The sequence below is a fragment of the Pannonibacter sp. XCT-53 genome (assembly GCF_009915765.1).
In the GTDB taxonomy this organism is placed as follows: domain Bacteria; phylum Pseudomonadota; class Alphaproteobacteria; order Rhizobiales; family Stappiaceae; genus Pannonibacter; species Pannonibacter tanglangensis.
The window spans coordinates 730,867-786,831 of the sequence record NZ_JAABLQ010000001.1 but is presented as its reverse complement, the minus strand read 5'-3'; the positions used below and the strand labels follow the sequence as shown (position 1 = coordinate 786,831).

Here is a 55,965-nt window from a genome sequence, read left to right as displayed (position 1 = left end):
GCGTCATTGCCCCAGCGGCGCAGCTGGTTGACGCAAAGGTTGGAATGGGCGCCGTAGGACAGGCCGATGGAGCCCGAAGCACGGCTCACTTCTTCCATCGCGATGCAGTGCTCGAGATAGCCGAGCCCGGCGCCGCCCCACTCCTCCTCGACGGTGATGCCATGCAGGCCGAGGGCCCCCATCTCCGGCCACAGCTCGCGCGGGAACCAGTCCTCGCGGTCGATGCGATCGGCCAGCGGCGCGATGCGGTCCTGGGAAAAGCCGCGAACGGTGTCGCGCAGCATGTCGGCGGTCTCGCCGAGATTGAAGTTGAAACCTGGAATGTCATTGCGGATCATGGCGTTCCTCCAGTTTGTTGCAGCTCGCCCGGTCGGTGGGCGCGCCTGCGCGTCAATCGGTGATGCCGGCGAGGCAGATCAGCGAGACCAGGCCGGTCGCCACATGGACCTCGCCCGCCTCGTCGAGCCCGAACACGTCGGCCCGGCAGACCGTCAGCGTCCGGCCGGGCTTGATCACCCGGCCCCGCGCGACAAGCGCGCGGCCCCGGCCGGGGTTGAGAAGATTGAACTTGAACTCCGTCGACAGGACGCCGGTCCCGGCCGGAAACAGGGACAGCGCCGCATAGCCGGCCGCGCTGTCGGCAAGGGATGTGGTCGCACCGGCGTGGAAGAAGCCGTGCTGCTGCGTCAGATGCGCCGCGAAGGGCATGGTCAGATCCACCTCGCCCGGCGCCAGATGGCTGATCGTGGCCCCCAGATGCGCCATGAAGGGCTGACGGGCGAAGCTGGCGCGGACGCGCGTTTCCCAGGCCGCATCGCGCGGCTGGAAGACGGCAACGGATGCAGCCCCGCTCACGCGGCGCCCTCCCCCGGAGTGGCCGGAGCGGCGGCACCGGCGGACGCGTCGGGCGCATCGCCGGCGTCTGTGGGCCCATCCGCCGCAACGCCCAGCGCCGCCATGCGCGCGCGGCAGCCGGCCTCGACCTCGTCGAGGTCGGCAAGCGACAGCTCGATGTCGCGCAGCTTCTCCAGAAGCTCGGCCCGGCGGGCAGCGATGCGCGACATCAGCAGCCGGAGCTGGCCCGCCTCGCCGGGGGCCTTGCCATACATGTCGATGATCTCGCGGATCTCGGAGAGGGCAAAGCCAAGCCGCTTGCCGCGCAGGATGAGCTTGAGCCGGGTCCGGTCGGCCGGCCGGTAGAGGCGCTGCCGCCCGCGTCGCTGCGGCGTGATCAGCCCCTGCGCCTCATAGAAGCGCAGGGTCCGGGTGGTGATCCCGAACTCCTGGGTGAGCTGTGTGATGGTGTAGAGCCGCTGCTGCATCATCCCCTCCGCAGCGGCAGGATTTCCTGACTTTTACGTCAAAGTCAATGACTTCTGTTTATCGACGTTATTTCAATGTTTTGGATGGATCGGAACAAGGCTGCCCCGGCCGGGACCGGCAGAAAGGACGCATGGCGGCACAGCCGCGCGCAGAGGCTGTCCGAGGCAGTCAGAGGCACTCACGGGCAGGCAGAGACAGGAAGGGGCGGCAGAGGGTGGCAGACCGGGAGGGCGTGCAGGAGGAAGGCAGCACGGCAGACGCAAAGTGTTACCGCCGGATACCCCCGGAGCGCCGGCAGGAGAGACGGGCAACGTCTCGGCAGGACGCCCCAGCATGGCCCGTCCGTCAGGACAGCGCGTCGGATCCAGGCGCGCCAGACCGGGGCGCATCAGATCGGGGCGCATCAGGTCGGGGCGCAGCGCAGGGACGGTCCGGACGGGCGACCCGTCCGGCCGTCAGAGCGGCAGGCGGAACCAGAGCGCGGCGATGCCGAGGAAGGCAAAGAAGCCGATGACGTCGGTGACCATGGTCACGAAGACACTGGAGGCAATGGCCGGATCCACCTTGAAGCGGTGCAGCGTCATCGGGATCATCAGGCCGGCCAGGCCGGCACAGAACATGTTGATGATGATGGCCGAGGCAATGACGATGCCGAGCCCGTGGTTCTGGAACCATAACCCGGCCGTGGCCCCGATGAGGCAGGCCAGAAGCGAGCCGTTGAGGAAGCTCACCATCACCTCGCGGCGCAGCACGCGCCAGATGTTGCGGGTGTCCAGCTCCTCGGTGGCGATGGCGCGCACGGCCACGGTCATGGTCTGGGTGCCGGCATTGCCGCCGAGCGAGGCGACGATGGGCATCAGCACGGCCAGCGCGACCATCGCCTCGATGGTGCCCTCGAACTGGGAGATGACGGTGGCCGACAGCAGGCCCGTGCCGAGGTTGAACAGCAGCCAGACAATGCGCGAGCGCGCGATGGTCAGGACGCTGTCGGAGATCTCCTCGTCACCGACACCGGCCAGCGCCTTCATGTCCTCGGCCGCCTCCTCCTGGATCACGTCGACGATGTCGTCGATGGTCAGGACGCCGACAAGGCGGTTGCTGTCGTCCACCACGGCGGTGGAGACGAGGTTGTAGCGCTCGAACAGCCGGGCGACCTCTTCCTGGTCGGCCTTCACCGCCACGGAATGGGGATCTTCCTCCATGATGGTCGAGATCTTGGCCGCACGCTGGGTGCGCAGGATCCGGTCGAGCGCCAGCGAGCCGACCAGACGGAAGCCCGGATCGACCACATAGACCTCGTAAAAGGTGTCCGGAAGATCCTTGTCCTCCCGCAGGTAGTCGATGGTCTGGCCCACGGTCCAGAACGGCGGCACCGCGATGAAGTCGGTCTGCATCCGCCGGCCGGCGGATTCTTCCGGATAGTCGAGGGCCCGCTCGAGCTGGACGCGTTCGGACAACGGCAGCTCGTCGAGAATCGCCGCCTGGTCCTCCTCGTCGAGGTCCTCCAGAATGTAGACCGCGTCGTCGGAATCGAGTTCGCCAAGACCCTCGGCGATGTCGGCAGCCGGCAGGTCCTCCAGCAGCTTGACGCGGACGGCCTCGTCCATCTCGGTCAGCGCGGTGTAGTCGAACTTGTCGCCCATGAGCTGGACGAAAACCGGACGGTCGGCCTCGGGCAGCGCGTCAACGAGGTCGGCCATGTCGGCCTCGTGCAGGTCACCGGCCAGCCGCCGGGCCTCCGCGCTGTCACCGGCCTCCACGGCTGCGTGGACGGCAGCGATGAAGGCATCGGTCAGCCAGCCGGCATCGTCATGCACGGGGATCTCGGCCACCATCTCCGGGCTCTCGTCGCGATGTTCTGGTTCGGTCATGAGCCCCTCCTGACGTCGGCTGCCACGCGCCGCGCGCCCTCACGCGACCGCCTCACAACTACCTGCCGTTCCGTCGTTTGGCTATTGAAATCAAGGCAACTTCCCCGGTCCGCCAACAGCCGGCGACGCCGGGCAGCGGTGCGCCCGCAAGGGACCGGCGATACGGTTCAGGGATGCGTTTCAGGGATGCGGATCAGGGACGCGGATCAGGGACGCGGTTCAGGGACGATCGGGGCACCCCTTGTCCGCCGCGATCCCGCGCAGCGCCGCGAGATAGGCACCGACCTCCTCGCCCAGCACCCGTTCGTCCTGCGAGACGCAGGTGCGGGTGCGGAAGAAGGCCTGGCGTGCCCGCTCGCTGCGCGGACACACGCCGCCATCGGCGCGGATCTTCTCGCCGAGATACCAGAGCTGGCTGCAGGTCATCTGCGACAGTTCCTGCGAGGAGCGGCTGATGTTGCGCTGCTGCTCCGGCGCGGTGAAGCCCGTGAGCGTGAGGACCGCGAGCACAAGGACACCCCGTTCAAGCATCAGCCCCTGCAGCATCAGCCCCTCCGTCGGCCGGCGGATCCCCCTGCCCGGCCCTTGCCCGTTACCTGTTGACCGTAGACCGTAGACCGTTTCCCGCTGACCGTGCCGGGCCGCGTGGCAGCGGCAGTGGCAGCCACCCGGTCGGCCGCCTGCGGGTGCCCGGGATCAGGACAAACAAAAAAGGCCCTTGCGGAGATCTCCTGAGGAGATTTCGGCAAGAGCCCTTCTGTCAGGAAATGGTGCGGTCGAGAAGACTCGAACTTCCACGGGTTGCCCCACAGCGACCTCAACGCTGCGCGTCTACCAATTCCGCCACGACCGCAATTTCCTGTCCCCGGCACCGCTCGGCGTCGAGGTGCCCCCATGTAGCAAATCGATTTTTGCCACGCAAGCGTCTTCTCGCCCTTTGCCGACAAATCGCTCACCGCCGCGCCAGCCTGTGGGTAACTTCATGCAGCACAACAAAAAACGGCCAAGGTCCCGGCGCAGAAAGGCGGCGCTCAGGGGTTCAGAGCGGCCCGTCGGTGCGCATCGGCCGGACTTCGGGCGCCCGCAGCAGCACTTCCGTGATCGAGATGCCGATCCGCTCGCCCAGCAGCACGACCTGCCCCTTGGCCACCAGCGTGTTGTTGGCGTAGATCTTGACGTCATCCTCCTCGGCGACGTCCAGATCGATCACCGCGCCACGGCCCATGCGCAGGAGCTGGTGCACCGGCATTGTCGTGGTGCCGAGCACGACCGATATATCGATACTGATCTCATCGAAGGTGGCCATTCCGCCAGTCCGCCTGTATGACACGTCGTCCGGTCGGCAGCGCGCCGCTGAGGCCCCTGCCGGTTGCCGCGGGGGTCCGGCTGCAGCCGACCATCGCGTTTACCCTATATGTGTACCGTCAAAGCCACGGTCAAAGCCATCGCAAAGCAGCCACAGCGCCATGCCGACAGCCAATCGTGAAGCGATCGTCCCCGATTTTCATCCCCTGCCCGGCTCGCCGCCCGTGGAGTGGATGATCTCCGACCGGCTCGTGCCCTACGAGGAGGCCATGGCCCTGATGGAAGCCCGCGTGACGGCCATCGCCGACGGGACCGCGCCCGAGCTGGTCTGGCTGCTGGAGCACCCCCCGCTCTACACCGCCGGCACCAGCGCGCGCCGGGAGGATCTTCTCACCCCGGACCGCTTCCCCGTGCATGATGCCGGGCGCGGCGGACAGTACACCTATCACGGCCCCGGCCAGCGCGTGGCCTATGTCATGCTCGACCTCAAGCGGCGGCGGCAGGACGTGCGCGCCTTCGTGGCCGCGCTGGAGGCCTGGGTGATCGGCACCCTGTGGCAGCACCATGTGCGCGGGGAGCGGCGCGAGGACCGGGTCGGCGTCTGGGTGCGCCGCCCGGAGAAGGGCGCGGACCGCGAGGACAAGATTGCGGCCATCGGCATCCGCGTGCGCAAGTGGGTGACCTTCCACGGCATCAGCCTCAACGTGGAGCCGGACCTGGAACATTTCTCCGGCATCGTGCCCTGCGGCGTGCAGCAGCACGGCGTCACCAGCCTGGTGGACCTGGGACTGCCGGTGACCCTGCCGGAGGTCGACAGCCTCCTGCGCCAGGAGTTCGAGATCATCTTCGGACCGACCGGCGACGCCCCGGAGCCAGCAGCCGCCTGAGCCCGCAGCCACCTGAGCCTGCAGCCGCCTGAGCCTTCAGCCGCCTGAGCCTTCAGCCGCCTGAGCCTGCAGCCGCCTGCGCCGGCACCGCCCTCCCCCAGCCTGGCTCAGCCGGCGACGCCCGTGGCCGTGCCGGCGGCCGGACTGCCGGCCCGCGCCCAGCGCCGGAGCCTTGCCGCATCCCGCGCAAGCCTGCCGCAAGCTTCCTCCGCATTAATGCGGGGAGAAGCCCCGAGGTGGCAGGAAGGCAAGCCGGCACAGCCGGGCGGTCAGGGATGGCAGGGCATGGATCTGGTCAGTCCGACGCCGAATCGCGTCGAGTACATTCACGACGACAAGGCACAGACGCGCGTCGCGATCTTCATCGTCGGCATCGGCGCCATCGCCTGCATCGTCGGCAGTCTGGTGGCCGACAGCGTCTGGCCGGCGGTCCTGGTCGGATTTGCCGCCTTCCTGGCCATCCTCCGCCTGCAGCGGCAATGCGCGCGCACCAAGGTGGTCTTCGACAAGGCCAATGACCGCCTTCTGCTGGAGCATCGCACGCCCGGTGGCCGGCTGATGGGCAGCGAACGGCTGCAGCTGTCGCACCTTGAAAATGTTGTGCTGGAACGCGCCGGGCTCCTGCACAATTTCATGTCGAAGAAGGTGTGGCAGCGCCCGGTGATGATCGTCGCCGGCCGCCGCGTGCCCTTGACCTTCGCCAGCTACGAGGCCGGCAGCCAGCCGGAGGAGATTGCCGCGCAGCTGCGCGAGAAGTTCGAGCTGCCGCGCTCCGCGCGCTTTGCCGGCACCAGCGACGAGACCGCCCCCTCCAGCCCGGGCAAGGCGAAGCGCCGCGCGCAGGAAGACCAGGACGAAGGCGGCATGGTTGCCCTCGCCCGCCGCGCCCGGGCGATCCGGCAGCGCAGTGCCGAGCATGATGCCTGAGGGGAAAGCCCGGCCGCGACGCAAGGCAATGGACAGCCCCGGCAGACCTTCCTGACCGCAGCCAGAAGGCGAACTTGCAAAACATACAAATTGAAGATGCGCTACCTACGTCAAATTGACAGGGTACACCTGAGGCAAGACCGGACCGACTTTCGGGAAACTCCGTAGTTTGACAGTCCTTCAGCCGGGTCAATACTTTAATTACAAATGCAGCCTAGGTTCAGGACAGAAGCTGCCGCCACGGCAGAAAATCTCCGGAGCCCTCAATGTCTGCATCCGCCACCACGCTGTCAGGCCGCAGCCTGATTACAAAGATCCTGGCCGCAGCCACGGCCGTCATTGTCCTCATCTTCGCGGGTTTCGCCCTCTACAATGACAGCGTCCAGCGCACTCAGGTCGAGGAGCGCGTCGAACAGAACCTTGGCCTGATCAGCAAGGCCATGTCGAGCAGCGTCTCCAACTGGCTGTCCGGCCGGCTGGCCCTGACCGAACTGACCGTTGAAACGCTGGGTGAGCGTCCGAATGGCGAGATCACCAACGAGGACTTCAACAAGCCGGCGCTGACGCAGAACTTCGCCATGACCTATTACGGCACGTCGGAAGGCACCTTCCTGATGTGGCCGATGGCTCCGATGCCGGCCGGCTATGATCCGCGCGTGCGCCCCTGGTACAAGGCGGCGGTGGCGCAGAACGGGCTGACCATCACCGAACCCTATCTTGACGCCTCTTCCGGCTCGCTGACCGTCACCGTGGCCGCTCCGCGCAAGATGGGCGGCCAGGTCGCCGGCGTCGTGGGCTCGGACTTCTCCATCGAGACGATCGAGACGATGCTGAAGGAATCCAATCTCGGCGCCCTCGGCTATCTCTTCATCACCAACAAGGACGGCAAGATCCTTGTCCATCCGCAGCGTGACTGGGTGGGCAAGGCCCTGTCCGAGCTGTACGCCGGCCAGCGCATCAGCCTGACCAACCAGCTGCAGACGGTCGACGGCACGGACGGCACCCGCATCCTGTCCTTCGTGCCGATCGCCGGCCTGCCGGACGTGGACTGGTACGTCGGCATGTCGATCGACGAGACGGTGGCCTATGCCGAAGTGGCCGAGTTCCGCCAGTCGGCCGTGGTGGCCGTGATCGCTGCCATCGCCATCATGATCGGCATCCTCGGCACCCTGTTCCAGAGCCTGCTGGCCCGTCCGCTGGCGTCCATCACCTCGGCCATGAGCCGCATCGCCAACGGTGACCTGGCGGCCAGCATCCCGGGCCTCGACCGCCGCGACGAGATCGGCGCCATCGCCAAGGCCGTGCAGGTGTTCAAGGACAATGCCATCGAGCGTGAACGGCTGCAGGAAGAGCAGCGCCACGAGGAAGCAGCCAAGCAGCGCCGCGCCGAGGCCGTCGACCGCCTGATCAACCACTTTGCCCAGGACGTCAGCGGCGCGCTGTCGACGGTGAGCGGGGCAACCCAGGACGTGGTCTCCACCGCCCGCCAGCTGAGCCAGACCTCGGTTGCCAGCTCGGAAGGGGCAAACCTCGCAGCCGCAGCCTCGGAAGAAGCCGCCGCCAACGTCCGCTCGGTCGCGGCCGCCTCGGAGGAACTGACGTCCTCCATCGCCGAGATCGCCCGCCGCGTGGCGCATTCCAACGAGATCGCCTCGAAGGCCTCCTCGGCCGCCAACCAGACCAACGCGACCGTGCAGAGCCTCGTGCAGACGACCGAGAAGATCAGCCAGATCGTCAAGCTCATCAATGACATCGCAGCCCAGACCAACCTGCTGGCGCTCAATGCCACCATCGAGGCGGCGCGCGCCGGCGATGCCGGCAAGGGCTTCGCGGTCGTGGCCTCGGAAGTGAAGTCGCTCGCCAACCAGACCGCCTCGGCCACGGAAGAGATCGCCACCCAGATCCAGGCGATGCAGGCCGTGTCCAACCAGGCCGCCGTGGCGATCCAGAGCATCGGCGAGGTCATCGGCCAGATGAACTACATCTCGACCGAAATCTCGGCCGCCGTGACCCAGCAGAGCGGTGCCACCACCGAGATCTCCCGCTCGGTCCACGAAGTGGCCACCGGCACGCAGAACGTGTCCGAGACGCTCACCAGCGTGTCGCGCGGGGCGAACGAGACCGGCGACAGCGCCCAGACGCTGCTCTCCGTCGCCACCCAGCTAACCCAGCAGACCGACCGCCTGCGCCAGCGCATCGACGCCTTCTTCGGCGAGATCCGCGCCGCCTGACCAGGAGACGCAGGCCCGAAAAGACAAAAGACCCGGTCATGGCCATGACCGGGTCTTCTCGTATCTGGAAGCTGCGCGGCTCAGAGCGGGATGTTGTCGTGCTTCTTGAGCGGCAGCGCGACCTTCTTGGCCCGGAGCAGCGCCAGCGCGCGCGACACGCGCTTGCGGGTCGAGTGCGGCATGATCACCTCGTCGATGTAGCCGCGCTCGGCTGCAACGAACGGGTTGGCGAAGCGGTCCTCGTAGTCCTTGGTGCGCTTGGCGATCTTGTCCTTGTCGCCCAGCTCCGAGCGGTAGAGGATCTCGACCGCCCCCTTGGCCCCCATCACGGCGATTTCGGCCGTCGGCCAGGCGTAGGTGATGTCGCCGCCGATGTGCTTGGAGCTCATCACGTCATAGGCACCGCCATAGGCCTTGCGGGTGATGACGGTGACTTTCGGGACCGTCGCCTGGGTAAAGGCGAACAGCAGCTTGGCGCCATGCTTGATCAGCCCGCCATATTCCTGCGCCGTGCCCGGCAGGAAGCCCGGGACGTCGACAAAGGTGACGATCGGGATGTTGAAACAGTCGCAGAAGCGCACGAACCGCGCGGCCTTGCGGCTCGCGTCGCTGTCGAGCACGCCGGCCAGCACCATCGGCTGGTTGGCGACGACGCCCACCGTGCGGCCCTCGATCCGGGCGAAGCCGGTGATGATGTTCTTGGCGAAACCCGGCTGGATCTCGAAGAAATCGCCCTCGTCGACCGTCTTGAGCACCAGCTCCTTCATGTCGTAGGGCTTGTTCGGATTGTCGGGGATGAGCGTGTCGAGGCTCATGTCCAGACGCGAGGGATCGTCGTGACAGTCGACCTCCGGCACGTCGGCGGTGTTGTTGGCCGGCAGGAAGTCGATCAGGCGGCGCATCTCCAGAAGCGCCTCCACGTCATTGTCGAAGGCCCCGTCGGCAATCGACGACTTGGTGGTGTGCACGCTCGCCCCGCCGAGTTCCTCGGCCGTGACCGTCTCGTTGGTCACGGTCTTCACCACGTCCGGACCGGTGACGAACATGTAGGACGTGTCGCGCACCATGAAAATGAAGTCGGTCATGGCGGGCGAATAGACGTCGCCACCGGCGCAGGGGCCCATGATCACGGAGATCTGCGGGATCACGCCCGAGGCGATGACATTGCGCTGGAACACCTCGCCGTAACCGGCCAGTGCGGCCACGCCTTCCTGGATGCGCGCGCCGCCGGCATCGAACAGCCCGATCACCGGGGCCCGATTCTGCAGCGCCATGTCCTGGATCTTGATCATTTTTTGGGCATGTGTCTCGGACAGCGACCCGCCGAAGACGGTGAAGTCCTTGGAGAACACGTAGACGACGCGGCCATTGACCGTGCCCCAGCCCGTCACGACACCGTCGCCCGGGATATGGCTCTCGTCCATCCCGAAGTCGGTGCAGCGGTGGCGCATGAACATGTCGAATTCCTCGAACGACCCTTCGTCGAGGAAAATGTCGATGCGCTCGCGGGCGGTGAGCTTGCCCCGCTTGTGCTGGGCCTCGATCCGCTTCAGTCCGCCGCCCAGCCGCGCCGTCTCCCGGCGGTGTTCCAGTTCGGCCAGGATTTCCTTCATGGTCAGCCCCTTTTGCATCACGTCCATTGCCATCGGTCTAGCATGCCGGTGCAAAACGCGGAAAGTCAGCACAAAGATGGACATGCCCGCGCCGGAACGGCCCGATCCGCTGCGGCAAGCCCGACGATGTGCCTAAAGGGAAGGCAGCCTCGCCGGAAGATTGCGCTTTTGCCGGCCGAAGTCATTTGCCATGCTTGCCTAAATGATCGGCAACCGACGACGGGGGAGAACATGGCCGCAGAGCGGGTGGTGTTCAACGAAATGCTGGGCACGGACGGCGCGGTCAGGCCCGCCTATGCCCGGCTCAACGAATGGCTCGAGCGCCAGCCGAAGGGCTTCCTGACGCGCAAGAACCGGGAGGCCGAGACGATCTTCCGCCGTCTGGGCATCACCTTCGCCGTCTATGGCGCGCAGGAAGCGACCGAGCGGCTCATCCCCTTCGACCCGATCCCGCGCATCCTGTCGGCCGGCGAGTGGCGCCGCCTGTCGGCAGGCATCGACCAGCGCGTGCGCGCGCTCAATGCCTTCCTGCATGACATCTATCACCGCCAGGAGATCATCCGCGCCGGCCGCATTCCGGCCGACCTGATCATGCAGAACGCAGCCTTCCTGCCGGAGATGGTGGGCTTCACCCCGGCCCGGCGCGTCTATTCCCACATCATCGGCACGGATCTGGTCCGTGTCGGCGAGAACGACTTCTACGTCCTTGAAGACAACACCCGCACCCCGTCCGGCGTCTCCTACATGCTGGAGAACCGCGAGACGATGATGCGGATGTTCCCGGACCTGTTCCAGATGCACCGGGTTGCGCCCATCGAGCACTATCCGGAGCTGCTGCGCCAGACGCTGGAGAGCGTGGCACCGGAGGGCGCAAAGTCCGACCCCACCATCTGCATCCTGACCCCGGGCATCTACAATTCCGCCTATTTCGAGCATGCCTTCCTCGCCGACCAGATGGGCGTCGAGCTGGTGGAGGGCCGCGATCTCTACGTCGACAACGGCAAGGTCTGGATGCGCACGACCCGCAAGCCGAAGCAGGTGGACGTGATCTACCGCCGCATCGACGATGCCTTCCTCGACCCCCTCACCTTCCGGCCGGAATCGATGCTGGGCGTGCCGGGCCTGTTCGATGCATACCGCGCCGGCACGGTGACGATCTGCAACGCACCGGGCACGGGCATTGCCGATGACAAGGCGATCTATGCCTATGTTCCGGACATCATCGAGTTCTACACCGGGCAGAAGCCGATCCTGAACAACGTGCCGACCTGGAACTGCTCGCGGCCGGACGACCTTGCCTATGTGCTCGACAACCTGGCCGACATCGTCGTGAAGGAGGTGCACGGCTCGGGCGGATACGGCATGCTGATCGGCCCGACGGCGTCCAAGCGCGAGATCGCCGCCTTCCGCGAGATCCTGATGTCGAACCCGACCAACTACATCGCCCAGCCGACGCTGGCCCTCTCCGCCTGTCCGACGCATGTGGCCTCAGGCGTGGCCCCGCGCCATGTCGACCTGCGCCCCTTCGTGCTGATCGGCGATCAGGTGCGCATCACGCCGGGCGGACTGACCCGCGTGGCGCTGAAGAAGGGCTCCCTGGTGGTCAATTCCAGCCAGGGTGGCGGCACGAAAGATACCTGGGTTCTGGAGGACTGATCGCATGCTTGGCCGTACTGCCTCCTCCCTCTTCTGGATGTCGCGCTATCAGGAGCGCGCCCACAACACCGCCCGCCTGCTCGATGCGGCCTGGCGCACGGCCATGCTGCCGGCGCTCGGCACCGATCCGGCCGGCGACTGGCGCTCCGTCCTCGCCGGGGCCGGCTGCGAGGCCGCCTACAAGGACAAGGTGGGCGAGATCAGCCAGCGCGGCGTCGTCCAGTTCATGCTGTTCGACAAGACCAACCCGTCCTCGATCCACTCCAGCCTGGAGACCGCCCGCAACAATGCCCGCTCGGTGCGCACCGGCATCACCTCCGACATGTGGGAGGCGATCAACACCACCTGGATCGAGTTCTCCGACGTGAAGCCGCAGACGCTGAGCCAGGACCGCATGCCGGAGTTCCTGGCCTGGATCGGCCAGCGCGCGCATCTGTTCCGCGGCGCCCTGCTCGGCACCATCCTGCGCGACGACGGCTATTCCTTCTCGCAGCTCGGGCATTTCGTCGAACGCGCCGACCACACCGCCCGGGTGCTCGACACGCGCTACTGGATCTTCCTGCCCGACACGGACGTGGGCGGCAACGCGCACCACCATCACTGGACCTCGATCCTGCGGGTCATGTCGGGCCTGCGCAGCTACCGCTTCGCCTTCCCCGATTCGCGCGTGAAGGGCGTCAATGTCGCCGAGTTCCTGATCCTGCGCCGCGAGATGCCCCGCTCGCTTGCCCATTGCTACGACTGGATCAACGGCACCATGGCGGACCTGACGGCGTTCTATGGCGACGAGCTGCCCAGCGCCGCGCAGGCGGCCGTCATCCATGAACAGCTGCGCACGGGCTCCATGCGCGACATCTTCGACAGCGGCCTGCACGAGTTCCTGACCGACTTTACCCTCCGCAACAACGCCTTCGCCGACCGTCTCGCGCGCGACTACAACTTCGCCTGAGACGGGCAGAGGAGACAGCCCATGCGCCTCAGCGTTCGTCACACCACCCGCTATCGCTACGACAGCCCGCTTGCCAATGCGATGCAGCAGCTGCGCCTGACGCCGCCGGTCGGGTCCGGCCAGCGGGTCCTGTCCTGGTCGATCTCCGCCCCGGGGATGGACCGGGCGACGACCTATCACGACGCCTTCGGCAACCTCGTCCACATGGTCTCGTCGAGCCTGCCGATCGAGGAGGTGGAGATCGTCGCCTCGGGCGAGATCGAGACCGCCGATCTCGCTGGCGTCGTCGGACAGGAAGCCGCCGAGGCGCCGGTGCGCATCTACACCCGCGTCACCCCGCTGACGGAGGCCAATGCCGCGATCCGCAAGCTGGGCGGCCTGATCAGCCCCGAGGACCAGATCTCCGGCTGCCATGCCCTGATGCAGGCGATCCGCGACAAGGTGGGCTACCGGATCGGCGTGACGGAGACCCATGCCTCGGCGCAAGATGCGCTGGCCGCCGGAGAAGGCGTGTGCCAGGACCACGCCCACATCTTCATCGCCGCCGCCCGCGCCAGCGGCCTGCCGGCCCGCTATGTCTCCGGCTACCTGCTCCTGGAGGCTGCACAGGAATCGGAGGCGCATCACGCCTGGGCCGAGGTCTGGCTGGACGGGCTCGGCTGGGTCGGCTTCGACGTCTCCAACGGCCTGTGCCCGACGGATCGCTATATCCGCTTGACGGTGGGGCTGGACTCACGTTCCGCTGCTCCGATCCGCGGCATCCGTTTCGGCGGCACCGAGGAAAACCTGCGTGTCGAGGTCGATGTCGCCCGCACGGAAGGCCAGCAACAGCAGCAGCAGTAGCCGCGCGAGCTCAGCGCGAGGCAAGAGGCAGACGACCCGTGACCTATTGCGTCGGATTGAAACTGGACCGGGGGCTGGTGTTTGCCGCCGACACCCGCACCAACGCGGGCGTGGACAACATCGCCTGCTTCAAGAAACTGCACACCTGGGAGCTGCCGGGCGAGCGCGTCTTCACGCTGATGACCGCCGGCAATCTGGCCGTCTCCCAGTCGGTGGTCTCGATCCTGTCCGAACAGATCGCCGCCCCGACGCAGAACCCGGTCAACCTGATGACCGTGGAGACCATGTTCCAGGCCGCGCGGCTGGTCGGCCAGTCGGTGCGCGACGTGCGCGCCCTCGACGGCGAGGCACTGGCCGCCAATGCGGAGAGCTTCTTCGTCACCATGATCTTCGGCGGCCAGATCAAGGGCGAGGAACCGCGCCTGTTCCAGATCTATTCGGCCGGGAACTTCATCGAGGCGACCAAGGACACGCCCTTCTTCCAGATCGGCGAGCACAAGTACGGCAAGCCGATCCTCGACCGTGTCACGCGCTCGGACATGCGGCTCGGCGAGGCCGCCAAGCTGGTGCTGCTGTCGTTTGATTCGACCCTGCGCTCCAACCTGTCGGTCGGCATGCCGATCGACCTGCTGCTCTACAACACCGACAGCTTCACGCTGAAGCGGCAGAAGCGCATCCACAAGGACGATCCGTATTTCCAGACGCTCTCGTCCGCCTGGTCCAATGCCCTGCGCAAGGCCTTCACGGAAATCGAGGAATTCGAGATCTGAACGGCGCCATCCGAGCCGTCTGGCCAGTTGTGTGGGGAGGCGGTGTCCGGCCGCCCCCGCAGGACCGGCCAGACTGTCAGACTGACCCTGACCGGCCCCCGGATTCGCCCCCAGACTGGCGCCCGGACACGCCCCCAGACCGGCCCCCTGGCCGGGATCAGCCGCGCAGGATCAGCGTTGCCGCGTCAAATTCCTGGCGCTTGTAGGCGCGGATGCGGCTTGCCTCGGCGTCCTCGCCCCACAGTTCCGCGTTCCAGTCCTCGTCCACATGGGCTGCCGCCCAGATCTGGTCCGGCGTCGAGACGCCACGGGCCAGCAGCAACGCCAGAACGGCAGAGCCGGTGATCGTCGTCACGGTGTGCAGGGCCGCCAGTTCGAGCGGGGAGACGGTGCCGACGAGGGCGCGGTAGGCGGCTGTCAGCGCCGGATCCTGCGCCACATGCAACACGCCGCCGGCGAGCCGGAAGCGGTGTCCGAGCAGGCCGGAGGCCGCCTCCAGCAGCGGATCCCAGGTCAGGCGCTGGCGTTCGGCCAGACGCTCGGGCTCCTCGGCGCGGTAGCACAGGGCGTCGTTGCCGGCATAGCGGGCGATCTCGTCGGCCACCTCGGCAAACCGCTGCGACACGGCGTCGATGGCCGCATTGGCGAGCCGCGTGAGCGGCATCAGGCCGGGGTTGATCACGCTCTCCTGCGCCGCCCACTCGGCAGCCGCAGCCTCCGCGAGCGGGCGCGAGGGCAGCAGGAAGGGCTTGCGCGCCGGCGTCTTGACCTGGCGGCCGTCCAGCGTCACCGCGAAGCCCCCGTCGGTCTCGGCGACGGCAACCTCGGTGTAAAAGCGCTTCGGAAGTTCCCGGCGCGAGAGTTCCTTGGCCCGCTCGACCGGATCATGCCTTGCCAGATCGGCGTGGATTTCCTCGAAGAGATCGCGCATCAGATGGTCTCCACACTCCAGCCCAGCTGCGCCGACAGCGCGCGGTCCAGCTCGTCAAACGTGTCGATAACGGCACCAGCTCCAGCGTCAAGGAGCGCGGTGCGGTCGTGATAGCCCCAGCTGACGCCAAGCGCCAGCGCCCCGGCAGCCCGGGCCATCTGCATGTCGAAGCTCGTGTCGCCGACCATCACGGTGCGCAGGTCCTCCGCGCCGGTTTCCGCCATGGCGCGCAGGACCATGTCGGGATGCGGCTTGGACGGGCTGGTGTCCGCCGTCTGGATGGTCACGAAGCGGCCCTCAAGCCCGTGCACCCGCAGCATGTGGTCGACACCCCGCCGCGCCTTGCCGGTGGCAAGGCCGAGCAGCACGTCGTCCCGCCGTGCCAGCCGGTCCACCGCCGCGCGCGCCCCCGGATAGAGCGGATCGAAATCGAGACCGGCCGCCCGGCGCTCCTGCTTGGCAGCACGATAGGCTGCCGCCATTCGCGCCACCTTGTCCTGGTGATCGGCGCCGGCGAGCTGGGCGAAGGCCCGCTCGAGCGACAGGCCGACAATGGAAAGTGCCTCGCGCCGCGACGGCATCGGCAGCCCAACCTCGGCAAATCCGACCTGGAGGCCGTGCAGGATGGTCTCCTGACTGTCCACCAGCGTGCCATCACAATCGAACAGGATGAGAAACATGCGTCCGTGGTCCATTCCGACGGCAGCCCCGCTGCCGTGCCGCGTGCGGTCCCTGTCCGCCGCCGGCGTCAGTCGATCTCGTCCTGCTCCTCGACATAATCGGCCACATCGAAGCCGAGCAGGTTCCAGGTCTGCTGCATGTGCGGCGGCAGCGGCGCGGAGACGTCGATCGTCCCGTGTCCCGAGGGATGGGGGATGATGATGCGGCGCGCCAGCAGATGCAGCCGGTTCTGGATGCCGCCGGGCAGCTCCCAGTTCTCGACGTTGAAATACTTGTCGTCACCGATGATCGGATGGTGGATGTGGGCGGCGTGGGCGCGCAGCTGGTGCGTGCGGCCGGTGACGGGCTTCATCGTCACCCAGCTGAGCTTCTGCGCCGACTGCTCGACCACGTTGTAGAGCGAGACGGCATGCTGCGCCTCGTCCTCGCCGTGGCGGGCGATGCGCATCCGCTCCTCGCTCTCGTCGCGGGCGAGGAAGGTGGAGATGCGGCCCTGCCGGGGCTTCGGCACGCCGGCGAGCATCGCCCAGTAGATCTTGCGGGTGTTGCGGTGGCGGAAGGCCTTGGTCAGCTCCTGCGCCGCCTGGCGGGTCTTGGCCACGAGGATGATGCCGGAGGTCTCGCGGTCGAGACGGTGGACCAGACGCGGCTTGTTGCCCTTGCTGTCGGTGAAGGCGTCGAGCATGCCGTCGAGATGCCGCTTGAGGCCCGAGCCCCCCTGCACGGCAAGGCCGGCCGGCTTGTTCAGCACAATGACCATGCTGTCCTCGAACAGCATCATGTCCTCGACGGCCTTGCGGTCATCGTTGGTGAGCTTGGTCGACTTCGGCCGGGCATTCATGCGGTCATCGGCCTTGAGCTCGATGCCCAGCGGCGGGATGCGCAGCACCTGGCCGGCCAGAAGCCGGGTCGAGCTGTCCGCACGCTTGCCGTCGACACGCACCTGGCCGGTGCGCAGCAGCTTCTGCAGATGCCCGAAGCCAAGGCCCGGAAAATGCACCTTGAACCAACGGTCGAGGCGCATGCCGGCCTCGTCGGAGGAGACGGTTTTCTGTTCGATGCCAGACATATGGATCTCATCATGACGTGGCCGGTGCGCCAGGCGCAGGCCGTCCGTCGGGATTGTGCCGAGTGTCGCAGCCGGACGCGGAAAAAGCGATCCCCGGCCGCAGACAGTCACAATCTTCTGTCGTTGCGCCCCTCATAAGCGCGCCGGGGCGAATTGGCAAAGGAAATCCGCGAAAACCCGGATCAGCCGGCCGCCCGCACGAGCGCAAGGCCGGCGGCCAGCGCCAGCACCGAGACCAGCACGGAGGCAAGCGCATACAGCAGCGCCAGCGCGGTGTCGCCCCGCTCCCACAGGAGCACCGTGTCGAGCGAGAAGGCGGAAAAGGTGGTGAAGCCGCCGAGGATGCCGGTTGCCAAGAACAGCCGCAGGCCGGCCCCCGCCCCGCCCGCCTGCCGCGCCAGCCAGCCGACGAACAGCCCCATGAGCAGCGAGCCGATCACGTTGACGGCCAGGGTCGCGAAGGGAAAGCCGCTGCCGAGCAGCCGCGGCAGGTGGACATTGGCCGCATGCCTGAGCCCGGCACCGATGCCCCCGCCAATCATCACGAGAAGATAGTCCATCACCCTGCCCTGCCCCTGAGGACCCGCGACGCGCCCGCCTGCGAGCTTTGCCACAGATTTCGCACCGGGCAAACCGGGCAGATCCCGCAAGACCTCACGCCGCCCCGGCCTCGCCCCCGAGACGGGCTTCGATCAGCGCCTCGACGGCCGGGATGAGCTGCGGATCCGCCGTCAGGAACGGCCGCTCCTCCTCGAGGATCGCAAGGAACAGGCGACGGCGCAGGCTGCGGATCTCCGCGTCCCCAAGGCGGCGCGCCTGGATGGACGAACGCACGATGGCCACCAGCCGGTCAGCCGCCGTCAGCCGGCCCCAGAGATAGTCATGCTCGCGCCAGCTGCGGTTGAAGAAGGCACCGAAGGTGTTGAGCGCGGAGCCCTTGAGCACGAACCCGTCTTCCAGCAGGGAACTGGCATCGCGCGGGCTGATGCGGTCGACCAGCGTCTCGTTGACCTCGGAAAAGTCGCTGCGCTGGAACACGGGCAGCGTGACAAGGTCGTAGAAGGCAAAGCCGACATAGGCCCGCGTCAGCTCCTGGCGCAGCGCCGGCACGAGATAGGTGTAGGTCATGACGGCGAAGACGTCGTCCTGCAGCCGGTCCTGCGCCAGAAGGCCCATGTGACGGGACACCTGGTCGAGGAGGCCGGCGAGCAGCTCGGCGTCGATGTGATCGCCGTGGACGGCGAGCCCTGCCGCCGCCTCGGCCACCGGGGCCGGATAGGTGTCCGCCGACCAGCAGCTCTGCAGCCGGTCGATCTGCTCGTACAGCTCCCGCTTCAGGGCGTCGAGATCATCGGGCTTCTGGATGGCGATCTCGTGGGTGCGCGACTGGTAGAAGCTGTTGAGCTTGCGCACGACGAACCGCAGGCGCCGGACGCGGTAATCGACATCCAGCTGCTTCAGGAAGGCGATGATGCGCTCCGGCCTCGGGCCGGCGCTGCCGCGCCCCTGCCCACCTGCCCCCGACGGGGTACCATCGGTGCGGGCAGCCTCGCGCAGGTGAAGGCGCAGGGCCTCCAGCACGTCATCCTCGCGCAGGAGCACGCCGCCCCGGGCCGCCAGCGCCACCAGGAGGCCGGCAATGCGCTCGGCCAGTGCCTGCAGCTTCAGGGTCTGGTAGCCCAGATAGGCATAGCCGGCCTGCCGGTGCGCCGCCTCGTTCGCCGCCGTGCGGCACTGGGTCAGCTCCTCGATGGTCAGCGGTGCATCGCGCCCGTCCGGCAGGATGCGCCCGACCTCGCGCTCCACCATCGGATCCGTGTCGGCGATGACCTCGGCCAGCCGCCGCGCCCGGCGGTTGCGCGCCTCGATGGAGCGCAGGTCGTCGCCGATCGGCTCGTTGCGGGGAATATGGGCCAGCGATGACAGGATGACGCGAAAGAACCCGGGCACACTGTCCCCGTCCGGCAGGCGGTTGCGGTCACCGCCATTGGGCACCGGGTCGACATAGACCAGCCGGCGCGCCACCTCGCGGGTGGCCGGGCGCTCGCCGATGGCCGTGATCACCGGCCCGAAGGGCTTGTTCATGACGACGCTGCCGTCCACGAAACTGCGGCGCAGCAGATCCTCCTCGGTGCCGCCGAGGATGCCGCCAAGGAAGGCCATGCGCGTGTCCCAGCCCTCGCCGCGCGCCGCCAGCACCCGGTCCATCTCGCCGATGGTGGCCGGCGGGAAGGCTCCGGGAAAGCTCGACGTTGCCCGTGCGGCAAAGACATTGCCCGGCGCGTGGGCCGGCGAAAGCTGGCTGTCGAGCACACCGGGCGTGCGGTGATGGCAGGCGAACTTCAGGATGCGGCGGTGCTCGCGTTCCTCGATATAGGCCGGCTCGTCGATGCGGATGCGCTGGCTGCGGCCGAAATAGTCGGTGAGCGTCACGAACAGCTCGAGCGTCTGGCCGTTGGGGACCAGCGTCGCGCCGGGGCGAAACTCCCGGTCCATCTCGCGGCAGGCATCCAGCATCCAGCCGATGTAGCGCTCGCCGGAGAACGGGGGCGTGAACCAGCGCGACTGGGTGAGCAGGCGCAGCTTCTCCCGCGTCTCGGGACTGTCGATCTGCGCCTTGAGGCCGGAGGTGATCATCCGGTCGAGCACGGGCGACATGCCGCTCTTCAGGATGCGGGTGAGCCCGTCCTGCGGCTGGGCCAGCCGGGTGACGTCGGCATTCTCCAGCCACAGGCCGCGGTGCGCATCAAGCGGCAGGTCATGCGCGATGGCGCGGGCCAGCATGACGCCGTTGACGCCGCCGGCCGAGGCCCCGGCGATGGCATCGACCACGACCCGCACGTTGATGTCCGGGTCATAGGCCTGGAGCAGGGCAATGTAGGCCCGGGTCGAGGGCGACAGCCGCGTGCCGGCCGCGTCGGTCTCCGCCGCCAGCGGATCGCGCAAGCCCCGGCAGCTCGATGCCTTGACGAGATTGAGGATTTCGCGGCTGACGCCGTGCATGTAGATCGCCAGCGACACGCCGCCGTAGAAGACCAGCGCCAGGCGGATCTCGATCTGCTTCATCCTGTCCCCCCGATCCCACGCAGGGTCGCCGTCAGGGTGGCGCCACACCGGCCTCCGCCCCGTCCGGTCTCCCGCGCCGCGCCGCCAGGGCAGCGCCCGCGCGAATGACCCTCCTCCTCCTCCATCATGGTTTCATGACGGCCCTTTCGGCTTTGCTAAGATGCCGGCTTGCCGGGACGGGGTCGACAGGTCGGGGCCGGGCCCCAGGCTGCGATCGGACCCGGGACGGGAGACGGGCCCGGGTGCGGGCCCGCCGGGCGCGTCAGGTGTGGCCGCGCTCGCGGCGCAGGCGCGCCCAGTAGTCCAGACGCTTGCGGATCTCCCGCTCGAAGCCGCGTTCCGGCGGATCGTAGAAGGTCTGCCGCCCCATGCTCTCGGGGAAGTAGTTCTGCCCCGAGAAGGCATCCGGGGCGTCGTGGTCGTAGGCATAGCCTTCGCCGTAGCCTTCGGTCTTCATGAGCTTGGTCGGCGCGTTGAGGATATGCTTGGGCGGCAGCAGCGAGCCATTGGCCTTGGCCGCGCGGACAGCCGCCTTATAGGCGACATAGACGCCGTTGGATTTCGGCGCGGTGGCGAGATAGACGACGCACTGGGCGAGCGCCAGCTCCCCCTCCGGCGAGCCCAGCATCTGGTAGGCATCGCGTGCGGCATTGGCCTGCACCAGCGCCTGGGGATCGGCCAGACCGATGTCCTCGACCGCCATGCGCACCAGCCGGCGGGCCAGGTAGAGCGGATCCTCGCCCCCGTCCAGCATTCGGCAGAACCAGTAGAGTGCGGCGTCGGGATCGGAGCCGCGCACCGACTTGTGCAGGGCGGAAATCAGGTTGTAATGGCCGTCCTGGCTCTTGTCGTAGATCGGCGCGCGCCGCTGGACGATGTCCTGCAGCCGGGCCGCATCGAAGACCTCGCCCGGTTCGGCCGCCCGCCAGACGTCTTCGGCCAGCGTCAGCGACGCCCGCCCGTCCCCGTCAGCCATGCGGACGAGCACGGCGCGCGCGTCCGCGTCGAGGGGCAAGGGGCGGCCCTCCTCCGCTTCCGCCCGCGCCAGCAGCCGGCCGATGGCCTCCGCATCAAGGGACCGGAAGGTCATGACATGCGAGCGCGACAGGAGCGCGGCATTCAGCTCGAAGGAGGGGTTTTCCGTCGTCGCCCCGACGAGCGTGATGGTGCCGTCCTCCATCACCGGCAGGAAGCTGTCCTGCTGGGCGCGGTTGAAGCGGTGGATCTCGTCGACGAAGAGCAGCGTGCCGCGCCCGCCCATGCGGCGGGCCCGCGCCGCCTCGAAGACCTTCTTGAGATCGGCAACGCCGGAGAAGATCGCCGAGATCTGCTCGAAGCCGAGATCGGTCGCATCGGCCAGCAGGCGCGCGATCGTGGTCTTGCCGGTGCCCGGCGGCCCCCAGAAGATCAGCGACCCGAGGGTCCGCGTCCGCAGCATGCGCGACAGCGTTCCGTCCGGCCCGAGCAGGTGATCCTGGCCGACCACATCCTCCAGCCGCCGGGGCCTCAGACGGTCCGCCAGCGGCCGCGGTCCGGCAGGCGGGGCAGCGGAGGCAAAGAGGTCGGTCATGGCTCAGCCGCGCAGCACGATGCGCGAGATCTCGCCGCCACGCTTGATCTCGAGCCGCCACAGCCGCGGCTGACGCCGCGCGGCGCGCTCGAGGCCCGCCGTGGTCTCGACGCGCTCCTCATTGACCGAGACGACGATGTCGCCGATCTGCAGCCCCACTTGGGCGGCCGGAGACCCTTCCGCCACCTCGGTGATGACGACGCCCTCCTCCAGCACCTCCAGACCGATCTCCTCGGCCACGGCCGGCGACAGGTTCATGACGGTCGCGCCCTCGAAGGGCGAATAGGTGCGGATGACACGGGCGTCGCGCGGCGTCGTCTCCGGCGCGGCCACGAGCGCCACATCGGCAGTGGTGTCCCGTCCCCCGCGCTGGAGCGTGAAGGTCGAGGTGCCGCCGAGCGTCTTGGTGGCGAAGCGATAGCCGAAGGAATCCGGGTCGAGCACCTCGGCGCCGTCAACGGCGGTGATCAGGTCACCGACCTTGAGACCGGCGCGCGCCGCCGGCGAGCCGGCAAAGACGCGGGTGACCAGCACGCCGCGCGGCCGGTCAAGTCCGAGGCTTTCGGCGATCTCGGCGGAGACGACCTGGACTGTGGCCCCGAGCCAGGGCCGCTGGATCTTGCCGGCCGTGATGGCGGAATTGGCCACGAAACGGACCATGTTCGCCGGAATGGCAAAACCGATGCCGTTGGACCCGCCGCCGCGCGAGAAGATGGCGGTGTTGATGCCGACGAGCCGGCCCTGCATGTCGACCAGCGCACCGCCCGAGTTGCCCGGGTTGATGGCCGCATCGGTCTGGATGAAGAACTGGTAGTCCGTGATGCCGACGCGCGTGCGCGCAAGGGCGGACACGATGCCCTGGGTCACCGTCTGGCCGACACCGAAGGGATTGCCAATGGCAAGCACGATGTCGCCGACCGCCAGCGAATCCGAATCGGCGAACTCCACATTCGGAAAGTCGCCATCGCCCTCGCGGATGCGCAGCACCGCGAGATCGGTCCGCTCATCCTTGAGGATGATGTCGGCATCGAACTCGCGCCGGTCGGACAGGGCCACCCGCACCTCGTCCGCATCCTTGATGACATGGTGGTTGGTGATGATGACACCATCGGCCGAGATGATCACGCCGGAGCCGAGGGAGGATTCCATGCGCTGGCGCGGCCGGTTCGCCCCCGGGATCTGGTCGCCGAAGAACCGGCGGAAGAACGGATCGTCGAAGAAGGGCGAGACCGGCTGCTGCACCATGCGGCTGGCATAGACGTTGACCACGGCCGGCGCCACGGTCTTGACGATCGGGGCGAAGGACAGGGTGATCTGAGCCTGGGTCGCCGGAACGACGCGTTCCTGGGTCAGGGCCTGGGCGAAAGCTGCCCCGTGGCCGGGGGGCTGCAGCGCGGCGGCAAGCGTCAGCACGGTCGCACCGGCAACAAGGCCGGCCGCACGGGCCAGACGGTTCAGACCGGTCGCAAGCGGTTCGGGCAGCCCCATGGCATTCCTCCATCCAGAACGACGAATCCGGCCGCGAGGGCCGGATCCGATACATGCCAGATAGGAAGCGGGCGGCGCAATGCCAAGCGCCGGCCGGGCCGATCAGGCGGAGCGCACCTGGGCGAGAAAGGCGCGAACCTCCTGGTCCAGATGGCTCGCCTGCTTCGACAAGTCCTCGGCCGAGGCCACGAAGCCCGTCGCCGCGCTGCCCGTGCGGTCGGTGACCTCGTTGACGCGCCGGATGTTGCTGGTGACTTCCGCCGTGCCGCGCGCGGCGCGCTGGGTGTTGTTGGCGATGCCCTGGGTCGCCGCACTCTGCTCCTCGACGGCGGAGGAGACCTCGGTCACCGACATGGTGATGTCGCGGATCGTCTCCTGGATCTCGCCGATGGCTGTCACCGCATCGTCGGTGGCGGCGCGGATGGCGTCGATCTGCTGCTGGATCTCGCCGGTGGCGCGACCCGTCTGGGAGGCAAGCTCCTTCACCTCGGAGGCCACGACCGCAAATCCGCGCCCCGCCTCCCCGGCCCGGGCTGCCTCGATGGTGGCATTCAGCGCCAGCAGGTTGGTCTGGTCGGCAATGTCGGAGATGAGCGTCACCACCTCGCCGATGCGGTTGGCGGCCTCCGCAAGCGACAGGACGGTCTGGTTGGTCGCCTGGGCCCGCACGGTGGCCGTCTGGGCCACGGAGGACGAGCGGTGGATCAGCTCGCTGATCTGACGGATAGAGCCGGAGAGCTGGTCGGATGCGGAGGCAATCGACTGCACCTCTTCCATGGCCTGGTTGGACATGTCGGCCGCGCGGGCGGCACTGTCGCCAGCGACGGCGGTGAGCTGCTGCACGTCGCGCGCCGCCCCCTGCAGCGACTGGGCCGAGTGGGACACGGCATCGACCACCTTGCCCACCGTCGCCTCGAACTCGCTGGCCAGATTGGCAAGCAGGGCCTTGCGCTGCTGACCGATGCTGCGACCACGGGCGGCCTCTTCCTGCGTGCGGCGCTCCTGCTCGGCAGCCGCATTCTCGCGGATCGCCACGACGGCACGGCCGATCTCCCCGATCTCGTCCCGCCGGCGCGCCGCGGAGATGTCGGCGTTGAGGTTTCCGGCAGCGATGGACTCCAGCGCCTTGACCAGCAGCGACAGCGGCCGGGTGATGCTCAGCGCAAAGACCAGCGCGATGACACCGGCCACGGCCAGGGTGATCAGCGTCCACATCATCATCCGGTCGCGCATCGCGGTCACGCCAGCCATCGCCTCGGCCTGCGACTTCTCGGCAACCACGGCAAAGGTCTTGCCCATGAAGGAGACCGGACGGGCCACGACGATCCGGGTGACGCCGTCATCGCCGGTCACCTCGCCGAAGCCGTCGCCCCCCGACAGCGCCGCCATCACCGGCGCCGAGCTGTTGCGGGCAACGAGGGCGGTCGGCTGGGCGGACAGCGGCATGTTCGACAGGACGACACCGCCCTCGCCGACCAGATAGCTCTGCCCGGTCTCGCCCATGCCCTCCCGGTCGGACAGGATGCGGTCAATCAGCTCGGTGCCGATGCGCATGGCCATGACACCCATGAACTTGCTCTCGCCGAAGGCCTCGACGAACACCGGCTCGGCGACGAAGAACGAGGGCGCATTGCCGGCCGCCGCATAGGGCGCGACCTCGGTCATCACCTGCCCGCCGGCCGACTGGGCCGCCGCCGCCGCAACCGCCTTGGCCAGACCCGACCCGGCCAGCGCCGGATCCTGCACGCTCACAAGGAAATCGCTGCCCTTGGTCACCGAATAGAGCACATAGCCATCCGGCAACACGCCGTAGATGTCGCCGTAGCCCCCGAGCTTCCAGGTGTTCATGAAGGCGGGATGCAGCTCGCTGTGCCGCCAGGAATACATGGTCTTGTTGTCGGAGCCGGTGCGGGACGCCCGGGTGGCAGCGTCCGCCCCCTGGGGCTGGTAATACTCGCGGATCGCCGGCAGGTCGGCCTCGATGTTGACCCGCGTCCCGGCGAGATCCTTCATCAGCAGCGCCGCACCGGCGCTGGTGGCCACGTTGGTCAGATCGGCCTCGACACCGGCAAACCGGGCATCCAGGAGGTCCTGCCGGGACTTGGCGATGAGCTCCAGCTCGGATTTCGCGGCCGCCTCGAGCCCGTCGCGGCCGGTGTGATAGCCGATCACGCCAACCGCCGTACAGGCAGCAAAGACCAACCCTAGCGTGAGACCGGGAATGATTACGGACAGTCGACGCAGACGGCTCGATCGCTGCGGCACATTGCTAGATGCAGACATGTAGTCCCAACCCCACTGACAAGAAGTGGGGCGAGAATGTGCCCTGCAACCTTAACAACGCGATAACGCGTTCCTCGTGCGGAAGTGCCAAAACATCTTCGCACAAGACTGGACGCGGAAAAGAAAAAGGCGGGCCGAAGCCCGCCTTTGACACTCACCGAAGCCGGTGAAACTTACGCAGCGTTCTCAGCAGCCTGCTCGGCAGCGACGCGGGCGCGGTCGGCGGCACCGCGGGCGCTCTGGTCGCGATCGACCAGCTCGATCACGGCCATCGGCGCGCTGTCGCCGTAGCGGAAGCCCGCCTTGACGACGCGGGTGTAGCCGCCGTTGCGCTCCTTGTAACGCGGAGCCAGCGTGTCGAACAGCTTGCGGACCATCTCGACGTCGCGGATCTGCGAGATCGCCTGACGGCGGGCATGCAGGTCGCCGCGCTTGCCGAGCGTGACCAGCTTGTCCATGATCGGCTTCATCTCCTTTGCCTTCGGCAGGGTGGTGATGATTGCCTCGTGTTCGATCAGCGACGCTGCCATGTTGGCGAACATCGCGTTGCGGTGGCTCGATGTGCGGCCGAGCTTGCGGCCGGATTTCCCGTGGCGCATGGCCCTCTCCTTTTGACTTTAGACTTCAGGCGGCGCGTGCGACGCGTCGCGCCTGGTTGAACCTTGACCGGGGCGCTTGCGCCCTCAGTACTGATGATCTTCGTAACGCTTGGCGAGATCCTCGATGTTCTCCGGCGGCCAGTTCGGCACGTCCATCCCCAGGTGGAGACCCATCTGGGCGAGAACTTCCTTGATCTCGTTGAGCGACTTGCGACCAAAGTTCGGAGTGCGCAGCATCTCTGCTTCGGTCTTCTGGATGAGGTCGCCGATGTAGACGATGTTGTCGTTCTTGAGGCAGTTTGCCGAACGAACGGACAGCTCGAGCTCGTCCACCTTCTTGAGCAGCGCCGGGTTGAACGCGAGTTCCGGGACGGTGTCCTCGGCCACTTCGCGCTTGGGCTCCTCGAAGTTGACGAAAATCGACAGCTGGTCCTGCAGGATGCGGGCGGCATAGGCCACGGCGTCATCCGGCTTCACCGATCCATCGGTTTCCACGGTCAGCGTGAGCTTGTCGTAGTCGAGAACCTGTCCTTCACGGGTGTTTTCCACCTTGTAGGACACCTTCTTGACCGGCGAGTACAGGCTGTCCACCGGGATCAGGCCGATCGGCGCATCTTCCGGACGGTTCCGGTCGGCCGGGACATAGCCCTTGCCCGTGTTGACCGTGAACTCCATGCGGATTTCAGCGCCCTCGTCCAGCGTGCAGAGCACGAGATCCGGGTTCAGCACCTCCACGTCGCCGACGGTCTGGATGTCGCCGGCAGTGACGACGCCCGGACCCGCCTTGCGCACGACCATGCGCTTCGGACCCTCGCCTTCCATGCGGATGGCGATTTCCTTGACGTTCAGGATGATGTCCGTCACGTCCTCGCGCACGCCCGGGATCGAGGAGAACTCATGCAGCACGCCGTCGATCTGCACCGCGGTGACGGCAGCGCCCTGCAGCGAGGACAGAAGGATCCGGCGCAGGGCGTTGCCCAGCGTCAGACCGTAGCCCCGCTCCAGCGGCTCGGCGATCACGGTGGCGACGAAACGCGGGTTCTCACCCGGCTTCACCTCCAGCTTGTTCGGCTTGATCAGCTCTTGCCAGTTCTTCTGAATGGTCACGTTCTTACCCCTTCGGCTGTCCCGCTGGACCTAGTGCCAGCCATTCTTCGCCATTGGAGGAAACCAATATCCAAGACGTGAGGTCTCAGACGCGACGACGCTTGCGCGGACGGCAGCCGTTGTGCGGGATCGGCGTGACGTCACGGATCGACGTGATCAGGAAGCCAGCGGCCTGAAGCGCACGCAGCGCGGACTCACGGCCCGAACCCGGACCACGGACCTCGACTTCCAGGGTGCGCATGCCATGCTCGGCCGCCTTGCGGGCGGCATCCTCGGCGGCAACCTGCGCGGCATACGGGGTCGACTTGCGCGAGCCCTTGAAGCCGAGCGCGCCGGCCGACGACCACGAGATCGCGTTGCCCTGGGCATCGGTGATGGTGATCATGGTGTTGTTGAACGTGGAGTTCACGTGAGCGACGCCAGAAGAGATGTTCTTGCGTTCGCGGCGACGCACGCGCGTCGTGTCCTTAGCCATAGTCTGTCCTTACTTTCGATATCTGCACCGCCGTAGTGCCGGCGGCTCCACCAGCTGATGCGCCGGATTACTTCTTCTTGCCGGCGATCGGCTTCGCAGGGCCCTTGCGGGTCCGGGCGTTCGTATGGGTGCGCTGACCGCGGACCGGCAGGCCACGGCGATGACGCAGGCCGCGGTAGCAGCCGAGGTCCATCAGGCGCTTGATGTTCATCGCGGTCTCGCGACGCAGGTCACCTTCCACGAGGTAGTCGCGGTCGATGGTCTCGCGGATGGCGAGGACTTCGGCGTCAGACAGCTGGTTGACGCGACGGTCCGCAGCGATGTTCACCTTCTCGATGATTTCCTGCGCGAACTTCGGGCCAATGCCGTGAATGTACTGAAGCGCGATGACCACGCGCTTGTTCGTCGGAATGTTGACGCCAGCAATACGTGCCACGATCGTCTCCATGTTTGGCAGCCACAAGGCTGCCCCGTTGCAATTCCCCGCGTCCGGTGGAGCCCGGCCCTTGCGGGAGTGAGGTGGCTGGTTGCTACCAGCACAGAATGTGCCGACCCCGATTCTGGCGGGACCGGCACATAATCTTTTGGATTAGAGCGCGTCGTTTAGCGGGTCTCAACGCTTTCGTCAAGCTTTGCGAGAACATCCGCAATGGCCGCGCTGACATCGTCGATCGGCATCATGCCGTCGATCACGGTGAGCAGGCCACTCTTCTCGTAGAAGGGAATGACCACCGCCGTGTCGCGGTTGTAGGCCTCGAGGCGCTGCTTGAACACCTCCGGGTCGTCATCCTTGCGCACCGGCTGACCGGCGGCCCGGGCCTCGTCGGCGCGGTTGATGATGCGCGACACCAGCTTGCTCTGGTCCACCCGCAGCTCGATCACCGCATCAAGACCGATGCCGTTCTCCGACAGCATGTCCCGAAGCGCCTCGGCCTGGGCAATCGTCCGCGGAAACCCGTCGAGGATGAACCCCTTGCGGGCATCCGCCTCGCCGATGCGGTCGCGGATGATCCCGACGACAATGTCGTCGGACACCAGACCACCGGCATCCATCACGGCCTTGGCCTTGAGCCCGACCGGCGTGCCGGCCGCAACTGCAGCGCGGAGCATGTCCCCGGTCGACAGCTGCGGAATGCCATGCTTTGCAACCAGACGGGTCGCCTGGGTCCCCTTCCCCGCGCCAGGTGGTCCGACCAGAATAAGCCTCATCTCCGCTTCCCCCTCAGCTTCGCCTTCTTCACAAGTCCTTCATACTGGTGCGCAAGCAGATGGCCCTGAATCTGGGAAACGGTATCCATCGTCACACTTACGACGATCAGCAGCGAAGTCCCTCCGAAATAGAACGGAACGCCGGTCGCGGAAATTAGGAATTCGGGTAAGAGACAGACGGCGGTGATGTAGATCGCACCGACGACGGTCACGCGGGTCAGGACGAAGTCGATATACTGCGCCGTCCGTTCGCCAGGGCGGATGCCCGGAATGAACCCGCCGTGCTTCTTCAGGTTGTCGGCCGTCTCGGTCGGATTGAACACGATGGCCGTGTAGAAGAAGCAGAAGAACACGATCATGACCGCATAAAGGATCATGTAGAGCGGCTGGCCGTGGCCAAGCAGCGCCGTGATCGTGGTCAGCCATTCGTTGCTCGACCCGCCGGCCGAGAAGCCGGAAATCGTGGCCGGCACGAGCAGCAGCGACGACGCGAAGATCGGCGGGATCACGCCGGCCGTGTTGAGCTTCAGCGGCAGGAACGAGGTGTTGCCCTCGAACATCTTGTTGCCGACCGTGCGCTTCGGATACTGGATCAGCAGCCGACGCTGGGCCCGCTCCATGAAGACGATCAGGGCGATCACGACGATGGCGAGCACGATCACCATCAGGATGATCCAGGTGGCCAGCGCGCCCTGGCGGCCGAGCTCCAGCGTGGAGACGATGGCCGTCGGCAGGCCCGCGACAATGCCGGCAAAGATGATCAGCGAGATGCCGTTGCCGATGCCGCGCGAGGTGATCTGCTCACCCAGCCACATCAGGAACATGGTGCCGCCGGTCAGGGTGATCACCGCGGAGATGCGGAAGAACATGCCCGGATCGGACACGACATTCGCAGCCCCTTCAAGGCCGACGGCAATGCCATAGGCCTGCACCACCGCCAGCAGCAGCGTGCCGTAGCGGGTGTACTGGTTGATGACCTTGCGGCCCTGCTCGCCTTCCTTCTTCAGCGCCTCGAGCGACGGAACAACCGTCGTCATCAGCTGCATGATGATGGAAGCCGAGATATACGGCATGATGCCGAGGGCAAAGATCGCCATGCGCTCGACGGCACCGCCGGCGAACATGTTGAACATGCCGATGATGCCGGACTGGGCCTGACTGAAGGCCTGGGCAAATGCGTCCGGGTTGATGCCTGGCAGCGGAATGTAAGTGCCAAGCCGATAAACCAAAAGCGCCCCCAGCGTGAACCAGATGCGCTTCTTGAGTTCTTCAGCCTTCGCGAAAGCCGAGAAATTTAAATTTGCCGCGAGTTGTTCGGCAGCCGATGCCATGCCCTGCTCCGGATTTAGCTGTCGGAATACGGGGGGAAGCCCAGGCCTATTCGGCCTGAGCTCCGAGAACGACAACCTTGCCGCCGGCCTTTTCGACCGCTTCGATCGCCGACTTGGACGCGCCAGCGATCTCGAAGGACACGGCAGCCTTCAGCTCGCCATCGGCCAGCAGACGGACGCCGTCGCGCAGGCGCTTCAGCACGCCGGCAGCCTTCAGCGCCTCGACGGTCACGACCGCCTTGGCATCCAGCTTGCCTTCGTCAATCGCCTGCTGGACACGGCCGAGCGAGACGATGTTGAAGTCCTTGGCGAAGATGTTGGTGAAGCCACGCTTCGGCAGGCGCCGATGCAGCGGCATCTGACCGCCTTCAAAGCCCTTGATCGCCACGCCGGAGCGGGACTTCTGGCCCTTGACGCCGCGGCCACCGGTCTTGCCCTTGCCGGAACCGATACCGCGACCGACGCGGGTGCGGTTCTTGGTGGCGCCGGGATTATCCCGAAGATCATTGAGGTTCATTGATCTGTCTCCTGCCCTATCACGCTTCGTCGACGACGCGGACCAGGTGCTGGACCTTGTGGATCATGCCGCGAACCGCTGGGGTGTCTTCCAGCGTCGAACGGCGGTGCATCTTGTTCAGGCCGAGACCGATCAGGGTTGCCCGCTGATCCGCCGGACGGCGGATCGGGCTGCCGATCTGTTCGACCGTAATGGTCTTTTTGGTGTTCGCCATGGAACTACCCCTCGTTCACTTGGTGAGCGGAGCGCCGAGGATCAAGCCTCGGCGCCGGCCGCCACCGTGTCATCGTTGTCACGGCGACGCGCCTGGATCACCGACACCTTCAGACCGCGACGGGCCGCGACGGAGCGCGGGCTGTCTTCGCGGGTCAGGGCGTCAAAGGTGGCACGCACCATGTTGTAGGGGTTGGAGGACCCCAGCGACTTCGCCACAACGTCCTGCACGCCGAGCGTCTCGAAGACGGCGCGCATCGGGCCACCGGCGATGATCCCGGTACCGGCCGGAGCCGCACGCAGGATCACCTTGCCGGCACCGTGACGGCCTTCGACGTCATGATGCAGGGTCCGGCCTTCGCGCAGCGGCACGCGCACCATGGCACGCTTGGCTGCCTCGGTTGCCTTGCGGATGGCTTCCGGCACTTCACGTGCCTTGCCATGACCGAAGCCAACGCGGCCCTTCTGGTCACCGACGACGACGAGCGCGGCAAAGCCGAACCGGCGGCCACCCTTGACCACCTTCGCGACGCGGTTGATGTGCACGAGCTTGTCGACGAATTCGCTGTCGCGCTCTTCGCGATCGCGCTCCCGCATGTCCTGTCTCGCCATTGTATTTGTCTTCCGTTCTTCAGAGCGCCAACGGGCGCTGGTCAGAATTCAAGTCCGCCCTCGCGGGCCGCATCAGCGAGCGCCTTGACGCGCCCGTGATACTGGTACCCGCCACGGTCGAACACGACCTGCTTGACGCCAGCGGCGAGTGCGCGCTCGGCGACAAGCTTGCCGACAGCAGCCGCAGCTGACACGTCGGCGCCCGTCTTCAGGCTGCTCCGCAGATCCTTTTCGATCGTAGAAGCCGAGGCAATGGTGTGCCCCTTCTGATCGTCGATGATCTGGGCATAGATCTGCTTCGACGACCGGAATACAGAGAGACGCGGACGACCGTTCGCGACCTTCTTGATCGAACGGCGCACACGATCGCGACGACGCTCGAAAGCAATTTTGCTGTTCGCCATGATCCGGTTCCGTTACTTCTTCTTGCCTTCTTTGCGAACGATGTACTCGCCCGCATAGCGGATACCCTTGCCCTTGTACGGCTCGGGACCACGATACTCACGGATATTCGCCGCGACCTGACCCACCACCTGCTTGTCGATGCCGGAGATGAGGATTTCCGTCGGCTTGGGGCACTTGATTTCAATGCCGGCCGGGATCTCGTAGACCACGTCATGCGAATAGCCGAGAGCCAGCTGAAGATTGCTGCCCTGGACCTGCGCACGATAACCCACACCGGTGATCTCGAGCTTGCGCTCGAAGCCCTGGCTCACACCGGTCACCAGGTTCTGGACCATGGTCCGCGACATGCCCCACATGGCACGCGCGGTCTGGGTCTTGCTCACGGGCTGCACGCTGATGCCGCCCTCATTCACTTCGGCCGTCACGTTGTCGTTGAGCACGAGGGACAGCTGTCCCTTCGGGCCCTTGACCTCGATCGTGCGGCCGTTGATCGTTGCCGTTACCCCGCTCGGCACGGGGACTGGCTTCTTGCCAATGCGAGACATCTGATCAACCTTGTCACAAACAATAGGATTACCCCGCCGCGTCAGAAGACGCGGCAGAGAACCTCGCCACCAACATTTTCTTCCCGCGCCTGATGGTCAGCCATGACACCGCGCGGAGTCGACAGGATCGACACGCCCAGGCCATTTGCCACGTGCGGGATGTTCTTCACCGACGAGTACACCCGGCGGCCCGGCTTGGAAATCCGCTCGATCTCGCGGATGACCGGCTGGCCGTCGAAGTACTTGAGTTCGATCTCGAGCTCGGACTTGCCGCCCTCGAATTCGACCGTCGAATAACCCCGGATGTACCCTTCCTTGGCCAGGACATCAAGTACATGCTGGCGCAGCTTAGAGTTCGGCGTGGAAACCTTGCTCTTGCCGCGCATCTGCGCATTCCGGATGCGGGTGATCATGTCACCCAACGGATCGGAAATCGCCATCGCAGCCTCTCCTTACCAGCTCGACTTGACCAGGCCCGGGATCTTGCCCAGGGAGCCCAGTTCACGCAGCGCAACGCGCGACATCTTCAGCTTCCGATAGAAGCCGCGCGGACGGCCGGTGACTTCGCACCGGTTCCGGATACGGCTCGGAGCCGAGTTGCGCGGCAGGGCAGCAAGCTGCAGACGTGCCGCGAAACGGTCTTCCAGAGACAGGGTCTCGTCGTTGGCCTTAGCCTTGAGAGCTGCACGCTTGGCGGCATACTTCTTCACAAGACGTTCGCGCCGCTTGTTCTTCTCGATCGCGCTCTTCTTCGCCATCGTTGTTCCTCGTTCCTTTCCCGTATGTCCGCGTTACTTGCGGAACGGGAAGTTGAACGCGCGCAGCAGCTCGCGCGCTTCGTCATCGGTCTGGGCACTCGTGCAGACCACGATGTCCATGCCCCAGATCTGGTCGACCTTGTCGTACTCGATCTCGGGGAACACGATGTGTTCCTTGATGCCCATGGCGTAGTTGCCGCGACCATCGAAGCTCTTCGGGTTCAGGCCCCGGAAGTCACGCACGCGCGGCAGCGCGATGGTGATCAGCCGATCCAGGAACTCGAACATCTGCGCCCGGCGCAGGGTGACCTTGGTCCCGAGCGGCATGCCCTCACGGACCTTGAAGGTCGCGATGGACTTGGTCGCCTTGGTGATCACCGGCTTCTGGCCGGCGATGAGCGCCAGGTCTTCCGCCGCGATCTTGACCTTCTTGCTGTCACCGACGGCCTCGCCGACGCCCATGTTCAGGACGATCTTCTCGAGACCCGGGATCTGCATCGGGTTCTGGTAGTTGAACTTTTCCTGCAGCTGCTTGCGCACGACGGTCTCGTAGTGCGTCCTCAGCCGCGGCACGTAGTTGGTCTCAGCCATCGATCAGGTCTCCCGAACGCTTGGCCACACGGACCTTACGGCCATCTTCCAGAACCTTGAACCCGACGCGGGTCGGCTTGCCGTCCTTCGGATCGGCAACCGCCAGGTTGGACAGGTGGATCGGGGCTTCCTTGGCCACGATGCCTGCTTCCTGGGTCTGCGTCTGGCGCTGATGGCGGCGAACGACGTTCACGCCGCGCACCAGGGCCTTGTTGTCGCTCGGCAGCATCTGCAGCACGACGCCGGTCTTGCCCTTGTCACGACCGGCGAGCACGACAACCGTGTCGCCTTTTTTAATTTTCGCAGCCATCAGAGCACCTCCGGCGCGAGCGAAATGATCTTCATGTGGTTCTTTGCACGGAGCTCGCGCGGCACCGGCCCAAAGATACGGGTGCCGATCGGCTCCTTGTTGTTGTTGACCAGGACCGCCGCGTTGCGATCGAACCGGATCACGCTGCCGTCGGGACGACGAATGTCCTTCGCCGTACGCACGACGACCGCCTTCATCACGTCGCCCTTCTTGACGCGGCCGCGCGGAATAGCTTCCTTGATGCTGACGACGATGATGTCGCCAACGCGGGCATACTTCCGCTTCGAGCCGCCGAGCACCTTGATGCACATGACACGACGGGCGCCGGAATTATCCGCCACGTCGAGGTTTGTTTGCATCTGAATCATGACTTGGCCGCCTTATTCTATCCACGACGCTCCTGCCACGGGCGCCGGATGCTCAAACAGGCCCGTGGTCAGCTGACCACGGTCCAACGCTTCATCTTCGAGATCGGCGCGCACTCTTCGATCTGAACGGTGTCGCCAACCTGGCACTGGTTGTTCTCGTCATGCGCCCGATACTTCTTCGAGCGGCGGACGGTCTTCTTCAACAGCGGGTGCGTGAAGCGACGCTCCACCTTCACCGTCACCGTCTTGTCATTCGCGTTGCTGACAACGGTGCCCTGCAGGATGCGTTTCGGCATTGTCGTCTCCTTACGCGCTTGCGCCCACGCGCTTCTCGCGCATGATCGTCTGGATCCGGGCAATGTCACGGCGGATCTGCCGGACGCGACCGGTGTTCTCGAGCTGACCCGTTGCCTTCTGGAAGCGCAGGTTGAACTGCTCCTTCTTGAGGGCTTCGAGCTCCGTGCGGAGCTCGTCGAGGGTCTTGGCCCTTACATCATTTGCCTTCATGGCTCAATATCTCCTCGACGGCCTTACTCGGCGATCCGCTGGATGAACCGGCACTTGATCGGCAGCTTGGCAGCGCCAAGACGCATGGCCTCACGTGCGATTTCTTCGGACACACCGTCGATCTCGAACATGATACGGCCCGGCTTCACACGGCAGGCCCAGTAGTCCGGAGCACCCTTACCCTTACCCATGCGGACTTCCGCCGGCTTGGAGGACACAGGGACGTCCGGGAAAATCCGGATCCACACGCGACCCGCACGCTTCATGTAGCGGGTGATGGCACGACGGGCTGCCTCGATCTGGCGCGCGGTAACACGCTCCGGCTCCAAGGCCTTGAGGCCGAACTCGCCGAAGTTCAGGTCAGTCCCGCCCTTCGCGAGGCCATGGATGCGGCCCTTGTGCTGCTTGCGGAACTTCGTTCGCTTCGGTTGCAGCATCGTTTTTCTCTCGTTTCCTGGCGATGCAACGCTGCCTTATCAGGCAGCGCGCTCGCGACCCCGATCACGATCACGGCGCGGGCCGCGATCACTCTGATTCGCATCCGAGCTGTCGTTCGCCCGGCGCTCAGACGCCATCGGATCGTGCTCGAGGATCTCACCCTTGAAGATCCAGACCTTGACGCCGCAGGCGCCATAGGCGGTGTGGGCAGTCGCTGTGCCATAATCGATGTCGGCGCGCAAGGTGTGCAGCGGCACACGGCCTTCACGATACCACTCCAGACGGGCGATTTCCGCACCGCCCAGACGACCGCCGCAGTTGATGCGGATGCCCTGGGCGCCGAGGCGCATCGCAGACTGGACGGCGCGCTTCATCGCACGGCGGAACGCCACGCGGCGCTCCAGCTGCTGGGCGATGGAGGCAGCCACCAGGTTCGCGTCGATTTCCGGCTTGCGCACTTCAACAATGTTGATGTGCACTTCGGCGTCGGTGATCGAGGCAAGCTTCTTGCGCAGCTTCTCGATGTCCGCACCCTTCTTGCCGATCACCACGCCCGGACGACCGGAGTGGATGGTGACGCGGCACTTCTTGTGCGGGCGCTCGATGACGATCTTGGACACCGCCGCCTGCTTCAGCTCGGTCATGAGGTATTCGCGGATGCGGAAGTCCTCATGCAGCAGCTTGCCGTATTCGCCCTTGTTGGCGTACCAGCGCGAATCCCAGGTGCGGTTGATCCCGAGGCGCATGCCGATCGGGTTAACTTTGTGTCCCATCAGGCAGTCTCCTCGACTTCACGGACAACGATGGTCAGGTTCGAGAACGGCTTCTCGATCCGGCCAGCACGGCCGCGAGCGCGGGCGTGGAAGCGCTTGATGACGAACGCCTTGCCCACATGGGCTTCGGCGACCACCAGACGGTCCACGTCCAGGTCGTGGTTGTTCTCGGCATTCGCAATCGCCGACATCAAGGTCTTCTTGACGTCGCCGGCGATGCGCTTGCGGGAGAACGTCAGGTCCGCGAGTGCGGAACCGACCTTCTTGCCGCGGATCGCAGCCGCCACGAGGTTCAGCTTCTGCGGCGACACGCGCAGCATGCGTGCGATCGCCTTGGCCTCGTTGTCGGCGAGCGTCCGCTCACGCTTCGGCTTGCCCATCGTTACTTCCTCTTCGCCTTCTTGTCGGCGCCATGACCGTAGTAGGTCCGGGTCGGCGAGAACTCGCCGAACTTCTGGCCGATCATCTCTTCAGACACCAGCACCGGGATGTGCTTCTGCCCGTTGTAAACGCCGAACGTCAGGCCAACGAACTGCGGAAGGATGGTCGAACGGCGGCTCCAGGTCTTGATGACCTCGTTGCGGCCGGACTCACGAACCTTGTCCGCCTTCTTCAGCAGATACCCGTCGACAAACGGACCTTTCCAGATCGAACGTGTCACGATCCGTACCTCTTAACTCTTGCGCGCATGACGGCTACGAACGATGAACTTCGCCGTAGACTTGTTGCGACGCGTGCGCTTGCCCTTGGTCGGCTTACCCCACGGGGTAACCGGATGACGGCCACCGGAGGTACGGCCTTCACCACCACCGTGCGGATGGTCGACCGGGTTCATGGCAACACCGCGGGTGTGCGGACGAATGCCAAGCCAGCGGGAACGACCAGCCTTGCCGAGGTTGATGTTGCCGTGGTCCGGGTTGGACACGGCACCGATGGAGGCCATGCAGGTGCCCAGCACGCGGCGCTGTTCGCCCGACATCAGGCGCAGCACGGTGTAGCCCTGGTCGCGACCGACGATCTGCACGAAGGCACCGGCGGAACGGGCGATCTGACCGCCCTTGCCCGGCTTCAGCTCGACGTTGTGCACGATCGTGCCCACCGGGATCGAGGCCAGCGGCATCGCGTTGCCCGGCTTCACGTCGACGGACTGACCGGAGACGACGGTGTCGCCGGCTGCCAGACGCTGCGGCGCCAGGATGTAGGCCAGCTCGCCGTCCGCATAGCGGATCAGGGCGATGAAGGCGGTGCGGTTCGGGTCATACTCGAGCCGCTCGACGGTGGCCGGAACGTCGAACTTGCGACGCTTGAAGTCCACCAGACGGTAGCTGCGCTTGTGACCACCACCGACGTTGCGGGCGGTGAGACGGCCCAGGTTGTTGCGGCCACCGGTCTTGTTCAGGCCTTCGGTCAGGGTCTTGACCGGCTTGCCCTTCCAGAGGTCGGCGCGGTCCACCTGAACCAGCTGGCGCCGGCCCGGGGACGTGGGGTTGAAGGTCTTAAGTGCCATTGTTTCCTGTCCCCGCCTCAGAGCCCGGTGGTCACGTCGATCGACTGACCTTCGGCAAGCGTCACGACAGCCTTCTTGACGTCAGACTGCTGGCCGAGACGGCCACGGAAGCGCTTCAGCTTGCCCTTGCGGACCAGAGTGTTCACCGCAGTGACCTTGACCCCGAACAGGGCTTCGACCGCTGCCTTGATTTCCGGCTTGGTCGCCGACTGGGCGACCTTGAAGACCACCTTGTTCTGCTCGGCAGCCATGGTCGCCTTCTCGGTGATCACCGGGCTGACGATCTTGTCGTAGTGAGCGATCTTGCTCATTTGAAGCGCTCCTCGATGGCCGACACCGCAGCCTTGGTCAGGACCAGGGTGTTGCGACGCAGGACGTCGTAGACGTTGATGCCCTGAACCGGCAGCACGTCGATCGACGGGATGTTGCGGGCGGCAAGCGCGAAGTTCGCATCCAGCTCGGCACCGTCGATGATCAGGGCGTTCGCCAGACCCAGCTTGCCGAACTTTTCCTTCAGCATCTTGGTCTTGGCCTCAGCGGCCTTGGCATCCTCGACGACGATCAGCGAACCGGCCTTCACCTTGGACGACAGCGCATGGGCGAGACCCAGGGCGCGCACCTTCTTCGGCAGGTCATGGGCGTGGTCACGGACGACCGGACCGAACGCCTTGCCACCACCGCGGAACTGCGGCGCCTTGCGGTTGCCGTGACGCGCACCGCCCGAGCCCTTCTGGCGCACGAACTTCTTCGTGGTGCCAGACACTTCCGAGCGGCCCTTCGCCTTGTGGGTCCCGGCCTGACGCTTGGCAAGCTGCCAGCGAACGACGCGGTGGATCAGATCCGTGCGCGGCTCGAGACCGAAGATCTCGTCCGACACCGTGATCGAACCGGCGGCCGAACCTTCGAGGGTTTTGACCTCAAGTTCCATCACTCACTCTCCTTGACCGTGGCTGCCGCGTCGACGGTCCGGAACGCGCCCGGAACCGGCACGCCTTCCGGCAGCGCCTTCTTGACGGCGTCGCGAACCAGGATCCAGCCGCCCTTCGCGCCCGGGACGGAGCCCTCGACCATGATGAGGCCGCGCTCCACGTCCGTGCGGACAACCTTGAGGTTCTGCGTGGTCACGCGGACATCGCCCATGTGACCAGCCATCTTCTTGCCCTTGAACACCTTGCCCGGGTCCTGACGCTGGCCGGTCGAACCGTGCGAGCGGTGGGACACCGAGTTACCGTGCGAAGCGCGGCCACCACCGAAGTTGTGGCGCTTCATGACACCGGCAAAGCCCTTACCGATCGAGGTGCCCGTCACGTCGACGAACTGGCCTGCGACATAGTGGTCAGCGGTGATCTCGGCGCCGACGTCAATCAGGTTGCCCTGGCTGACGCGGAATTCGGCGAGCGTGCGCTTCGGCTCGACCTTGGCGACGGCAAAATGACCGCGCATCGCCTTCGGCGTGTTCTTGACCTTGGCAGCACCAGCGCCGAGCTGCAGCGCGGTGTAGCCGTTCTTTTCGTCAGTGCGGTGAGCAACGACCTGGCAATTTTCCAGCCGCAACACAGTGACCGGAACATGCTCGCCGGCATCATTATAGATGCGCGTCATGCCCACCTTCTGAGCGATCACTCCAGAACGCATTGGCGTATCCCCTTCGATCCGACTCAGAGCTTGATCTCGACGTCGACACCGGCCGCGAGATCGAGCTTCATGAGAGCATCGACCGTCTGCGGGGTCGGATCGACGATGTCGAGAAGGCGCTTGTGCGTGCGCATCTCGAACTGATCGCGGCTTTTCTTGTCGATATGCGGGCCGCGAAGCACGGTGTACTTCTCGATCCGCGTCGGCAGCGGCACGGGTCCCCGCACCTGCGCACCGGTCCGCTTCGCCGTGTTCACGATCTCCCGGGTGGAAGCATCAAGAATACGGTGATCGAATGCCTTGAGGCGGATCCGGATATTCTGACCGTTCATTTCAGATTTCCCGATTAGGCTGGTCCCCTGCCCTCCGCACCTCAGCGGAGGGCCGAGAACCAAGCCACTTACTCGATGATGGAGGCAACGACGCCGGCGCCGACGGTGCGGCCGCCTTCGCGGATGGCGAAGCGCAGGCCTTCTTCCATGGCGATCGGCACGATCAGCGACACGGTGACGGAGATGTTGTCACCCGGCATCACCATCTCGGTGCCTTCCGGCAGTTCCACGATGCCCGTCACGTCGGTCGTGCGGAAGTAGAACTGCGGACGATAGTTCGTGAAGAACGGCGTGTGACGGCCGCCTTCTTCCTTGGTCAGGATGTAGGCTTCGGCCTTGAACTTCTTGTGCGGCTTCACCGTACCCGGCTTGCACAGGACCTGGCCACGCTCAACGTCCTCACGGCCGATGCCGCGGATCAGCGCGCCGATGTTGTCGCCAGCCTGGCCCTGGTCCAGGAGCTTGCGGAACATCTCGACGCCCGTCACGGTCGTCTTCTTGGTGTCGCGGATGCCGACGATCTCGACTTCCTCGCCAACCTTCACGATGCCGCGCTCGACGCGACCGGTCACCACGGTGCCACGGCCGGAGATCGAGAACACGTCTTCGATCGGCATCAGGAACGGCTGGTCGATCGGACGCTCCGGGGTCGGGATGTAGGCGTCGACAGCGTCCATCAGGGCGCGGATCGCGTCACGGCCGATCGCCGCATCGCGGTTCTCGACAGCCGCCAGGGCCGAGCCCTTGACGATCGGAATGTCGTCGCCCGGGAAGTCGTAGGACGACAGCAGCTCGCGCAGCTCCATCTCCACGAGGTCCAGAAGCTCTTCGTCGTCGACCTGGTCGACCTTGTTCATGAACACCACCAGAGCCGGCACGCCGACCTGACGGGCGAGCAGGATGTGCTCGCGGGTCTGCGGCATCGGGCCGTCAGCGGCCGAGCACACCAGGATCGCGCCGTCCATCTGGGCGGCACCGGTGATCATGTTCTTCACGTAGTCGGCGTGACCCGGGCAGTCCACGTGGGCGTAGTGACGGTTGGCCGTCTCGTACTCGACGTGGGCGGTCGAGATCGTGATGCCGCGGGCCTTCTCTTCCGGCGCGGCGTCGATCTGGTCATAGGCCTTGGCGACAGCGCCGCCGACTTCCGCCAGCGTCATCGTGATCGCTGCGGTCAGCGTCGTCTTGCCGTGGTCAACGTGGCCGATCGTGCCAATGTTCACGTGCGGCTTCGTGCGCTCAAACTTTTCTTTTGCCATCGGATTTCTCCGCTTTCTCTAATTCTTGTTTAAGGACGGTGACTTGGTTCAGGCGTACTTCGCCTGAACCTGGTCTGCCACGGCCTGCGGCACCTGCTCGTAGTGATCGAACACCATCGAGTACTGTGCACGACCCTGCGACATCGAGCGCAGGTTGTTCACGTAGCCGAACATGTTGGCCAGCGGCACCATCGCGGTGATCGCGGTGACGACACCGCGGTCTTCGGTGCCGTTGATCTGGCCACGGCGGGAGTTCAGGTCGCCGATCACGTCGCCCATGTAGTCCGCCGGGGTCACGACCTCGACCTTCATGATCGGCTCGAGGAGCTTCGGAGCAGCCTTGGCGATCGCTTCACGGAAACCGGCGCGAGCGGCGATTTCGAAGGCGAGAACCGAGGAGTCCACATCGTGGTAGGCACCGTCGGTGAGGGTCGCCTTGATGTCGACCATCGGGAATCCGGCCAGCGGACCCGAGGACATGACGCTCTCGATACCCTTGGTGACGCCCGGGATGTATTCCTTCGGAACCGAACCACCAACGATCTGGCTCTCGAACTTGTACCCGCTGCCAACCTCGTTCGGCTCGATCACCAGCTTGACGCGGGCGAACTGGCCGGTACCACCGGTCTGCTTCTTGTGGGTGTAGTCGATCTCGGCGCGGCGGGTGATCGTCTCGCGATAGGCCACCTGCGGCGCACCGATGTTCGCCTCCACCTTGAACTCGCGACGCATGCGGTCGACGATGATGTCTAGGTGCAGTTCGCCCATGCCGGCGATGATCGTCTGGCCGCTTTCCTCGTCGGTCTTGACGCGGAAGGACGGATCCTCGGCCGCCAGGCGGTTGAGCGCGAGGCCCATCTTTTCCTGGTCGCCCTTGGTCTTCGGCTCGACAGCGATCTCGATCACCGGCTCCGGGAACTCCATGCGCTCGAGGATCACCGGCTTGTTCGGGTCACACAGGGTGTCGCCCGTGGTGGTGTCCTTGAGGCCCGCGATGGCAACGATGTCGCCGGCGTAGGCGATCTCGATGTCCTCACGGCTGTTGGCGTGCATCTGCATCATGCGGCCAACGCGTTCCTTCTTGTCCTTCACGGTGTTCTGCAGGGACGTGCCCTTGCTCAGAACGCCCGAGTAGATGCGGCAGAAGGTGAGCGAGCCGACGAACGGGTCGTTCATGATCTTGAACGCCAGCATGGACAGGGGCTCTTCGTCGCCGGACGTGCGGGTGATCTCACCCTCGGTCTTCGGGTCGATGCCCTTGATGGCCGGAACGTCGACCGGGCTCGGCAGGTAGTCCACCACGCCGTCGAGCAGCGGCTGAACGCCCTTGTTCTTGAAAGCCGAGCCAGCGAAGATCGGAACGAATTCGCCCCGAATGGTGCCCTTGCGGATCAGGGCCTTCAGCGTCTCGGCGTCCGGCTCGTTGCCCTCGAGGTAGGCTTCCATCGCGGCTTCGTCGACTTCGACGGCCGTCTCGATCATGGCGTCACGGAATTCCTGGGCCTTGTCGACCAGGTCAGCCGGGATCTCGACTTCGTCCCAGGCAGCGCCCAGGGTCTCGTCGCGCCAGATCAGCGCCTTCATCTTGATCAGGTCGACAACGCCGGCGAACTCGTTCTCGGCGCCGACCGGGATCTGCAGGCACAGGGCCTTGGCACCCAGACGGGTCTTGACCATCTCGACGCAGCGGTAGAAGTCCGCACCGAGCTTGTCCATCTTGTTGACGAAGATCATGCGCGGCACGCGGTACTTGTCCGCCTGGCGCCACACGGTCTCGGTCTGGGGCTCGACGCCGGCGTTGGCGTCCAGCAGGGCGACGGCACCGTCAAGCACGCGCAGCGAGCGCTCCACCTCGATGGTGAAGTCCACGTGACCCGGGGTGTCGATGATGTTCAGGCGCTTCTCGTTCCAGAAAGCGGTGGTCGCGGCGGACGTGATCGTGATGCCGCGTTCCTGTTCCTGCTCCATCCAGTCCATGGTGGCAGCGCCGTCATGGACTTCACCGATCTTGTGGCTCTTACCCGTGTAGTACAGGATGCGCTCGGTGGTCGTGGTCTTGCCGGCATCGATGTGCGCCATGATGCCGAAGTTGCGGTAGTCCTCGATCTTGTGCGTGCGAGACATGTCGTCAGCCCTTTACTAGGATTACCAGCGGTAGTGCGAGAAGGCGCGGTTCGCGTCCGCCATGCGGTGCGTGTCTTCGCGCTTCTTCACGGCCGAGCCGCGGTTGTTGGCCGCATCGAGCACTTCGCCCGACAGACGGTCGACCATGGTGGTCTCGTTGCGGTTGCGGGCCGCGGTGATGAGCCAGCGGATGGCCAGCGCCTGACGACGGTCAGCGCGGACTTCGACCGGAACCTGGTAGGTCGCACCACCGACGCGGCGGGAACGGACTTCCACCTGCGGCATCACGTTCTCGAGAGCGGCATGGAACACCTCGAGCGGGTTCACGCGGGCCTTCTTCTCGATCACGTCGAACGCGCCATAAACGATGCGCTCGGCGGTCGACTTCTTGCCATCATACATGATGGAGTTCATGAACTTCGTGACGATGATGTCACCGAACTTCGGGTCCGGATTGATCTCACGCTTCTCGGCGCGATGACGACGGGACATCTAAGCGCTCCTTACTTCGGCCGCTTCGCGCCGTACTTCGACCGGCGCTGCTTACGATTCTTGACGCCCTGCGTGTCGAGCACACCGCGGATGATGTGGTAGCGCACGCCCGGCAAGTCCTTGACGCGGCCGCCGCGGATCATCACCACGGAGTGTTCCTGCAGGTTGTGGCCTTCGCCCGGGATGTAACCGATGACTTCAAAGCCGTTGGTCAGACGCACCTTGGCGACCTTACGAAGCGCCGAGTTCGGCTTCTTCGGCGTCGTGGTGTAAACGCGGGTGCAAACGCCGCGCTTCTGCGGGCAGGCCTGCATGGCCGGCACCTTGTTCCGCTTCGGCGGGTCCTTCCGCGGCTTGCGGATCAGCTGGTTGATGGTCGGCATTCTGTGCCCTTTACCTCTGCCATCCAAAAATTCATCTGCAACCCTGATTTGCGCAGATTCCGCCCAAACGGAATCGCGCCTCAGCCATGTCGACCGACATGGGAGGCGCTGCGAAAACCAGAGGACCACGAGTTTAACCGCGGTCATGCAATCGACGCGTATTCGCCTTTGAACCCGGCAGCGTTTAAGTTTTCAGGTTCCTGCGTGGACCGCTGGAACGCATCAGGACTTACCGCCTGCCATCGGGATGCGCGGAACCTACCGACGGACCGCCCTCACGTCAAGGGAAATCTCGGGGAATCCTTGGGTTCGCGCCCCTGCCCGGACAAAGCCGGGCTCCTCCCGGCGAACTCCGTCACAAAGGGGCATTTTGGCCAAGTTTGACCCTGTTTCACGCAACTTTCTGTCCCTGACGATCGTTGTCCTGCGCCTGGCGCAAGTCCCGCATGCACTCGGGGCGGGCAATTCGTTAAGCCGGATTCGCCTCCGACGCGTGGCAGCGCGCTGATTCCCGCCCCTGTTTTCGCTTTGTCGGTTAACGACGCCTGAGTCTCGAAGGACGGATTCGCTGTCCGCGTGCAGGACCTGATTCACGGCCAGCCCCTGTCCCGGCGTCCCGCCGCGCGCATCCTCCCAGTCGTGGCGTCGGCGGCGCGTCCGTCCAACGGCGGCGTCACACCTGCGGTCCCTCCCTGCCGGCGCCAGGGGCCCCGCGCGGCCTGCGCACACGCCTCTCCTCTCCTCTCCTCTCCTCTCCTCTCCTCTCCTCTCCTCTCCTCTCCTCTCCTCTCCTCTCCTCTCCTCACCTATCCTCTTCTCTCCTCTCCCTGCTCTCCGCCGTCCGCGCCTGTCACTGTGGAACGCCAGACCGCCCCTCACCGGATCTGCCACGCGGCCCCCGATCGGCCCCCGGAACGGAAAAGGCCCCGCCGGGGTCGGCAGGGCCTTGCAGGGACGAAACGGGGCATCCGCGATCCGGCGTCAGGACCGGAAGGCAATCACCGCCACATTGCCCTCGAGGGCGTCCTGGTAGGCGTCCTCGTAGGTCGGATCATCGGGCTCGCCATCCAGCACGCCGATCTGGTCAAGTTCGGCCAGCGCGTAGTTGTTGAGCGACAGCGCTTCCAGCGTCGCCTGGACAGCCGTTTCCTCGTCCGGACGCGCCAGCAGCACGTGCACGGGAATGGCGTCCTGGGGCGCCCCCTCGCTGTCCTCCCAGACGCGGCCAACCACAATAAACACGAAGGGCGCGTCGCCCTCGTCATTGTCATTCATGGCCATCACGGCCTCCTTGCTGCTCGAAACGAAAAGGCCGCCAGTGCGGCGGCCTTTCCAGATCTTCCTGCCTTACTCGGCAGCGCCCGACAGATCCTCCAGCAGGCCCTCGGCCGCGCTGTCGTCGGAGCGCTTGCGGCGCTCCTCGAGGATGAGGTCGTCGCGGTGGGTCGCGATCTGACGGATGCGCTTCATCACGCCACCGGTACCGGCGGGGATCAGGCGACCGACGATCACGTTCTCCTTCAGGCCGACCAGCGGATCGGTCTTGCCGTTGACGGCGGCCTCGGTGAGGACGCGCGTCGTCTCCTGGAAGGAGGCGGCGGAGAAGAACGACCGGGTCTGCAGGCTCGCCTTGGTGATACCAAGCAGAACCGGCACGCCCTTGGCCGGGGTCTTCGCCTCGTCGATGATCCGCTCGTTGACTTCCTCGAAGTCGATGCGGTCCACCTGCTCGCCGGCGAAGAACTCCGTGTCACCCGCATCGGTGATCTCGATCTTCTGCAGCATCTGGCGAACGATCACCTCGATGTGCTTGTCGTTGATCACCACGCCCTGGAGACGATAGACTTCCTGGATCTCGTTGACGAGATAGGCCGCCAGCGCCTCCACGCCCTTGACCGCCAGGATGTCGTGCGGTGCCGGGTTGCCGTCGAGGATGTACTCGCCCTTCTCGATGACGTCGCCTTCCTGCAGATGGAAGTGCTTGCCCTTCGGGATCAGGTATTCCACCGGCTCCATCGACTCGTCATGCGGCTCGACGATGATGCGGCGCTTGTTCTTGTAGTCGCGACCGAAGCGGATCGTGCCGCTGACTTCCGCGATGATGGCGTGATCCTTCGGGCGACGGGCCTCGAAGAGTTCCGCCACGCGCGGCAGACCACCGGTGATGTCCTTGGTCTTGGCGCTTTCCAGCGGGATACGGGCAAGCACGTCACCCGCCTTCACGCGGCTGCCGGGCTGAACCGACAGAATGGCGTCCACGGACAGGAGCAGACGGGCGTCACCGCCACGGGCCAGCTTCGCCACCGAACCGTTCTCGGTCTTGATGACCACGGCCGGCTTCAGGTCCTGACCACGCTGCGAGGTCCGCCAGTCGATGACGACGCGCTTGGTGATGCCGGTCGCCTCGTCGGTGGTTTCCTGCACCGACGCACCGTCCACCAGATCCTCGAAGTCGACCACGCCATCCACTTCCGACAGCATCGGACGGGTGTACGGGTCCCACTCGGCGATCCGCTGGCCGCGCTTGACCGCATCGCCCTCGTCGACATGCAGCTTCGAGCCGTAGGTCACGCGATGGACCGCACGCTCGTTGCCGTCGCTGTCCACGACGACGATCGACATGTTGCGGACCATGGCAATCAGGTTGCCATCGCTGTCGCGGGCGACAGAGCGGTTGCGCATGCGGATCGAGCCGTCGACGTTGGACTCGATGAACGAGGAGTCCACCACCTGCGCCGTGCCACCGATGTGGAACGTGCGCATGGTGAGCTGGGTGCCCGGTTCACCGATCGACTGCGCGGCAATGACGCCGACAGCCTCGCCCATGTTCACCGGCGTGCCGCGAGCCAGGTCGCGGCCATAGCAGGTGCCGCAGACGCCGGTCTCGGTCTCGCAGGTGAGCACCGAACGGATCTTGATCTGCTGCACCTTGGCAGCCTCGATCAGCTCCACATCCTTCTCGTCGATCATGCGGCCCTTCGGCACGATGATCTCGCCGGTGGCGTGGTTGTAGACGTCTTCGGCCGCGGTACGACCGAGAACGCGCTGACCCAGGCTCGCGATCACCTGACCCGCGTCCACGATCGCCTGAACGGTGATGCCGTTCTGCGAGCCGCAATCGCGCTCGATGATGATCGAATCCTGCGCCACGTCCACGAGACGACGGGTGAGGTAACCCGAGTTCGCGGTCTTGAGCGCGGTGTCGGCCAGACCCTTGCGGGCGCCGTGCGTCGAGTTGAAGTACTCGAGCACCGAGAGGCCTTCCTTGAAGTTCGAGATGATCGGGTTCTCGATGATCTCGCCCGACGGCTTGGCCATCAGGCCGCGCATGCCGGCCAGCTGCTTCATCTGGGCCGGAGAGCCACGCGCGCCGGAGTGGGACATCATGTAGACCGAGTTCATCGGCTTCTGACGACCCGTCTCCTCGTCGACCTGAACCGCCTGAATGCGCTTCATCATCTCGTCGGCGACGCGGTCGGTGCACTTGGCCCAGGCGTCAACGACCTTGTTGTACTTCTCGCCCTGGGTGATCAGGCCGTCGTTGTACTGCTGCTCGTACTCGGCCACGGCCGCAGCGGTCTCGGCCACCAGCTTCTGCTTGGTGTCCGGGATCACCATGTCGTCCTTGCCGAACGAGATGCCGGCGCGGCAGGCGTTGACGAAGCCGAGCTGCATGATGCGGTCGCAGAAAATGACCGTCTCCTTCTGACCGCAGGCGCGGTAGACGGTGTCGATCATCCGCGAGATTTCCTTCTTCGTCATCAGCTTGTTGCAGGTGTCGAAGGGAACCTCGTGATGCCGCGGCAGGATTTCCGCGATCATCATGCGGCCGGGCGTGGTCTCGTGGATCTGCGTGACCGGGTTGCCATGCTCGTCCACGGTCTTGAAGCGACCGCGGATCTTCGTGTGCAGCGTGATCACCTTGTTGGCGATCGCGTGCTGGATCTCGCCCATGTTGCCGAAGGCCATGCCCTGGCCCGGCTCGTTCTCCGCCATGATCGACAGATAGTAGAGGCCAAGGACGATGTCCTGCGAGGGAACGATGATCGGGCCACCGTTCGCCGGATGCAGGATGTTGTTGGTCGACATCATCAGCGTGCGCGCTTCGAGCTGGGCTTCCAGCGACAGCGGCACGTGCACGGCCATCTGGTCACCGTCGAAGTCGGCGTTGAAGGCCGAGCAGACGAGCGGATGCAGCTGGATGGCCTTGCCCTCGATGAGGATCGGCTCGAACGCCTGGATGCCCAGACGGTGCAGGGTCGGCGCGCGGTTGAGGAGCACCGGATGCTCGCGGATCACCTCATCGAGGATGTCCCAGACTTCCGGACGCTCCTTCTCCACCAGCTTCTTCGCCTGCTTCACGGTCGAGGAGAAGCCCTTGGCGTCGAGGCGCGAATAGATGAAGGGCTTGAACAGCTCCAGCGCCATCTTCTTCGGCAGGCCGCACTGGTGCAGCTTCAGCTCCGGACCCACGGTGATCACCGAACGGCCGGAATAGTCGACGCGCTTGCCGAGCAGGTTCTGGCGGAAGCGGCCCTGCTTGCCCTTGAGCATGTCGGACAGCGACTTCAGCGGACGCTTGTTGGCGCCGGTGATGACGCGGCCGCGGCGGCCGTTGTCGAACAGGGCGTCAACGGACTCCTGCAGCATGCGCTTCTCGTTGCGGATGATGATGTCCGGCGCGCGCAGCTCGATGAGACGCTTCAGGCGGTTGTTGCGGTTGATCACGCGGCGGTACAGATCGTTCAGATCCGAGGTCGCGAAGCGGCCGCCGTCCAGCGGGACGAGCGGACGCAGATCCGGCGGGATCACCGGGATCACGGTCATGATCATCCATTCCGGGCGGTTGCCGGACTCCATGAAGGCCTCGATGACCTTCAGCCGCTTGGCGAGCTTCTTCGGCTTCAGCTCCGTGGTCGCCTCGGCGATCTCGACGCGCAGCTTCTCGCTCTCGCGCTCGAGGTCGAGCGACATCAGCAGCTCACGGATCGCCTCGGCACCGATCATGGCCGTGAAGGCGTCCTCGCCGTACTCGTCCTGCGCGGTCAGGTACTCTTCTTCCGTGAGCAGCTGGTGCTGCTTCAGCGGGGTCAGGCCCGGCTCGAGAACCACATAGTTCTCGAAGTACAGCACGCGCTCCAGGTCCTTCAGCGTCATGTCGAGCAGAAGGCCGATGCGCGAGGGCAGCGACTTCAGGAACCAGATGTGGGCGACCGGCGCGGCCAGCTCGATGTGGCCCATGCGCTCGCGGCGCACGCGCGACAGGGTCACTTCCACGCCGCACTTTTCGCAGATGACGCCCTTGTACTTCATGCGCTTGTACTTGCCGCACAAGCACTCGTAGTCCTTGATCGGGCCAAAGATGCGCGCACAGAACAGGCCGTCACGTTCCGGCTTGAACGTGCGGTAGTTGATCGTTTCCGGCTTTTTGATCTCGCCAAAAGACCAGGACATGATCTTTTCGGGGCTGGCGAGCGAGATCCGGATCTGATCGAAGGTCTGCGCAGGAGCCTGCTGGTTGAACAGGTTCATGACCTCATGATTCATGGGCTCTCTCCTTCGATGCACGGATGGGGAGCGGGCTCAGTGGCCCGCCCCCCGCAACCGGCTCGGTAAGTCCTGTTTCGGTCGTATAAATGCCCGCGGAGTTCACTCCGCCGCGTCGGCCGCGGGCTCTTCCGTAATCTGCGGTGCGTCCGTCTGCTGCAGTTCGACATTGAGGCCGAGCGAACGCATTTCCTTGACGAGAACGTTGAAGCTCTCCGGAATGCCCGCCTCGAACGTGTCGTCGCCGCGAACGATGGCTTCGTAGACCTTGGTGCGGCCGGCGACGTCGTCCGACTTCACCGTCAGCATTTCCTGCAGCGTATAGGCTGCACCATAGGCCTCGAGCGCCCACACCTCCATTTCACCGAAGCGCTGGCCACCGAACTGTGCCTTGCCACCCAGCGGCTGCTGGGTCACGAGCGAGTACGGGCCGATCGAACGGGCGTGGATCTTGTCGTCCACGAGGTGATGCAGCTTGAGCATGTAGATGTAGCCCACGGTGACCTTGCGGTCGAAGGCTTCACCCGTCCGCCCGTCATACAGCGTCGACTGGCCGCTCGGATCGAGGCCCGCAATGTTCAGCATGTCGACGATGTCGGGCTCATGCGCCCCGTCGAACACCGGCGTTGCGATGGAGACACCCTTCTTGAGCTGGTCGGCGAGACGCACGACGCTCTCGTCGTCGAACTCCTTGACCGCGTCGCCCTTGATGTTGTCGCCATAGATCTCGACGATCTTGCCCTTGAGCGCCTGGATCTCGCCCGACTTGCGGTACTCCTCGTACAGCTCACCGATCTTGCGACCCATGCCCGCACAGGCCCAGCCCAGGTGGGTCTCGAGGATCTGACCGACGTTCATGCGCGAGGGCACGCCGAGCGGGTTCAGCACGATGTCCACGTGGGTGCCGTCCGCCAGGAACGGCATGTCCTCGTTCGGGTTGATCTTGGAGACCACGCCCTTGTTGCCATGACGGCCGGCCATCTTGTCGCCCGGCTGGATCTTGCGCTTCACGGCGACGAAGACCTTGACCATCTTCATGACGCCCGGGGGCAGCTCGTCGCCGCGCTGCAGCTTGTCCACCTTGTCGATGAACCGCTGCTCGAGGCGCTTGCGGCTCTCGTCATACTGGCCACGCAGGGCTTCGATCTCGCTCATGAACTTTTCGTCGTCCACGGCGAACTGCCACCACTGCGAGCGCGGGAACTCGGCCAGGACCTCACCGGTCAGGACCGTGTCCTTCTTCGCGCCCTTCGGACCCGAGATGGCGGTCTTGCCGCGCAGCATCTCGCCCAGACGGCCGTAGACGTTGCGGTCCAGGATCGCCTGCTCGTCATCGCGGTCCTTGGCCAGGCGCTCGATCTCCTCGCGCTCGATGGCCATAGCACGCTCGTCCTTCTCGACGCCGTGACGGTTGAACACGCGGACCTCGACGACCGTACCGGTGACGCCGGGCGGCAGGCGCAGCGACGTGTCGCGCACGTCGGAGGCCTTCTCGCCGAAGATGGCGCGCAGCAGCTTCTCTTCCGGCGTCATCGGGCTTTCGCCCTTCGGCGTGATCTTGCCGACGAGGATGTCGCCCGGCTTCACTTCGGCGCCGATGTAGACGATGCCGGCTTCGTCGAGGTTCTTCAGCGCTTCTTCCGAGACGTTCGGGATGTCGCGCGTAATTTCTTCCGGCCCGAGCTTGGTGTCACGGGCGGCGACTTCAAACTCTTCCAGGTGGATCGAGGTGAAGACGTCGTCGGAGACGATGCGTTCGGACAGGAGGATGGAGTCCTCGAAGTTGTAGCCGTTCCACGGCATGAACGCGACGAGCACGTTGCGGCCGAGCGCCAGATCGCCCAGGTCGGTCGACGGGCCGTCGGCAATGATGTCACCCTTGCCGATGACGTCACCGACGCGGACCAGCGGACGCTGGTTGATGCAGGTGTTCTGGTTGGACCGCTGGAACTTCATCAGCCGGTAGATGTCGACGCCCGACTTGGACGGATCGAGATCTTCCGTGGCGCGGATGACGATACGGGTCGCGTCCACCTGGTCGACAACACCGCCGCGGCGTGCGGCAATGGCCGCGCCCGAGTCACGCGCCACGATCGGCTCCATGCCGGTGCCCACGAACGGGGCCTCGGCGCGGACGAGCGGCACGGCCTGACGCTGCATGTTCGAGCCCATCAGCGCGCGGTTCGCGTCATCGTTCTCGAGGAACGGGATGAGCGCGGCGGCGACCGACACGAGCTGCTTCGGCGACACGTCCATCAGGTCGACGCGCTCGGAGGGAACGAGCATGTTTTCACCGGCGTGACGGCAGGTGACCAGCTCTTCCACGAAGCGGTTGTTCTCGTCCATGACGGCGTTGGACTGGGCGACGTAGTGCTTCGCCTCTTCCATGGCCGACAGGTAGACGACATCGTTGGACACGACGCCGTCCTTCACCTTGCGGTACGGGCTCTCGATGAAGCCGTACTTGTTGACGCGGGCGAAGGTCGACAGCGAGTTGATCAGACCGATGTTCGGGCCTTCCGGCGTCTCGATCGGGCAGATGCGGCCGTAATGGGTCGGATGCACGTCGCGGACTTCAAAGCCGGCGCGCTCGCGGGTCAGACCGCCCGGCCCAAGGGCCGACAGGCGGCGCTTGTGCGTCACTTCGGACAGCGGGTTGGTCTGGTCCATGAACTGCGACAGCTGCGAGGAGCCGAAGAACTCGCGCACGGCGGCAGCCGCCGGCTTGGCGTTGATCAGGTCCTGCGGCATCACCGTGTCGATCTCGACGGAGCTCATGCGCTCCTTGATCGCGCGTTCCATGCGCAGCAGACCGACGCGGTACTGGTTCTCCATCAGTTCGCCGACCGAGCGCACCCGGCGGTTGCCGAGGTTGTCGATGTCGTCGATCTCGCCCTTGCCGTCACGCAGCTCGAGCAGCAGCTTGATGACCGAGAGGATGTCTTCCTTGCGCAGCGTGCGCACGGTGTCCGGGCAGGACAGGTCCAGGCGCATGTTCATCTTGACGCGACCGACGGCCGACAGGTCGTAGCGCTCCGCGTCGAAGAACAGCGACTGGAACATCGCCTCGGCGCTGTCCAGGGTGGGCGGCTCGCCCGGGCGCATGACGCGGTAGATGTCGAAGAGCGCGTCCTCGCGGGACTCGTTCTTGTCGACCGCCAGCGTGTTGCGGATGTACGGACCGGTGTTGATGTGGTCGATGTCGAGGATCTCGAGGGTCTCGTAGCCGCGCTGGACCAGCTCCTCCAGGAGCTTGCCGTTCAGCTCGTCGCCGGCCTCGGCATAGATCTCGCCGGTCTTGTAGTCGACGACGTCCTCGCCGAGATACTGGCCGTGCAGGTCCTCGTCGGTGACCTTGAGGGCCTTCACGCCCTTCTCGGTCAGCTGCTTGACGGTGCGCGCCGTGATCTTGCGACCGGCCTCGATGACCACCTCGCCCGTGTCGGCGTCGACCATGTCGTAGGACGCCTTCGTGCCCTTGAGACGGTCGCCGTCGAACGGCATGCGCCAGGCGCCCTTGCCGGTGCGGGTGTAGGACACGCTCTTGTAGAACGTGTTCAGGATCTCTTCGCCGTCAAGGCCAAGCGCCATCAGCAGCGAGGAGACCGGGATCTTGCGGCGACGGTCGATGCGCGCATAGACGATGTCCTTGGCGTCGAACTCGATGTCCAGCCAGGAGCCGCGATAGGGGATCACGCGGGCCGCAAACAGCAGCTTGCCCGAGGAATGGGTCTTGCCCTTGTCGTGGTCGAAGAACACGCCCGGCGAGCGGTGCATCTGCGAGACGATGACGCGCTCGGTGCCGTTGACGATGAAGGTGCCGTTGTCCGTCATGAAGGGCATGTCGCCCATGTAGACGTCCTGCTCCTTGATGTCCTTGACGGACTTCGCGCCGGTGTCCTCGTCGACATCGAACACGATCAGACGCAGGGTCACCTTCAGCGGCGCGGCAAAGGTCATGCCGCGCTGACGGCACTCGTCAACGTCATACTTCGGGGGGTCGAACTCGTACTTCACGAATTCGAGCAGAGCCGTGCCCGCGAAATCGGAGATCGGAAAAACGGAGGTGAAGACGGCCTGAAGGCCCTCATCCCCACGGCCGCCCTTGGGCTCGTCGACCTGAAGGAACTGGTCGTACGATGCCTTCTGCACCTCGATGAGGTTGGGCATTGCCGTAACATCGCGGATCGATCCGAAAAACTTCCGGACACGCTTGCGACCGTTGAACGTAAGGGTCATTGTCGCTCCTCGCATCGCCTGGGTGACGGCTGTCCGCAACGCCCCTTGTCCAATCGGGCCGTCTTGGCCCGGGCGCTTCGGATAACCGTCCCCTATCTGGGACTAATGCCCCGGAACCGGGACGAACCCGCCGGGGCTGGATGTGCGGTCCCGGGATCCCCGGGACCGCGATGTCAGATGAAGCGGATTACTTCAGCTCGACCTTGGCGCCGGCTTCTTCCAGCTTCTTCTTCATGTCGGCAGCTTCAGCCTTGGAGACCTGCTCCTTCACGACCTTCGGAGCGCCTTCGACGAGTTCCTTGGCTTCCTTCAGGCCGAGACCGGTGATGGCACGGACTTCCTTGATGACGTTGATCTTCTTGTCGCCAGCGTCAGCCAGGACGACGTCGAACTCGGTCTTCTCTTCTTCAGCAGCAGCAGCCGGAGCAGCAGCAACGGCAGCAACAGCCACCGGAGCAGCGGCGGACACGCCCCACTTCTCTTCGAGCATCTTGGACAGCTCGGCGGCTTCCATGACGGTCAGTGCGGACAGGTCTTCGACCAGCTTGTTCAGATCAGCCATTTTCTTTACCTTACGTTCGAACCAAATATCTGGTTACAGACAGAGTTGTGTTTGGGGGGCGCCTTATGCGGCCTCGTCCTTCTTGGCATACGCGCCGAAGACGCGGGCAAGCTGCCCGGCCGGAGCGTTGACAACCTGGGCGATGCGGGTTGCCGGGGTCTGGATCATGCCCACCAGGCGTGCGCGCAGCTCGTCGAGCGACGGCATCGTGGCGAGAGACTTGACGCCTTCCGCATTCAGGTTGGTCTTGCCCAGAGCACCGCCGAGGATGACGAACTTGTCCGTCGTCTTGGCGAATTCCACCAGTGCCTTGGGGGCCGCGACCGGATCGTTCGAGAACGCGATCAGGGTCGGGCCCTTGAACAGGCCACCGATGTGCTCCAGTTCAGTGCCTTGAAGGGCAAGCTTCACAAGGCGGTTCTTGGCAACCTTGCAGGTCCCGCCGGCGTCGCGCACCTTCGACCGCAGGGCGGTCATCTGGGCTACCGAGAGGCCCGCATAGTGCGCGACGACCACAACGGTAGTGCCAGCCAGCACTTCGTTGAGGGCGGTCACGAACTCGTGCTTTTCCGCTCTTTCCACTTGCCTACTCCATTTGGTGGCGTTGCCGCCACCGGTTTGCCTTTGCCGTTCCGCGCCAGGACCCGGGTGACCGGGCCGCACGCGTGACGACGCTCAGGGTTCCTGTCCCCTCGCCCCGCAGGCAGCGCGGCAAGGCAGTTGGTTCGAACGGGCCTCTGGCACCCTTGCGGGCGATGAAACCTCTGTTCTTACCTATCTATGCAGGCCCATTCGGCTTAAACCGGTTTCCCGGCACCTGCAGTCTCGGACAGGGACGACCCGGCCTTGCGGTCGGGCCGATCCCCCCGGAAGACCCGGGGGGAATTCTTCAGACGGCTCAGCCGTTGATCGAGGCCAGCTCGACCTTGACGCCGGGGCCCATGGTCGACGACAGCGCGATGCGCTTGAGGTACTGACCCTTGGAGCCGGACGGCTTGGCCTTCTGCACCGCGTCGATGAGGGCGCGGATGTTCTCGATCAGGGCGTCCTGCGAGAACGAGACCTTGCCGACGCCAGCATGGATGATGCCGGCCTTCTCGACGCGGAACTGCACGGCGCCGCCCTTGGCGTCACGCACGGCCGACGCCACGTCCGGGGTCACGGTGCCGACCTTCGGGTTCGGCATCAGGCCGCGCGGGCCGAGCACCTTGCCGAGACGGCCGACCAGCGGCATCATGTCCGGCGTGGCAATGCAGCGATCGAAATCGATCTTGCCGCCCTGAACCTCGTTCACCAGCTCTTCCGCACCGACGATATCGGCGCCGGCAGCCTTGGCTTCCTCGGCCTTGTCGCCACGCGCGAACACGGCGACGCGGACGGTCTTGCCGGTGCCGTTCGGCAGCACGCAGACGCCACGGACCATCTGGTCCGCGTGACGCGGGTCGACGCCGAGGTTGATCGCCACTTCGACGGTCTCGTCGAACTTCACCTTGGCGCGGTCCTTGATCAGGGTCAGGGCTTCGCCGAGGGCGTAGGTCTTGTTGCGGTCGATGCCTTCGCGAGCCGCACGGATGCGCTTACCAATCTTCGACATTGTTCTTACTCCGTGACCTCGAGGCCCATCGAACGGGCAGAGCCTTCAACCATGAGCATGGCAGCTTCGA

At 65.4% G+C, this 55,965-nt stretch carries 59 protein-coding genes, 1 tRNA gene and 1 pseudogene (2 of these 61 cut by a window edge); 7 read left to right on the top strand and 54 right to left on the bottom strand.

The window, feature by feature from the left end:
- From GWI72_RS03725 to GWI72_RS03695, 7 genes are all read right to left on the bottom strand, one after another.
- A protein-coding gene (locus GWI72_RS03725; protein ID WP_161675697.1) for an isovaleryl-CoA dehydrogenase crosses the window boundary here: on the bottom strand, positions 1-338 show its 5' end (the start). It extends 835 nt beyond the left edge of the window; only the first 338 of its 1,173 coding nucleotides appear in the window; it begins with the start codon at positions 336-338; the stop codon falls past the left edge of the window.
- 52 nt (positions 339-390) lie between these two features.
- Positions 391-855, bottom strand: coding sequence for a PaaI family thioesterase (locus GWI72_RS03720; protein ID WP_348272636.1), 465 nt, complete (start codon positions 853-855; stop codon positions 391-393).
- Positions 852-1,322 (bottom strand): MerR family transcriptional regulator, encoded by a 471-nt coding sequence (locus GWI72_RS03715; RefSeq protein WP_161675696.1) that lies wholly within the window; start codon positions 1,320-1,322, stop codon positions 852-854. Before GWI72_RS03715 ends, GWI72_RS03720 begins: the two co-directional genes overlap by 4 nt.
- A gap of 456 nt (positions 1,323-1,778) precedes the next feature.
- Positions 1,779-3,194, bottom strand: coding sequence for a magnesium transporter (gene mgtE, locus GWI72_RS03710; RefSeq protein ID WP_161675695.1), 1,416 nt, complete (start codon positions 3,192-3,194; stop codon positions 1,779-1,781).
- 219 nt (positions 3,195-3,413) lie between these two features.
- Positions 3,414-3,740, bottom strand: coding sequence for a YARHG domain-containing protein (locus tag GWI72_RS03705; protein WP_161675694.1), 327 nt, complete (start codon positions 3,738-3,740; stop codon positions 3,414-3,416).
- Between the two features lie 222 nt (positions 3,741-3,962).
- Positions 3,963-4,047 (bottom strand) — tRNA-Leu (locus tag GWI72_RS03700).
- A gap of 186 nt (positions 4,048-4,233) precedes the next feature.
- The gene (locus GWI72_RS03695; protein WP_161675693.1) at positions 4,234-4,500 is read right to left on the bottom strand and encodes a FliM/FliN family flagellar motor switch protein; all 267 of its coding nucleotides are present in this window, start codon (positions 4,498-4,500) and stop codon (positions 4,234-4,236) included.
- Positions 4,501-4,660: 160 nt separating this feature from the next.
- Between GWI72_RS03695 and lipB the strand changes: the two genes are divergently transcribed.
- The 3 genes and pseudogenes from lipB to GWI72_RS03680 all read left to right on the top strand — a co-directional run.
- Complete coding sequence (gene lipB / locus GWI72_RS03690) at positions 4,661-5,386, top strand: lipoyl(octanoyl) transferase LipB (RefSeq protein ID WP_161707877.1); 726 nt, start codon at positions 4,661-4,663, stop codon at positions 5,384-5,386.
- Positions 5,387-5,671: 285 nt separating this feature from the next.
- Positions 5,672-6,313 (top strand): hypothetical protein, encoded by a 642-nt coding sequence (locus tag GWI72_RS03685; protein ID WP_161675691.1) that lies wholly within the window; start codon positions 5,672-5,674, stop codon positions 6,311-6,313.
- Positions 6,314-6,720: 407 nt separating this feature from the next.
- Positions 6,721-8,544, top strand: a pseudogene (locus tag GWI72_RS03680) (methyl-accepting chemotaxis protein); the annotation flags it as partial.
- 80 nt (positions 8,545-8,624) lie between these two features.
- Here the strand turns inward: GWI72_RS03680 and GWI72_RS03675 are convergent.
- Positions 8,625-10,157 (bottom strand): acyl-CoA carboxylase subunit beta, encoded by a 1,533-nt coding sequence (locus GWI72_RS03675; protein ID WP_161675689.1) that lies wholly within the window; start codon positions 10,155-10,157, stop codon positions 8,625-8,627.
- A 231-nt stretch (positions 10,158-10,388) separates the two neighbouring features.
- Between GWI72_RS03675 and GWI72_RS03670 the strand changes: the two genes are divergently transcribed.
- Genes GWI72_RS03670 through GWI72_RS03655 form a run of 4 tightly spaced genes read left to right on the top strand, consistent with a single transcriptional unit; the run spans position 10,389 to position 14,375 of the window.
- A complete protein-coding gene (locus tag GWI72_RS03670) occupies positions 10,389-11,813 on the top strand; it encodes a circularly permuted type 2 ATP-grasp protein (protein ID WP_161675688.1) in 1,425 nt (474 codons plus the stop codon).
- A 4-nt stretch (positions 11,814-11,817) separates the two neighbouring features.
- Complete coding sequence (locus GWI72_RS03665; protein WP_161675687.1) at positions 11,818-12,762, top strand: alpha-E domain-containing protein; 945 nt, start codon at positions 11,818-11,820, stop codon at positions 12,760-12,762.
- A 21-nt stretch (positions 12,763-12,783) separates the two neighbouring features.
- On the top strand, positions 12,784-13,605 hold the full coding sequence (locus GWI72_RS03660; RefSeq protein ID WP_161675686.1) for a transglutaminase family protein: 822 nt from the start codon (positions 12,784-12,786) through the stop codon (positions 13,603-13,605).
- A 38-nt stretch (positions 13,606-13,643) separates the two neighbouring features.
- Positions 13,644-14,375, top strand: a complete 732-nt coding sequence (locus tag GWI72_RS03655) for a proteasome-type protease (RefSeq protein ID WP_161675685.1) — start codon at positions 13,644-13,646, stop codon at positions 14,373-14,375.
- Positions 14,376-14,532: 157 nt separating this feature from the next.
- Here GWI72_RS03655 and GWI72_RS03650 read toward each other — a convergent pair whose 3' ends face one another.
- From GWI72_RS03650 to rplK, 46 genes are all read right to left on the bottom strand, one after another.
- Positions 14,533-15,306: an ATP12 family chaperone protein gene (locus GWI72_RS03650; RefSeq protein WP_161675684.1), complete on the bottom strand. Its 774-nt coding sequence runs from the start codon at positions 15,304-15,306 to the stop codon at positions 14,533-14,535.
- Positions 15,306-15,986, bottom strand: coding sequence for an HAD-IA family hydrolase (locus tag GWI72_RS03645; RefSeq protein WP_161675683.1), 681 nt, complete (start codon positions 15,984-15,986; stop codon positions 15,306-15,308). The genes GWI72_RS03650 and GWI72_RS03645 overlap by 1 nt, the downstream gene beginning before the upstream one ends.
- Before the next feature lie 68 nt (positions 15,987-16,054).
- Positions 16,055-17,056 carry an RluA family pseudouridine synthase gene (locus GWI72_RS03640; RefSeq protein ID WP_161707875.1) on the bottom strand — a complete coding sequence of 334 codons (1,002 nt, stop codon included), beginning with the start codon at positions 17,054-17,056 and terminating at the stop codon, positions 16,055-16,057.
- Between the two features lie 182 nt (positions 17,057-17,238).
- Positions 17,239-17,619, bottom strand: coding sequence for a fluoride efflux transporter CrcB (gene crcB / locus GWI72_RS03635; protein ID WP_161707874.1), 381 nt, complete (start codon positions 17,617-17,619; stop codon positions 17,239-17,241).
- 91 nt (positions 17,620-17,710) lie between these two features.
- Positions 17,711-20,122 carry a patatin-like protein gene (locus tag GWI72_RS03630; RefSeq protein ID WP_161707873.1) on the bottom strand — a complete coding sequence of 804 codons (2,412 nt, stop codon included), beginning with the start codon at positions 20,120-20,122 and terminating at the stop codon, positions 17,711-17,713.
- 262 nt (positions 20,123-20,384) lie between these two features.
- Positions 20,385-21,692 carry a replication-associated recombination protein A gene (locus GWI72_RS03625; protein WP_161707872.1) on the bottom strand — a complete coding sequence of 436 codons (1,308 nt, stop codon included), beginning with the start codon at positions 21,690-21,692 and terminating at the stop codon, positions 20,385-20,387.
- A 3-nt stretch (positions 21,693-21,695) separates the two neighbouring features.
- A complete protein-coding gene (locus GWI72_RS03620) occupies positions 21,696-23,180 on the bottom strand; it encodes a DegQ family serine endoprotease (RefSeq protein WP_161707871.1) in 1,485 nt (494 codons plus the stop codon).
- Positions 23,181-23,282: 102 nt separating this feature from the next.
- Positions 23,283-25,352: a methyl-accepting chemotaxis protein gene (locus GWI72_RS03615; protein ID WP_208995765.1), complete on the bottom strand. Its 2,070-nt coding sequence runs from the start codon at positions 25,350-25,352 to the stop codon at positions 23,283-23,285.
- Between the two features lie 284 nt (positions 25,353-25,636).
- The gene (rplQ, locus tag GWI72_RS03610) at positions 25,637-26,062 is read right to left on the bottom strand and encodes a 50S ribosomal protein L17 (protein ID WP_161675677.1); all 426 of its coding nucleotides are present in this window, start codon (positions 26,060-26,062) and stop codon (positions 25,637-25,639) included.
- Between the two features lie 84 nt (positions 26,063-26,146).
- Entirely contained in the window at positions 26,147-27,169 is a 1,023-nt protein-coding gene (locus GWI72_RS03605; protein WP_161675676.1) for a DNA-directed RNA polymerase subunit alpha, read from the bottom strand.
- 85 nt (positions 27,170-27,254) lie between these two features.
- The gene (gene rpsK / locus GWI72_RS03600; protein ID WP_161675675.1) at positions 27,255-27,644 is read right to left on the bottom strand and encodes a 30S ribosomal protein S11; all 390 of its coding nucleotides are present in this window, start codon (positions 27,642-27,644) and stop codon (positions 27,255-27,257) included.
- Between the two features lie 67 nt (positions 27,645-27,711).
- Positions 27,712-28,080, bottom strand: coding sequence for a 30S ribosomal protein S13 (gene rpsM, locus GWI72_RS03595; protein WP_161675674.1), 369 nt, complete (start codon positions 28,078-28,080; stop codon positions 27,712-27,714).
- 167 nt (positions 28,081-28,247) lie between these two features.
- Positions 28,248-28,853 carry an adenylate kinase gene (locus GWI72_RS03590; protein WP_161675673.1) on the bottom strand — a complete coding sequence of 202 codons (606 nt, stop codon included), beginning with the start codon at positions 28,851-28,853 and terminating at the stop codon, positions 28,248-28,250.
- Positions 28,850-30,184: a preprotein translocase subunit SecY gene (gene secY, locus GWI72_RS03585; protein ID WP_161675672.1), complete on the bottom strand. Its 1,335-nt coding sequence runs from the start codon at positions 30,182-30,184 to the stop codon at positions 28,850-28,852. The genes GWI72_RS03590 and secY overlap by 4 nt, the downstream gene beginning before the upstream one ends.
- A 46-nt stretch (positions 30,185-30,230) precedes the next feature.
- The gene (gene rplO, locus GWI72_RS03580) at positions 30,231-30,701 is read right to left on the bottom strand and encodes a 50S ribosomal protein L15 (protein ID WP_161675671.1); all 471 of its coding nucleotides are present in this window, start codon (positions 30,699-30,701) and stop codon (positions 30,231-30,233) included.
- Between the two features lie 19 nt (positions 30,702-30,720).
- Positions 30,721-30,915, bottom strand: a complete 195-nt coding sequence (gene rpmD / locus GWI72_RS03575) for a 50S ribosomal protein L30 (protein WP_161675670.1) — start codon at positions 30,913-30,915, stop codon at positions 30,721-30,723.
- Positions 30,916-30,956: 41 nt separating this feature from the next.
- Entirely contained in the window at positions 30,957-31,526 is a 570-nt protein-coding gene (gene rpsE, locus GWI72_RS03570; RefSeq protein ID WP_161675669.1) for a 30S ribosomal protein S5, read from the bottom strand.
- 41 nt (positions 31,527-31,567) lie between these two features.
- Positions 31,568-31,930: a 50S ribosomal protein L18 gene (gene rplR, locus GWI72_RS03565; protein WP_161675668.1), complete on the bottom strand. Its 363-nt coding sequence runs from the start codon at positions 31,928-31,930 to the stop codon at positions 31,568-31,570.
- Positions 31,931-31,942: 12 nt separating this feature from the next.
- Positions 31,943-32,476, bottom strand: coding sequence for a 50S ribosomal protein L6 (gene rplF / locus GWI72_RS03560; RefSeq protein ID WP_161675667.1), 534 nt, complete (start codon positions 32,474-32,476; stop codon positions 31,943-31,945).
- 41 nt (positions 32,477-32,517) lie between these two features.
- Positions 32,518-32,916 (bottom strand): 30S ribosomal protein S8, encoded by a 399-nt coding sequence (rpsH, locus tag GWI72_RS03555; RefSeq protein WP_161675666.1) that lies wholly within the window; start codon positions 32,914-32,916, stop codon positions 32,518-32,520.
- Positions 32,917-32,928: 12 nt separating this feature from the next.
- On the bottom strand, positions 32,929-33,234 hold the full coding sequence (gene rpsN, locus GWI72_RS03550) for a 30S ribosomal protein S14 (RefSeq protein ID WP_161675665.1): 306 nt from the start codon (positions 33,232-33,234) through the stop codon (positions 32,929-32,931).
- A gap of 33 nt (positions 33,235-33,267) precedes the next feature.
- Positions 33,268-33,825, bottom strand: coding sequence for a 50S ribosomal protein L5 (gene rplE, locus GWI72_RS03545; RefSeq protein WP_161707870.1), 558 nt, complete (start codon positions 33,823-33,825; stop codon positions 33,268-33,270).
- A complete protein-coding gene (gene rplX, locus GWI72_RS03540) occupies positions 33,818-34,135 on the bottom strand; it encodes a 50S ribosomal protein L24 (protein ID WP_161675663.1) in 318 nt (105 codons plus the stop codon). Before rplX ends, rplE begins: the two co-directional genes overlap by 8 nt.
- A complete protein-coding gene (rplN, locus tag GWI72_RS03535; protein WP_013652493.1) occupies positions 34,135-34,503 on the bottom strand; it encodes a 50S ribosomal protein L14 in 369 nt (122 codons plus the stop codon). The genes rplX and rplN overlap by 1 nt, the downstream gene beginning before the upstream one ends.
- 68 nt (positions 34,504-34,571) lie before the next feature.
- Positions 34,572-34,799: a 30S ribosomal protein S17 gene (gene rpsQ, locus GWI72_RS03530; RefSeq protein ID WP_161675662.1), complete on the bottom strand. Its 228-nt coding sequence runs from the start codon at positions 34,797-34,799 to the stop codon at positions 34,572-34,574.
- A 10-nt stretch (positions 34,800-34,809) separates the two neighbouring features.
- Positions 34,810-35,010: a 50S ribosomal protein L29 gene (rpmC, locus tag GWI72_RS03525; protein ID WP_161675661.1), complete on the bottom strand. Its 201-nt coding sequence runs from the start codon at positions 35,008-35,010 to the stop codon at positions 34,810-34,812.
- 23 nt (positions 35,011-35,033) lie between these two features.
- The gene (gene rplP, locus GWI72_RS03520) at positions 35,034-35,447 is read right to left on the bottom strand and encodes a 50S ribosomal protein L16 (protein ID WP_161675660.1); all 414 of its coding nucleotides are present in this window, start codon (positions 35,445-35,447) and stop codon (positions 35,034-35,036) included.
- A gap of 39 nt (positions 35,448-35,486) precedes the next feature.
- On the bottom strand, positions 35,487-36,221 hold the full coding sequence (gene rpsC, locus GWI72_RS03515) for a 30S ribosomal protein S3 (RefSeq protein WP_161675659.1): 735 nt from the start codon (positions 36,219-36,221) through the stop codon (positions 35,487-35,489).
- The gene (gene rplV, locus GWI72_RS03510) at positions 36,221-36,601 is read right to left on the bottom strand and encodes a 50S ribosomal protein L22 (RefSeq protein ID WP_161675658.1); all 381 of its coding nucleotides are present in this window, start codon (positions 36,599-36,601) and stop codon (positions 36,221-36,223) included. Before rplV ends, rpsC begins: the two co-directional genes overlap by 1 nt.
- Positions 36,602-36,603: 2 nt before the next feature.
- Complete coding sequence (gene rpsS, locus GWI72_RS03505) at positions 36,604-36,882, bottom strand: 30S ribosomal protein S19 (protein ID WP_161675657.1); 279 nt, start codon at positions 36,880-36,882, stop codon at positions 36,604-36,606.
- A gap of 12 nt (positions 36,883-36,894) precedes the next feature.
- Complete coding sequence (rplB, locus tag GWI72_RS03500; protein WP_161675656.1) at positions 36,895-37,728, bottom strand: 50S ribosomal protein L2; 834 nt, start codon at positions 37,726-37,728, stop codon at positions 36,895-36,897.
- Positions 37,729-37,745: 17 nt separating this feature from the next.
- Positions 37,746-38,039: a 50S ribosomal protein L23 gene (locus GWI72_RS03495; protein ID WP_161675655.1), complete on the bottom strand. Its 294-nt coding sequence runs from the start codon at positions 38,037-38,039 to the stop codon at positions 37,746-37,748.
- Entirely contained in the window at positions 38,036-38,656 is a 621-nt protein-coding gene (rplD, locus tag GWI72_RS03490; RefSeq protein ID WP_161675654.1) for a 50S ribosomal protein L4, read from the bottom strand. The genes GWI72_RS03495 and rplD overlap by 4 nt, the downstream gene beginning before the upstream one ends.
- Positions 38,656-39,363 carry a 50S ribosomal protein L3 gene (rplC, locus tag GWI72_RS03485; protein ID WP_161675653.1) on the bottom strand — a complete coding sequence of 236 codons (708 nt, stop codon included), beginning with the start codon at positions 39,361-39,363 and terminating at the stop codon, positions 38,656-38,658. Before rplC ends, rplD begins: the two co-directional genes overlap by 1 nt.
- Before the next feature lie 23 nt (positions 39,364-39,386).
- Positions 39,387-39,695 carry a 30S ribosomal protein S10 gene (rpsJ, locus tag GWI72_RS03480; protein WP_013652482.1) on the bottom strand — a complete coding sequence of 103 codons (309 nt, stop codon included), beginning with the start codon at positions 39,693-39,695 and terminating at the stop codon, positions 39,387-39,389.
- A gap of 68 nt (positions 39,696-39,763) precedes the next feature.
- Entirely contained in the window at positions 39,764-40,954 is a 1,191-nt protein-coding gene (tuf, locus tag GWI72_RS03475) for an elongation factor Tu (RefSeq protein WP_161675642.1), read from the bottom strand.
- A 48-nt stretch (positions 40,955-41,002) separates the two neighbouring features.
- The gene (gene fusA, locus GWI72_RS03470; RefSeq protein WP_161675652.1) at positions 41,003-43,078 is read right to left on the bottom strand and encodes an elongation factor G; all 2,076 of its coding nucleotides are present in this window, start codon (positions 43,076-43,078) and stop codon (positions 41,003-41,005) included.
- A gap of 21 nt (positions 43,079-43,099) precedes the next feature.
- Entirely contained in the window at positions 43,100-43,570 is a 471-nt protein-coding gene (rpsG, locus tag GWI72_RS03465) for a 30S ribosomal protein S7 (protein WP_161675651.1), read from the bottom strand.
- Between the two features lie 11 nt (positions 43,571-43,581).
- Complete coding sequence (rpsL, locus tag GWI72_RS03460; RefSeq protein WP_106755153.1) at positions 43,582-43,953, bottom strand: 30S ribosomal protein S12; 372 nt, start codon at positions 43,951-43,953, stop codon at positions 43,582-43,584.
- A 981-nt stretch (positions 43,954-44,934) separates the two neighbouring features.
- Positions 44,935-45,234, bottom strand: coding sequence for a regulator (locus GWI72_RS03455; RefSeq protein ID WP_348272635.1), 300 nt, complete (start codon positions 45,232-45,234; stop codon positions 44,935-44,937).
- 66 nt (positions 45,235-45,300) lie between these two features.
- Entirely contained in the window at positions 45,301-49,500 is a 4,200-nt protein-coding gene (rpoC, locus tag GWI72_RS03450; protein WP_161707869.1) for a DNA-directed RNA polymerase subunit beta', read from the bottom strand.
- Between the two features lie 102 nt (positions 49,501-49,602).
- A complete protein-coding gene (rpoB, locus tag GWI72_RS03445; RefSeq protein WP_161675649.1) occupies positions 49,603-53,739 on the bottom strand; it encodes a DNA-directed RNA polymerase subunit beta in 4,137 nt (1,378 codons plus the stop codon).
- Positions 53,740-53,926: 187 nt separating this feature from the next.
- A complete protein-coding gene (gene rplL, locus GWI72_RS03440) occupies positions 53,927-54,301 on the bottom strand; it encodes a 50S ribosomal protein L7/L12 (protein ID WP_161675648.1) in 375 nt (124 codons plus the stop codon).
- Between the two features lie 63 nt (positions 54,302-54,364).
- On the bottom strand, positions 54,365-54,883 hold the full coding sequence (gene rplJ / locus GWI72_RS03435) for a 50S ribosomal protein L10 (RefSeq protein WP_161675647.1): 519 nt from the start codon (positions 54,881-54,883) through the stop codon (positions 54,365-54,367).
- 316 nt (positions 54,884-55,199) lie between these two features.
- Positions 55,200-55,895: a 50S ribosomal protein L1 gene (gene rplA / locus GWI72_RS03430; RefSeq protein ID WP_161675646.1), complete on the bottom strand. Its 696-nt coding sequence runs from the start codon at positions 55,893-55,895 to the stop codon at positions 55,200-55,202.
- Positions 55,896-55,900: 5 nt separating this feature from the next.
- Positions 55,901-55,965 carry the final stretch of a 50S ribosomal protein L11 gene (rplK, locus tag GWI72_RS03425; protein ID WP_161675645.1) on the bottom strand. Its footprint extends 367 nt past the window's final position, so 65 of the gene's 432 nt are visible here — the last part of the coding sequence; its start codon lies beyond the right edge, outside the window; it ends in the stop codon at positions 55,901-55,903.

Excerpts from the sequence above, each read along its gene's own strand:
- rplA (WP_161675646.1), bottom strand. The coding sequence starts at position 55,895 with ATGTCGAAGATTGGTAAGCGCATCCGTGCGGCTCGCGAAGGCATCGAC.
- rpoC (WP_161707869.1), bottom strand. The coding sequence starts at position 49,500 with ATGAATCATGAGGTCATGAACCTGTTCAACCAGCAGGCTCCTGCGCAG.
- rpsJ (WP_013652482.1), bottom strand. The coding sequence starts at position 39,695 with ATGAACGGTCAGAATATCCGGATCCGCCTCAAGGCATTCGATCACCGT.
- rplE (WP_161707870.1), bottom strand. The coding sequence starts at position 33,825 with ATGGCTGAGACCAACTACGTGCCGCGGCTGAGGACGCACTACGAGACC.
- GWI72_RS03675 (WP_161675689.1), bottom strand. The coding sequence starts at position 10,157 with ATGAAGGAAATCCTGGCCGAACTGGAACACCGCCGGGAGACGGCGCGG.
- rpsE (WP_161675669.1), bottom strand. The coding sequence starts at position 31,526 with ATGGCGAGACAGGACATGCGGGAGCGCGATCGCGAAGAGCGCGACAGC.
- rpsH (WP_161675666.1), bottom strand. The coding sequence starts at position 32,916 with ATGGCGATTTCCGATCCGTTGGGTGACATGATCACCCGCATCCGGAAT.
- rplO (WP_161675671.1), bottom strand. The coding sequence starts at position 30,701 with ATGAACCTCAATGATCTTCGGGATAATCCCGGCGCCACCAAGAACCGC.
- rplQ (WP_161675677.1), bottom strand. The coding sequence starts at position 26,062 with ATGCGCCACGGGAAATCCGGCCGCAAGCTCGGCCGCACATCGAGCCAC.
- GWI72_RS03645 (WP_161675683.1), bottom strand. The coding sequence starts at position 15,986 with ATGTTTCTCATCCTGTTCGATTGTGATGGCACGCTGGTGGACAGTCAG.
- mgtE (WP_161675695.1), bottom strand. The coding sequence starts at position 3,194 with ATGACCGAACCAGAACATCGCGACGAGAGCCCGGAGATGGTGGCCGAG.
- lipB (WP_161707877.1), top strand. The coding sequence starts at position 4,661 with ATGCCGACAGCCAATCGTGAAGCGATCGTCCCCGATTTTCATCCCCTG.
- rplL (WP_161675648.1), bottom strand. The coding sequence starts at position 54,301 with ATGGCTGATCTGAACAAGCTGGTCGAAGACCTGTCCGCACTGACCGTC.
- rpsN (WP_161675665.1), bottom strand. The coding sequence starts at position 33,234 with ATGGCGAAGAAGAGCGCGATCGAGAAGAACAAGCGGCGCGAACGTCTT.
- GWI72_RS03495 (WP_161675655.1), bottom strand. The coding sequence starts at position 38,039 with ATGAGCAAGATCGCTCACTACGACAAGATCGTCAGCCCGGTGATCACC.
- rplV (WP_161675658.1), bottom strand. The coding sequence starts at position 36,601 with ATGGGCAAGCCGAAGCGTGAGCGGACGCTCGCCGACAACGAGGCCAAG.
- GWI72_RS03695 (WP_161675693.1), bottom strand. The coding sequence starts at position 4,500 with ATGGCCACCTTCGATGAGATCAGTATCGATATATCGGTCGTGCTCGGC.
- rplX (WP_161675663.1), bottom strand. The coding sequence starts at position 34,135 with ATGGCTGCGAAAATTAAAAAAGGCGACACGGTTGTCGTGCTCGCCGGT.
- GWI72_RS03620 (WP_161707871.1), bottom strand. The coding sequence starts at position 23,180 with ATGGGGCTGCCCGAACCGCTTGCGACCGGTCTGAACCGTCTGGCCCGT.
- rplF (WP_161675667.1), bottom strand. The coding sequence starts at position 32,476 with ATGTCTCGCATTGGCAAGAAGCCAGTCCCCGTGCCGAGCGGGGTAACG.
- GWI72_RS03640 (WP_161707875.1), bottom strand. The coding sequence starts at position 17,056 with ATGTCTGGCATCGAACAGAAAACCGTCTCCTCCGACGAGGCCGGCATG.
- GWI72_RS03650 (WP_161675684.1), bottom strand. The coding sequence starts at position 15,306 with ATGCGCGATCTCTTCGAGGAAATCCACGCCGATCTGGCAAGGCATGAT.
- GWI72_RS03665 (WP_161675687.1), top strand. The coding sequence starts at position 11,818 with ATGCTTGGCCGTACTGCCTCCTCCCTCTTCTGGATGTCGCGCTATCAG.
- GWI72_RS03670 (WP_161675688.1), top strand. The coding sequence starts at position 10,389 with ATGGCCGCAGAGCGGGTGGTGTTCAACGAAATGCTGGGCACGGACGGC.
- rplR (WP_161675668.1), bottom strand. The coding sequence starts at position 31,930 with ATGGCGAACAGCAAAATTGCTTTCGAGCGTCGTCGCGATCGTGTGCGC.
- GWI72_RS03705 (WP_161675694.1), bottom strand. The coding sequence starts at position 3,740 with ATGCTGCAGGGGCTGATGCTTGAACGGGGTGTCCTTGTGCTCGCGGTC.
- rpsQ (WP_161675662.1), bottom strand. The coding sequence starts at position 34,799 with ATGCCGAAACGCATCCTGCAGGGCACCGTTGTCAGCAACGCGAATGAC.
- rplN (WP_013652493.1), bottom strand. The coding sequence starts at position 34,503 with ATGATTCAGATGCAAACAAACCTCGACGTGGCGGATAATTCCGGCGCC.
- GWI72_RS03455 (WP_348272635.1), bottom strand. The coding sequence starts at position 45,234 with ATGGCCATGAATGACAATGACGAGGGCGACGCGCCCTTCGTGTTTATT.
- GWI72_RS03660 (WP_161675686.1), top strand. The coding sequence starts at position 12,784 with ATGCGCCTCAGCGTTCGTCACACCACCCGCTATCGCTACGACAGCCCG.
- rpsG (WP_161675651.1), bottom strand. The coding sequence starts at position 43,570 with ATGTCCCGTCGTCATCGCGCCGAGAAGCGTGAGATCAATCCGGACCCG.
- fusA (WP_161675652.1), bottom strand. The coding sequence starts at position 43,078 with ATGTCTCGCACGCACAAGATCGAGGACTACCGCAACTTCGGCATCATG.
- rpmC (WP_161675661.1), bottom strand. The coding sequence starts at position 35,010 with ATGAAGGCAAATGATGTAAGGGCCAAGACCCTCGACGAGCTCCGCACG.
- GWI72_RS03630 (WP_161707873.1), bottom strand. The coding sequence starts at position 20,122 with ATGAAGCAGATCGAGATCCGCCTGGCGCTGGTCTTCTACGGCGGCGTG.
- rplC (WP_161675653.1), bottom strand. The coding sequence starts at position 39,363 with ATGCGTTCTGGAGTGATCGCTCAGAAGGTGGGCATGACGCGCATCTAT.
- tuf (WP_161675642.1), bottom strand. The coding sequence starts at position 40,954 with ATGGCAAAAGAAAAGTTTGAGCGCACGAAGCCGCACGTGAACATTGGC.
- rpsC (WP_161675659.1), bottom strand. The coding sequence starts at position 36,221 with ATGGGACACAAAGTTAACCCGATCGGCATGCGCCTCGGGATCAACCGC.
- rpmD (WP_161675670.1), bottom strand. The coding sequence starts at position 30,915 with ATGGCGAACACCAAAAAGACCATTACGGTCGAACAGATCGGCAGCCCG.
- rpoB (WP_161675649.1), bottom strand. The coding sequence starts at position 53,739 with ATGACCCTTACGTTCAACGGTCGCAAGCGTGTCCGGAAGTTTTTCGGA.
- GWI72_RS03685 (WP_161675691.1), top strand. The coding sequence starts at position 5,672 with ATGGATCTGGTCAGTCCGACGCCGAATCGCGTCGAGTACATTCACGAC.
- GWI72_RS03625 (WP_161707872.1), bottom strand. The coding sequence starts at position 21,692 with ATGACCGACCTCTTTGCCTCCGCTGCCCCGCCTGCCGGACCGCGGCCG.
- rpsL (WP_106755153.1), bottom strand. The coding sequence starts at position 43,953 with ATGCCGACCATCAACCAGCTGATCCGCAAGCCGCGGAAGGACCCGCCG.
- rplD (WP_161675654.1), bottom strand. The coding sequence starts at position 38,656 with ATGGAACTTGAGGTCAAAACCCTCGAAGGTTCGGCCGCCGGTTCGATC.
- rpsK (WP_161675675.1), bottom strand. The coding sequence starts at position 27,644 with ATGGCTAAGGACACGACGCGCGTGCGTCGCCGCGAACGCAAGAACATC.
- secY (WP_161675672.1), bottom strand. The coding sequence starts at position 30,184 with ATGGCATCGGCTGCCGAACAACTCGCGGCAAATTTAAATTTCTCGGCT.
- GWI72_RS03715 (WP_161675696.1), bottom strand. The coding sequence starts at position 1,322 with ATGCAGCAGCGGCTCTACACCATCACACAGCTCACCCAGGAGTTCGGG.
- rplB (WP_161675656.1), bottom strand. The coding sequence starts at position 37,728 with ATGGCACTTAAGACCTTCAACCCCACGTCCCCGGGCCGGCGCCAGCTG.
- rplP (WP_161675660.1), bottom strand. The coding sequence starts at position 35,447 with ATGCTGCAACCGAAGCGAACGAAGTTCCGCAAGCAGCACAAGGGCCGC.
- GWI72_RS03590 (WP_161675673.1), bottom strand. The coding sequence starts at position 28,853 with ATGAGGCTTATTCTGGTCGGACCACCTGGCGCGGGGAAGGGGACCCAG.